This is a genomic window from Klebsiella sp. CN_Kp100, assembly GCF_040065315.1.
GTDB lineage: Bacteria > Pseudomonadota > Gammaproteobacteria > Enterobacterales > Enterobacteriaceae > Klebsiella > Klebsiella oxytoca.
The window spans coordinates 1-57,671 of record NZ_JBEAIJ010000037.1; the positions used below are offsets into that span (position 1 = coordinate 1).

Genomic DNA, 57,671 nt, shown 5'->3' on the forward strand with positions numbered 1-57,671 from the left:
CCGTTAACAGAGGATGGTTGTGGCTGAACTGCTGTGCCGGGATATCACTCATTCGCTCACCTCTTTCTCAAACGTCATCGCAGGCCGCTCCACTTTATTGCAGGCCGGAACCGGGCCCGTCTGCGCCGGCTGACAGTGCCCGGGCAGGATTTGCCCGCACGCCCGGGTCTGGCGCACTCCTTCTGCAGCACGGGTACAGACAGGATTAAGTTGGCGTTGCGGCATGACGGGGTTTTCACAGGAATCTCTCTTTATCGTTTGCGGGCACGCTACCGCCCGTCGCTGCTTACTTACCAAAGCGCATCAGGCCTGACAGGCTGATTGTGTGTTTTTGCCAGGTTCGCGCATTTCATCAGCTAACGCTTCTGACCACCCAGGGGCTTTTAAAATATTTCCAGGTTATTTCCTGAAAAGTAGCGTTATTAAGAAGCCAGCAATTAGAGCGGCGTCGCCAGCATGGCGCGATGTTACGATCTCTTCGACCAGCTATTTCCTGATTAAAGTCTTTAATACAGGCAACATTCAGCATCAACTTTTATTCCGAACCGTCCCTGCCAGCATATTTTGCACGCTGAAGATTATGTCCGGGACAAATTAAAATAGCCCGACATTGAAATAATTTTTATTGATAATGATTTTTTCTCCTTCAGAGAATAAACGGCTGCTGTATTACGACTGACAATCGCTGGTGGTTAGAAGTTTTAGTCGTAGATCGACACTCCTCTGTACGCCACCGATATACAGTCTTAAGGGTAAATTAATACGTTAACCCGGCTTTTATTCTGAGTCGTAGCGGCCATAGCAATCTCTTCCTTTGAGGGACCTTAGAAAAAAATAATGAATAGTCTGAATAAAACCATAGTAGAACAAAGCATTATAACAGGTCAACCAGTAAGCCTCCCGCTTTTAACCAGGGTTTCAATTAAGAAATTCAACTCTCTGTAAAAAATACTAATAATTCATTCTGCGTAATGACTAAATTCATAACAGACGTATGAATAAACTTTGCATTCATATATAAATAAAACCATTTAATTGATATAAATCAATGCACGCAAGGGATAATAATTATTCCTGGAACTGAAAACACTCAGCACAATCAGTAGACGTTTAAATATTGTCATGCATACCCGCTGCAAGGGAATAATAATAGAGGGTATTAATATCGTGAAAATAATGGAAAGAGAATTTCATATAAAAGAGCCAAATAATACCTGGCAGTCTCAACGACTGATTACTCGTCCTGGCGAGCCGGACAGAGAAAGCGAGAACAAAAATAGCGCGACTCCATTCTGCCGGCGTGTTTAAAGTATGAGCAGAAATGATATCTCCCATTAATACCGCTCTTCTACACATCGCCGCAGCAGCTATGATTGTAAATTGTGGAGAAACTTCTATTATTTGACTGTACACGTCATTTTTCTGAAGGATTTACATGAGAGTTAATGGACTTACGAAGGGATTTTTCATCCTGATCGTGCTGATCGTCACCCTGGCTTTTTTCGACGTTCTCTCCCCCTATTATTCAGCCATTTTATGGGCAGCCATTCTGGCGGTGATCTTCCACCCGGTGAAAAACAAACTGCGCGATCGGCTCGGCGAGCGCAACGGCCTGGCGGCGCTGCTGACCATCGTCATTATCTGCCTGATTGTCTTTACCCCGCTGGCGATCATTCTTTCGTCGCTGGCCTTCGAGCTCAACGTGGTTTACACCAAACTGCAGCATAATGACACCCAGTTCCCAACCGTGGTAGCCAGCCTGTTTGCTCATCTGCCGGAATGGGCCAGGAGCTTCCTTTCTGAGCATAATCTCGATAGCGCGGAACAGATTCAGCGCCAGCTTTCAGACGTAGCGCTGAAAGGAGGCCAGTACCTGGCCGGTAGCGCATTCTTGATTGGGAAAGGGACCTTCGGCTTTACCGTCAGCTTCGGCATCATGCTTTATCTGCTGTTTTTCCTGCTCAAAGATGGCCCGTATCTGGTCAGACTGATCCTTGAATCCCTGCCGCTATCGAATCACGTGAAGCAGCATCTTTTTGCTAAATTTGCCGCCGTCTCCCGGGCGACGGTAAAAGGCACCGTCGCGGTGGCGCTTGCGCAGGGCGCGCTTGGGGGACTGGCGTTCTGGATCGTGGGGATTGATGGCAGCATCCTGTGGGGCGCCCTGATGGCGTTTCTGTCGCTAATCCCGGCAGTGGGCTCGGCGATTATCTGGGTTCCAGCGGCAATCTATCTCTTCGCGACCGGCCAGCTCTGGCAGGGCGCGTTTATCGTCGGTTTCTTTGTGATCATCGTAGGTCTGGTGGATAACATTCTGCGACCTTTACTGGTTGGTAAAGATACCAAAATGCCGGACTACCTGATCCTGATCACCACGATCGGCGGAATGGAAATTTACGGCATCAATGGTTTTGTTATCGGCCCGCTGATCGCCGCGCTGTTTATCGCCTGCTGGAACCTTCTCTCCGGACGCGATCACGCTGGAAACATTGATGAGCTTGATGAAGATTTCCTCGAAGAAGGTAAAAATCACGAAGAGTAGCAGCGCTGTATTGCAGCGCTTTACAGGTAAAATGCTGCCATCCCGTCAAGTGGCGATCGGCGTTTTATCTGAGCGGTAAATAAGTAAAAACAGCGCGGGACAGCAAAACGCAGGGGGGCACCCCCTGCTCGACTGCGATGAAACCCCGTTCTCAGCGCCCGTCTTAAACCGAGACGTTAAGCTTATGGGAAGTAGTTAACGACTACGCCCCCTCTCATAAACAGAATTTATAACTGCTATTTGTGAAAATTTTGGTAAATTGCACTTATCATTCAGCGGATAAATGCTACTCTTATGCCGTTGAGGATTGATAACAAAGGATTACCCACGTGAAAAAAATCACTACGTTCGCCGCTTCCATGCTGGCTCTTGCCTGCGTTTCCGCCAGCGCCGTTGCAACTGAACAGCCGCTGGAAAAAATCGCTCCCTACCCTAAAGCGGAGCAAGGGATGAAGCGTCAGGTGATCCAGCTGCCGCAGCAGCAGGATGAGTCGACGTTAAAAGTGGAGCTGATGATTGGCCAAACGCTGGAAGTCGACTGCAATCGTCATCGTCTTGGCGGTCAACTGGAAAGCAAAACCCTTGAAGGCTGGGGCTACGACTACTACGTATTTGATAAAGTGACTTCCCCCGTCTCGACCATGATGGCCTGTCCGGATGGTAAAAAAGAGAAGCAGTTTGTGATGGCAGGTCTGGGCGATGCGGGAATGCTGCGTTACAACAGTAAGCTGCCAATCGTGGTTTATACCCCGACCAACATCGATGTGAAATATCGTATCTGGAGAGCGGACGAAACCATCGGCACGGCCGTTGTGCGTTAATCCCTGTACGAGTGAATCCGGCGGCCTGAGCCGCCGGAGAAAAAGTTAGAGCGCAATATCAGCGACCGGTTTACCTTCCGGCAGCGGCTTCAGCTCCGCCTGCGGAACCTCATCAGCCACCGTAACCGGCTCGTAGTGCAGTTCCAGCACTTCGCTGGTCCACGCCAGCGCCTTTTCAATTTCCGCAGCGTTGCCGTCCAGACGCGTACCGTAGCTTGGTATAATCGCTTTCAGTTTCGCCTGCCACTCCGCTGAGTTGACCTTCTCTTTAAACACTTTTTCCATGAGCTGCAGCATAATCGGCGCCGCAGTGGACGCTCCCGGCGAGGCGCCCAGCAGCGCGGCTACGGTGCCTTCGTCATCGCTGACGACCTCGGTACCGAGGCGCAGAACGCCGCCCTTCTTCTCATCGCGCTTGATAATCTGCACGCGCTGGCCGGCCTGCCATAAGCGCCAGTCTTCTTTGCGCGCTTCCGGATAGTATTCACACAGCGCCGCGTGACGATCTTTGTCCTTTTGCAGCACCTGGCTAATCAAATACTTCACCAGATCGAAGTTATCCAGCCCCACGTTGAGCATCGGCATGATATTCGAGGTGTTGGTCGAGGCCAGCAGATCCCAAAGCGAACCGTTTTTCAGGAAGCGGGTCGAGAAGGTTGCGAACGGCCCAAACAGCACCACGCGCTTGCCGTCGATAATACGGGTGTCGATGTGCGGAACCGACATCGGCGGCGCGCCAACCTCGGCCTGACCGTAGACTTTGGCCAGATGGTGATTAACCACTTCCGGGTTCTCACACACCAGGAACTGTCCGCCGACCGGGAAGCCCGCGTACTCTTTAGCCTGCGGAATACCGGTTTCCTGCAGCAGGGTTAGAGCGGCGCCGCCGGCGCCAATAAAGATAAATTTAGCCCTGATAACCCGTTTCTGGTGGCGATTGTTCGCATCCGCCAGCGTTACGCTCCAGCTCTTGTCGGCGTTGCGCTTAAAGCGACGGACCACGGTACCCAGCTGAAGCGAGAAATTATCATGGGTTTGCAGTCCGGCGATCAGCTGACGGGTAATTTCACCGTAGTTCACGTCGGTGCCGACTTCCGAGCGGGTCGCGGCCACTTTCTGCTGCGGATCGCGCCCTTCCATCACCAGCGGAGCCCACTCTTTAATTTGTTGATGATCTTCAGAGTAGCGGATACCGCGGAACAGCTCGCTTTGTTGTAAAGCCGCATATCGAGCGCGCAGGAAGTTAACATTGTCTTCGCCCCATACGAAGCTCATGTGCGGCACGCTGTTAATAAAGGATTTAGGCTTTTTCAGAATGCCCCGGGTCACCTGGTGGGCCCAAAACTGACGAGAAATCTGGAAAGATTCGTTGATATCAACCGCTTTATCGATATTGATACCGTTAGCGGTTTGCGGCGTATAGTTCAATTCCATCAGCGCCGCGTGGCCGGTGCCCGCGTTGTTCCATCCGTTCGAGCTCTCTTCCGCGACGCTGGACATCTGCTCGACCATGGTAATAGACCAGTCCGGCTCCAGTTCCTGCAGCCAGGTTCCCAACGTGGCGCTCATGATGCCGCCGCCAATCAACAATACATCCGTCTCTTGCTCATGGCGGGTGTTGGTCCGAGTGTTATTGGAACCAACCGCCTGTGAGCTGGGTACGGCCATCTTTTTCTTCATCGGATTTGAGCCTTACTTTACTCGCTTTTTTATTTAGCGCAGGTGAAACGATTCTCGGCTTCAAAGGTAACACTGAAGAAAAAAAATTTAAATATTGTTTAAATTTTAAGTTGAGTTTTGAGATCTGTTATAAAAATGTTTAATAAATGTGTATCACAAATCACATTTTGTACTGGTGTCAGCGATGCATCCGCGCTATTATCCTCGGTTTTGTGACCGACCGCACGTAACCAGCGACCGATCATGGCCCAAATTTTTTAAATTCTGCGAAATTTTTTTATGCCCCCTGTTTCTGATTCCGCTACCTCCAGCAACGCTGGCGCATTAGGCCAGATCCTGCGCTCGCCCGCGCTGCTGACGCGTGAAACGCTGGCGGGCGTACTCACCGCACTGGCGCTAATCCCCGAGGTCATCTCCTTCTCGGTTATCGCTGGCGTTGATCCGAAAGTCAGCCTGATTGCCTCCGTAGTGCTGTGCCTGGCGATGTCGGTTCTCGGCGGCAGACCGGCGATGGTCACCGCCGCCGCCGGTTCGGTAGCGCTGGTGATTGGTCCGATGGTGCATCAATATGGCGTCGGCTACATTCTCCCGGCGGTCATAATGGCCGGCGTTATTCAAATTTTGTTTGGCATTTGCGGCATGGCGCGCCTGATGCGCTTTATTCCGCAGCCGGTGATGACCGGTTTTGTTAACGCGCTGGGTATTCTCATCTTTTTTGCCCAGGTACCGCATTTCTGGAGCAAGCAGCCGCTGATTATCGGCCTGTTCGTGTTAACGCTGCTGATTGTGCTGTGGGCGCCGCGCTATATAAAGGCAATCCCTTCTCCGCTCATCGCTATCGTACTGCTGACGCTGTTTACCGTTTTCAGCGGCCAGCTGCTGCCGACCGTCGGCGATGAAGGCTCAATGAGCGGCGGACTACCGGGGTTAACCAGCCTGATAGTTCCTCTGAATTTAACTACGCTGCACATCATCTGGCCCTGCGCGCTGAGTATCGCTTTTGTCGGCCTGATGGAGTCGCTTCTGACGGCAAAGCTGGTGGATGATTTAACCCAAACGCCTTCCAGCAAAGCGCGCGAGAGCGCGGGTCTGGGCTTCGCCAACATTCTCGCCGGTTTCTATGGCGGTATCGCCGGGTGCGCGATGATCGGCCAGACCATCGTTAATGTTGAAATGGGTAAAGCGCGCAGCCGTGTCTCGACCGTTGCCGCAGGCCTGGTACTGCTATTGCTGGTAACCGCGTTAAGCGAAGTGATGGCGAGAATCCCGATGGCCGTGCTCGCCGGCGTGATGGTGATAGTGGCGGTAAAAACCTTTAGCTGGCACAGCATTCGTCCGGCGGAGCTGGCGCGCAATCCGTGGCCGGAAACGCTGGTGATGCTGGTGACCGTCGGCGCGACCGTCGGCACCAGCAATCTGGCAATCGGCGTTCTGGCAGGCCTGCTCTCAATGGCCCTGATCCCTCGCCGTCTGCGCACTCAAGCGCAGGCTACATCAGAAAAAGCGTCGCCAGCCCAAGAAAAATAAAGAATCCCCCGGTGTCGGTAATAGCGGTAATCATCACGCTGGAGCCGACCGCCGGGTCGCGTCCCAGCTTGACCATCACCATCGGGATAATCACCCCCATCATCGCAGCCATCAGCAGGTTGAGCATCATCGCCAGCGTCATTACGCCGCCCAGCTGCGGATCGTCGTACAGCCACCAGGTGATCGCCCCCATAATCCCGCCCCAGACGATCCCATTGATCAGCGCGACGCCCATCTCACGCAGGATCAGGAACGAAAAGCTTCCCGGCTGAATATGCTGTAACGCCATCGCCCGCACGATCATGGTGATCGTCTGGTTACCGGTGTTACCGCCGATTCCGGCGACAATCGGCATCAGCGAGGCCAGCGCCACCAGTTGCGAAATGGTGTGCTCGAAACCATCGATAACGCGGGAGGCGATAAAGGCGGTGCACAGATTGACCGCCAGCCAGGCCCAGCGGGTCTTCACCGCTTTGCTCACCGGGGCAAACACATCGTCATCGTTGCTCAGGCCGCCCATCCGGCGTAGATCGTTATCCGTCTCCTCGTAGACCACGTCAACGATCTCATCGATGGTTAAGCGCCCCATCAGCTTGCCGTCGGCATCAATCACCGCCGCGCTGAGTAAGTCATCTCGTTCAAAGGTACGCGCGACTTTTTCCGCGTCCTCGTGCGGCTGGAAGGTCACCGGATCGCCTTCCATCACTTCCCCCACCCGCTTCTGCGCATCGTTAAGCAGAATGGTTTGCAACTCGAGTTCGCCGAGCAGCAGCTTATTGCGGGTGGTCACAAACAGTTTGTCGGTGTTCTCCGGCATTTTCCCTAGTCGCCGCAGATAGCGCTGTACCGCCGCGAGAGTGGCTTCCGGACGAACGGTAATGACTTCAAACTCCATGATCGCGCCGACGGTATTGTCGGCGTAGCGCATCATCTGGCGAATACGCGCGCGCTTATCCGCGGGCAGCGTGGCCAGCAAACGTCCGGTCAGATCGCGCGGCAGGTGCTGCAGCAGGTAGACCTGTTCATCAATATCGAGATTTTGCAGCGCGAACAGCAGGTCGTGATCGCTCATCTCCTCGATGAGGTCGCCCCAGACGCTTTCCGACGCCTCCAGCAGCACTTTGCCGCGCTTGTCATCGGCGACCAGCCGCCAGAGCGCGTTGCGCGCATCATAGGGCAGCGCTTCGAGCGCATCGGCAAGATCCGGCGGCGGCAGGTGTGAAACCAGCATTTCCACTTCCGCCAGATCGTCGGCCAGGGTACTGTCATCGTAGCGTTCAGCGAGGGTTAATTTACCCAGCAGTGAAGATGTGACGGCTTTATCGGTGCTCAGGAGCCAAATGAGGCGGGCGCGCTCTTCATCGCGCAATCTGGCGCTTTTTTTGTGCAAAACGGACATCGGTCAGGCAATCCTTGTAAAAATATCTGTCAGACCAGCAGGCCGGAAGCCTTAAGCATAGCGCGAGGAGGCGGAAATAATAACCGCTATGAATTCGGTCGACGGAAAAAACAGCAGCCTGCAGATACCCCGGAGGTCGACTGACGCCTCCGGGACGGCGTAAACCGATCAGGCGGTACGGGCAACCGCATCGCGGGTCGCCAGTTCGCGCTCATTTCCGGTCAGCTCTGAGAGCTGGCCGCCGCGCATTTCCAGCAGCCTGTCGGCGTGCTGAAAGTAGTGATCGTCATGGCTGATGGCAAAGAGGGTTTTGCCCATCTCCTTCATCAGCGGCAGCAGCACCTGATAGAATTCGCGGCGGAAATGGGGGTCCTGATCTGCCGCCCATTCATCCAGCATGATGATATCTCTGTCTTCCGCTAACGCCAGCAGCAGCGCTACGCGCTTTTTCTGCCCTTTTGACAGCTTCAGGTCGAGAATTTTGCCATCGTCCAGCCGTAGCTTATGGTTCATTTGCAGATAGCCCAGCCACTTCTCCACCAGTGCCGGATCGGCCGCCTTCCCTTCCGGTCCCAGCAGCCTGTCGAACAGCCAGACGTCGGTAAAGACCGCCGAGAAAAGCTTGCGGTAATCTTCCGGCTTATCCGCCGCCATCGGCTGCCCGTCAACCAGGATCTGCCCAGAAACCGGCTGATACAAACCGGTCAGCAGCATGGCCAGCGTCGATTTTCCGCTCCCGTTGCCGCCAATCAGGAATACCAGCTCGCCGCGCCTGAGAGTCAGATTAATCGGCCCGACCGCAAAGCTGTTGTCGGGATAATGGAAGATAATATCGCGCAGCTCGAGCGTCTGCCAGTGGGGGTACACCTGCGCCTGCGGGAATTCAGCGCGGTAGGGCGCGAGCGAAAACTTATTCAGCTTATTGAATGCCACCTGAGCGCTGAGCAGAGTCGGCAGCGCGCCAACCGCAGAGAGCAGCGGCGTGCGCAGGAAGAGCAGCGTCAACGAATAGGTGGCCGCCACCGCCGTATCGGCCCAGCCCAGGCTGTTAGCCATCCAGAAGACCAGGCCAATCGCGCCCAGCATCATAATATTCGACCAGTTGACCGCGCTCAGATGGAAGGTATCGGCGCGGACAATATGGTGGCGGTATTCGCGCGCGTCCGGGAGATAGAGCTGATTAAATACATATTCAGCGCGCTCGCGATTAAGGGTGAGCTCTTTGCGTCCTTCGAGAACCGTTTGATAATCGTGATACAGCTTATCTTCGGTTTCGCGCAGCGAGGCCATGTGCTTGTAGACCCGCGACACCAGCACAAATCCGCCCCAGATGGTTAACGCCAGCCACAGCGCGGTAACCAGCATCATTTTTCCTGACAGCCAGGCCAGATAAGCGGCGGAACCAAAGGTCAGAATAATCCCCTGTACCAGCTCCGGCAGACGCACGAAAGCAATGGTAATGTTGCGGATGTCGCTGGTTAACCCGGCCAGCAGCGACGCGCTGCCGATTTTCTCGATCTTCTCAATTTGCGTATCCAGAATGCGCTTAATAAATTCCCCGCGCAGGCGATAAACAAAATGGTGGCCGAGCGTAGTAAGCGCCAGCTGCGAGCCAAGGGTGACCGCCATCAGCAGCAATAATAGTCCCAGAAATTCCGGCAGTACCGTCAGGGAGGTATCGACGATAGTTATCAGGCGCAGGTTAATAAAGGCGATAAGCCCAATACCCAGCGCCGCGCTCAGCAGGCTCAGGGCAATGACGGAGATAAACGGCCAGCGGTACTGACGCCAGACAAGAAGAAGAAGTTCCATAACGCGTAATCCGGGCAAGCAAAAACAGCCAGCAGTTTAAACTGCTCGACGATGACAGCAAGAATAATTCTTATTTTTATTCTTTATTCCCTGCCAGGCGGAAAGTGAGATTGTAGCGACAGGAGCCGGTATCCGGATGAACACCCTCTTTTAGCGGCTGAATGCCGTGGTAAAACAGCCGTGATTCGCCGCCCCAGACCACCACATCGCCGTGCTCCAGCAGCACCCGCTGTAGCGGATCGCTACGCCGCAGGCCGCCAAACTGGAATATCGCCGGCAACCCCAGCGAGACGGAGACGATCGGCGCCCGCAGGTCGCGCTCGTCTTTATCCTGATGCAGCGACAGCTTTGTGCCGGGCTGATAGCGATTAATAAGACACGCATCCGGGGTAAAGTGCGCATAGCCGCCCGCCGCCGCCGCCTCTGAGGCCAGCTCGCGGAAAAGCGGCGGCATCTGCGGCCAGCGCTTTTCCGTCAGCGGATCGTCGCTGGCATAGAGATAGCCGCGCGCGTTCGTGGTCCAGCCCAGCTCGCCACAGTTAGTCATCGCCACCGACATCGTATAGCCGCCGGGGGTAACCATCTGACGAAAAGGCGAACGATGAGCAATATCGGTGATTGCCTGCAAAAGCGCTGGCGCGCGTTCACGGGCGTAGCGGCGCAAAATTATCGCCCCCGGAGCCAGTTGCTCCTGCCAGGGCGGCGTATCGGCAAAAAGATCGAGCATTATGTCTCCTCGTATTGCGCTTCTCGCGCCAGCAGCAGCGCCTTACGCGCCGTTCCCCAACGATAGCCGGATAGCGCCCCACCCTCGCGAACCACACGATGACACGGGATAACCAGCGCCAGCTTATTGGCGGCACAGGCGCTGGCCACCGCCCTCACCGCGCGGGGACGCCCCATACTTTGCGCCACCTGGCGATAGCTGCGGGTCTCCCCCGCCGGGATCTGGCGCAGCGCCTGCCAGACCTGAAGCTGGAAAGCCGTGCCGCGCAGATCCAGCGGCAAAGAAAACGGCTGGCGATGATCGTTAAGATGAGAAAAGACCTGCGCAACCCGCAGGCGAAAGACTTCATCGCCTGGATGCAGTCGCGCATTGGGGAACAGGCTGGCTAATTGATCATACAGCGAGCTGTCGTTATCTCCCGGTAGCACGGCACAGATTCCCCGTTCGCTCTCAGCCACCAGGCAGCGCCCCAGCGGCCCGTCGCCGCATACCCAGGTAATGTCCATATTCTCACCGCCGCGGCGAAACTGACGGCCAGTCATCCCCAGCGCGGCGTCAGCCTGCTGATAGTAGCTGCTATTATCCGGGAAACCGGCGGATAGCGCCGCGTCGGTAATTTTCGCCCCCTGCCCTAACGCTTCGCGTAAACGGCGAGCGCGCCAGGCCTGTTGCCAGGCTTTGGGGGTCATACCGGTCACGGATTTAAAGAGGCGGTGAAAATGAAAGGGGCTAACCGCAAGCTGGCGTGCCAGTGCTTCCAGCGTGATCGGCGTCTCCTGCTCCAGCAGACGGCAGGCGGCAGCGACTTTCTCTACCTTCTGCTGCTGCGGATCGCTGTTTTCCGGCTGGCAGCGTTTGCACGGGCGAAAGCCTGCCGCCTGCGCGGTATCGACATCAGGATAGAAGCGAACATTTTCCCGCAGCGCGCGACGAGAGCGGCAGGACGGACGGCAGCAAACGCCGGTAGTCAGCACGGCAAAAACGAACTGACCATCGGCGCCGGTATCCCGTTCGCATACTGCCTGCCAGCGGCGCTCATCGGTATCAAACATTATCGGTTTCATCACGGACTCCTGCTGTAAGTGTAACTTCAGTCTGGGCCGAAGTCCGTTAGCAAAAACCCGAAATCTTGCGGTTTAATTTTTCTCGCCAACCAGGAAAGCGCGGAACTGCGGAGACATCCAGGTTTTAAACCCCTCCCCCTCTTTGACAATCATATAGACCGCCAGCCCCTGTTCACGCACCACCTCCTGCGCTTTTTCCGGCCCCAACACCATCAGCCCGGTATCCCAGCCATCTGCTTCCAGCGCCGTCGGAGCGATAACGGTCACCGAAACCAGCTTGTGATCGATTGGTCGCCCGGTTTGCGGATCGATGACGTGCGAGATGCGCTTGCCGTCCAGCTCATAGTAGTTGCGATAGCTGCCCGAGGTACTGATACCGTGGCCGTTAATATCGACGATCGCCTGTACCGCATTTTCGCGATCGGTCGGTTTCTGGATCGCGACCCGCCACGGTTGACCTTCGGCATTCATGCCCCGGCTCACCAGCGCCCCGCCCACCGAGACCAGGTAGCGCGAGATCCCCTCCTGTTCCATCAGGCGCGCCAGATGATCGGCAGCGTAGCCTTCACCGACGGTGGAGAGATCGACGAACAGATCCGCAATGTCTTTTTGCAGATACTGCCCGTCGGCCCGGTTGATCACCGTCAGATGCTGTAAGCCGCTACGCGCTTTGGCATCGGCAATCTGCTGCGGATCCGGCGTTTTTACCGGCTGTTTGTCCGGGCCAAAGCCCCATAAATTGACCAGCGGCCCGACGGTAATATCCATAGCGCCGTGAGTTTTAGCGCCAATTCGCAGGGACATCGTCACGATATCCGCCATCGCCTCGCTGACCGGCCAGGGCGATGTCTCCGGCGAATGGTTAAAGCGCATCAACGCTGAATCGTTCTTCCAGGTGGAAAGCAGACGATCGTCAGCATCCAGCTGAGCCTGAACTTTCTGACGCAGCGCCTCGGCCTTCGCCTGATCAAGGTCTATGACGCTGACCCGCCAGAATGTGCCCATGGTTTTACCGTCCAGTACGGTAGCGGCGGATTTTGGCGTCTGGGGAGAAGTGGCTGAATCACAACCTGAAAGTAATACCAGGGCCCCGAACAGGGCGGCGCGGAAAAATGTCATGTCCATAAAATTGGCTTCCTCTTGCTAAGGCCCAAAGAGTACACCAGCAAGGTTAAACCGGGCATAAAAAAAAGGCGCCATCGGCGCCTTTTTTCAAACTTCAGCGTGCTTAGAACTGGTAAACCAGGCCCAGAGCAACAACGTCGTCGGTAGAGATACCGGCACGACGGGTGAACTCGTTGTCGTCCAGCAGGTTGATTTTATAGTCAACGTAGGTGGACATGTTTTTGTTGAAGTAGTAGGTCGCGCCTACATCAACATATTTCAGCAGATCCTGATCGCCGAAACCTTCGATGTCTTTACCTTTGGACTGCAGGTAAGCCACGGACGGACGCAGACCGAAGTCGAACTGGTACTGAGCAACCACTTCGAAGTTCTGCGCTTTGTTAGCAAAACCACTGATGGAGTCAGAATTACCGTTACCGCTGAAACGAGTGGCATTGTAAGTCTGGGTGTACTGAGTCGCCAGGTAGATGTTGTTGGCATCATATTTCAGACCGCCGGTGTAGGTTTCAGCGTTGTCACCACGACCTTTGGAGAGGTTATTCTGATCGCCATTACGTTTGGAGTGAGAGTACGCGAAACCAGCGCTGATACCGTCGTAGATATCATAGGTCAGGGAGGTGCCGTAGCCGTCGCCATTCTGTTTCAGAGCGCCACGACCGTTGTTGGTCGGGGAAGTACCTTCACCGCTTACGCTGCCGTTTTTACCCTGATACTGCAGAGCAAAGTTCAGACCGTCAACCAGACCGAAGAAGTCGGAGTTACGGTAGGTCGCCACGCCGTTAGCGCGAGACTGCAGGAAGTTATCAGAACCGTAGGTGTCGCCGCCGAATTCCGGCAGAACGTCGGTCCAGGAAGTCACGTCGTATACTACGCCGTAATTACGACCGTAGTCGAAAGAACCCGCGTCGCCGAATTTCAGACCCGCAAATGCCAGACGAGTCCAGGATTGATCGCTGGAGCCTTCAACATTGTTTGCCTGAACGTTGTATTCCCACTGGCCGTAACCGGTCAGTTGGTCGTTGATCTGAGTTTCGCCTTTGATGCCCAGACGCATGTAGGTCTGGTCGCCATCGGAAGATTTGTCGTCAGAGAAATAGTGCAGACCGTCGATTTTACCGTACAGGTCTAATTTGTTGCCATCTTTGTTATAGACTTCAGCCGCATTCGCTGCGCCTGCTACCAGCAGAGCCGGTACCAGGAGGGACAGTACTTTAACTTTCATGTTATTAACCCTCTGTTTGTTATATGCCTTTTATTATTGCCACTGCTTACTGATTACCCTTCTAATCAGTCGGCTATTTCATTGTGCTGCAAAATGCAGAATAATCCAACAAGAATATGATACTAAAACTTCTAAGATGTTTCAAAATACCCACAAGATGTTTCAATTTGTAAATGCAAGGGAACTTTTTTTCTGCCACAAATGCGCAACTAAATAAGCACTAATAATCAAAAAATAAAAATTTTCAATCCCTGTCAATGAGTTACATGGTTACATCTCTATAGCACTGAATGGTAAAACAAAATTCTCGTCTGCGACTAAAATTAATCCCGCTATCATCATTAACTTTATTTATTACCGTCATTCAGTTCTGAATGTCTGTTTACCCCTATTTCAACCGGATGCCTCGCATCCGGTTTTTTTTACCCTTCTTTACACATCTTTAATTATTCCATGCTACTCGTGAAAAAAATAACGGTTATTAATCAAACAACTTACGTCTAAGCTCAACGCTATTTATATAATTTCTTGTTATTTAGTGCTATTTCCCTAAAACAATCCGTCAATAATTGTACAAAAACAACAGCGGTGTACATCTTTGCTCGCATTACTGGTTTAAGATAAATCTCAAGGCAAAAAAGTCATTGTAGGGTATTCAGATGTATGGATTTTGGACGTTAACCTTTATACTGTTCGTAGCATCTGCGCTGCCCCCGGTTAACTTGGTGCAACAGTCCGTTTACACACACTGATGAGTCGTACTCTCACACGATGACCCCGAAAAAATTTTCCCTGATACCCGGCAACATTACCCGCTTCTTTATTCTCATGGTCATCGTCCTGCTGGCGACGATGGGGGTCATGATCCAAAGCGCCGTTAACGCCTGGCTAAAAGATAAAAGCTACCAGGTTGTCGATGTCAGCTACGACTTGCATAAACGCATCGATACCTGGCGCTACGCCACCTGGCAAATCTATGACAACATCGCCGCAACCTCTGCCAGCTCAGCCTCCGAAACCGGGTTGCAGGAAACGCGTTTAAAGCAGGATGTTTACTATCTGGAGAAACCCCGGCGCAAAACCGAAGCGCTGATTTTTGGCTCTCATGACGGCTCAACGCTGGAAATGACGCAAAAAATCTCCAACTATCTCGATATCCTGTGGGGCGCCGAGACGATTCCCTGGTCAATGTATTACCTCAACGGCCTGGATAACAGCCTGATACTGGTTTCAACGCTGCCGTTAAAAGATCTCTCTTCCAGCTTCAAAGAATCGACGATCAGCAGCGTCGTTGAATCACGCCGGGCTGAGATGCTGCTGCAGGCCAATACCCTTGATGAACGCGAGACGTTTTCGTCGCTGCGCCACCTCGCCTGGCAAAACGGCTACTACTTCACCTTACGCACCACCTTTAACCAGCCCGGTCATCTGGCGACGGTAGTGGCCTTCGATCTGCCTATTAACGATCTCATTCCGCCGAGTATGTCTCTGGAGAGTTTCCGTCTGGAGCCCGATCCCTCGCAGAACGGAACCAGCAATCCGGATAAAGAAGCTGCCGACATCGTCAGCATTAACTTTAACGGCCCGCAGATTGAAATTATCACGACCATTAATACCACCGGTATGCGCCTGGTCTGGATGGTGCCCTTTAGCGAGCTGATTCTGGAATCGCTGCAAAATATTTTACTGCCGCTGCTGCTGAATATTGGTCTGCTGGCGCTGGCGCTGTTCGGATTTACCACCTTCCGCCACTACAGCGGACGTAAAAGCGTCGCGGGAACGGCTATCTCCTCGGCAGCCAATAGTGAACTACGCGCTGAGCGCGCCATTCACGAAGAGATCGTTTCCCTGCTGCCGCTCGGGCTGCTGGTGCACGATCTGGAGGCTAACCGTACGGTGATCAGCAATCCGATCGCCGACCATCTGCTGCCGCATCTGAACCTGCAAAACATCATTAATATGGCCGATCAGCATCAGGGCGTGATCCAGGCGACGGTGAACAATGAACTGTATGAAATCCGTCAGTTCCGCAGTCAGGTTTCGCCACGAACGCAAATTTTTATTATTCGCGATCAGGACCGTGAGGTGATGGTGAATAAGAAACTTAAGCAGGCCCAGCGTCTGTATGAGAAAAATCAGCAGGGCCGCACGGCGTTTATGCAGCATATCGGCGCGGCGCTCAGGCAGCCGGCGCAGACGCTGGCGGAAGAAGCCGCGGCGCTCGGCATGGCTGAAAGCCGCAGGCTGGCCCAGCATGCGGACGAACTGGTGCAGTTGGTAGATGAAATCGAGCTGGCAAACCTGCTGGAGAGCGATAGCTGGAAGAGCGCTCAGGGTCTATTCTCGATTCAGGAACTGATAGATGAAGTGGTGCCTGAAGTGCTACCTATCATCAAACGTAAGGGTCTACAGCTGCTGATTAACAACGCCTTGCCGGCCAATGAGCAACGCTACGGCGATCGCGACGCCCTGCGCCGTACGCTTTTACTGCTTATCCAGTATTCGGTTACCACCACGCCTATTGGCAAAATTACTCTGGAAGTGAGTAAAGATGAATCAGCGGACGATCGTCTGACCTTCCGTATTCTCGATACCGGCAACGGCGTTTCCGCAAACGAAATTGACAATATGCACTTCCCGTTCCTCAACGATACGCAGGCAGACCTCTACGGCAAGGCCAACGCCCTCACCTTCTGGCTCTGCGATCGCCTGACGCGCAAGCTCGGCGGGCAGCTCAATATCAAAGCACGCGAGTCGCTGGGTACCCGCTACTCCCTGCATTTAAAAATGGCCGCCAGCGCAGAGGAGAGTGAGTCAGGGGAACATCTGCTGGATGACGTGGTGATATTGCTTGATGTGACCGCCAATGAAGTCCGCCGTATTGTGACTCGCCAGCTGGAGAGCTGGGGGGCCACCTGCATCACGCCGGATGACAGAATCACAAGTCAACAATATGATCTCTTTTTAACGGATAATCCGTCTAATCTTACTGCTTCGGGCTTGCTTTTAAGCGATGATGAAGCCCGGGTTCATAAGATTGGTCCTGGTCAGCTCCGCGTAAACTTTAATATCAGCGCTGCGCTGCAGGAAGCTATCCTGCAATTGATTGAGCAGCAGCTTGCAGAGGAAGAGGAGCAGCCTTCCTCTGCCGGTAGCGAAAGTAACGCCGAACTGCATGCCAGCGGCTATTACACGCTGTTTGCTGACACGGTACCAGATGATGTTAAGAGGCTGTATAATGAACGGGCAACGGGCGATTTCGCCGCGCTGGCGCAGACCGCTCACCGCCTCAAAGGGGCGTTTGCTATGCTAAATCTGGTACCCGGCAAGCAGTTATGTGAAACGCTTGAGCATCTGATTCGAGAAAAAGATGCGCAAGGCATAGAAAAATATATCAGCGACATTGACGACTACGTCAAGAGCTTGCTGTAGCAAGGTAGCCTAATACATGAACAATATGAACGTAATTATTGCCGATGACCATCCGATCGTACTGTTCGGTATTCGTAAGTCACTTGAACAAATTGAGTGGGTGAACGTTGTCGGCGAGTTTGAAGACTCCACCGCATTAATCAACAATCTGCCAAAACTGGACGCACATGTCCTGATTACCGATTTATCCATGCCCGGTGATAAATACGGCGATGGCATTACGCTTATCAAATACATCAAGCGTCATTTCCCGGACCTGTCAATCATTGTACTGACGATGAATAACAACCCGGCGATCCTTAGCGCGGTTCTGGATCTGGACATAGAAGGGATTGTCCTGAAACAGGGGGCGCCAACCGACCTGCCTAAAGCGCTGGCCGCGCTGCAAAAAGGCAAAAAATTCACTCCGGAGAGCGTTTCGCGCCTGCTGGAAAAAATCAGCGCCGGCGGTTACGGCGACAAACGTTTGTCGCCGAAAGAGAGTGAAGTGCTGCGCCTGTTCGCTGAAGGCTTCCTGGTCACCGAGATAGCCAAAAAGCTCAACCGCAGCATCAAAACCATCAGTAGCCAGAAAAAATCGGCGATGATGAAGCTCGGCGTGGAAAACGACATCGCCCTGCTGAACTACCTCTCTTCCGTTTCCCTGAGCTCCACCGACAAAGACTAAACTCTTTTCTTCCCGGATAGCGCGGCGTTATCCGGGAAGCTTCTCTACTCCCTTCCCTTACGTACCCGCGTAGCGTAGAGCGTTAACGTCTGCTTAATGATCTCCAGCGTGACCGGCTTAGAAAGACAGCTGTCCATACCGGATTCCAGGCAGCGCTGCTTCTCTTCCGCCAGCGCGTTGGCGGTAACGCCAATCACCGGCAGCGTGAGCCCCAGCTGGCGAATACGCTGAGTCAGGCGATAGCCGTCCATGTTCGGCATGTTGACGTCGCTGAGCACGATATCAATATGCTGTTTGCTCAGGACATTCAGCGCATCGATCCCATCATTTGCCGTCACGCACTGATAGCCCAGCGATCCAAGCTGATCGGCCAGCAGGCGACGGTTGATCGGATGATCGTCAACCACCAGAATCATCATGTCATCATTGCTGGCGTTTTGCGCGTCCGCGGCAGCTAGCGCAGGGCCGTTATCCGCACTGGCTACGGCAATATGGAAGATGCGTCCCAGCAGCGGCAGTAGCTCGTGCGGCGTGGCGACGCTATGCAGCCACTCACCGGGTGCACGCTCTTGCGGAATACCGATATGCCGACGAGAGAAGATCACCATCGCGCAGCCAGCCCAGGCTTCATGCGTCTCGCTATCGGTTAACAGAATATCTTCCGCTCCCGGCGTTTGCCCGTCAAAACGACGGACAGGAACGCCGTGGAAGTTCAGCAACTGCTCGACGAACACCGCCAGCGAGCTGTTATCAATCGCCAGCCAGCAGCATTTTTCAGCCAGGCCATCAATATTCAGCGGCGGCGTATTTTGCACGCCATAAAGCGGGATACGAATAGTGAATCGACTGCCCATACCCGGTTCGGTTTCGACGGCGATATCGCCATCCATCATGCTGATAAGCTTTTCACAAATCGCCAGGCCGAGCCCGGTTCCCTGGAAGTTGCGCTGCACGCCGGTACCGACCTGGAAGAACGGATCGAACAGGCGTAGCACCTCTTTCGCCGGGATCCCTTCGCCGGTGTCGCGTACGCTGATGCGCAGATAATCATCCGCCCGCTCTACGTGCAGGACAATACAGCCGGTATCGGTAAACTTAATCGCATTACTCAACAGGTTTGAAATAACCTGCTGCAGGCGCATCGGATCGCCGGACATCAGTTGCGGAACGTCTGGCTCAATAAAGCAGTACAGCCCAAGATGTTTACGCACCACCAGCGGCAGATAGTTGGCGGAGATATGGTTCATTACCTCACGTGGCGAAAACTCCCGCGGCTCAATTTTAAGCTGCTCGGACTCAATTTTAGAGAAATCGAGAATATCGCTAATGATTTTCAGCAGCAGGCTGGAAGAGTTGTTCATCGCTGTCACCAGACGATCGACGCCCTTCGGTAGCTCCTTGGTCTGCAAGAGATCGAGGTTGCCGATAATCCCGTACAGCGGCGTACGCAGTTCGTGGCTGACGGTGGCGAGGAACATCGATTTCGACTGGCTGGCCTGCTCGGCGGCCTGGGCCATCTCCTGCAGGGACTCTTCCATTTTGACGCGCGCCGATACGTCCACCAGTACGCAGATCGCCACGTTCTCGTTGCGATAGCGCGAATGGACAAAGCTGATTTGCAGGTTGGTATTATTGCTGGTCAGCACATCGACAAAGTTTACCTGCTGGCCGCAGATAATTTGCGTCAGCCGCTGCCGGTCCTCATGAGTTAACATGTTGAGATAGTTATGCGCCAGCTCGTTACTCAGGATATTGGTGCCGTCGAGGGTACGTAAAATACAGATCCCCACCGGCGCGGAGGCAACGATTTTGCGGTTGAACTGCTCATGCTCTTCCAGGCGCTGGGCATCATTTTCGGCCGGAATAAAAATCCGTCGTTCATACATTCGGGCGAGGGCGAAAAGGAGCGCGCCGGTGAGCAGATTGAGTACCACCGCGTTCAGTATCAGCATCCGAATGCGTTCCAGCACCTGATCTACCGGCACCGAATAGACAATACTTAAGGATGACGGCGGCAGGCTTTTTTTCATCGCCAGCTCGCGAAAACCCGCGGTATAGCCAAACCACAGACGCTCCTGCATCCACTTCGCGTCCGGTTTGATATTGCTATTCGATCCGGCAAGTGAAATCAGCGACTGTCCATTATCGTCAAGGATCGTCACGTTCATCGGCAAACTGCCCGGGGTAAAGAAACTTTCCATACGAATGGTTTGCTCTACGCCAAGCATCGCCTGCAGACGATTCGCCACATAGATGGGCGTGAGCGCATAGAAATAGCCAACGCCCGGGCGCACGCCCTGGCTTATCCAGAACAGATTATTGCCTCGCTCGTTTTGCGGCGCGTCGCGATACTGCTCAATGCGCTGATGCAGTACTTTAAGCGCCTGGTCCCGCTCCAGCGGGATATCACGCAGGCCGAAGTTGGCCATGCACAGATTGTCGCTACCAATCAAAAAAATACGATTGAGGTCGTAGGCCGTGGAGAAATTGTCGCGCCAGTAGCGCATAAACCACGCCAATGACTGCAGCGAATTACGCCAGGTGGAACTCATCAGCGCACAGTCGGAATCCGGATAGAGCGGTTCAAAATCAGGAATTGAAATATTGCCGCGCTGGGCCGGCGTATCGCCGCCTTCGCCGCCATCTATCGGCCGATTACCGGCAACATATTTCAGCTCCTTAATCACGTCGGCCGTACGCTGTATATAGCGCTGCGCCTGATCGGCATTGAGGTTAAATTCCTGGCGAATTTCCGATTCCCGATCGTGCAAAGCGTTGACGATGTAAAACACCGAAACAAAAGCGACCAGCACCCACAGCAGTACCGCCAGCGCTCTGAACAGATAGCGTGAAACTTTTAACGTGTTATGGAAAGAAGCTAGATATTTCAATGTGGCGATGCTCGGCCGTCAGGGGCTCAACAGAATGGCGTTAAGGTAACGATAAAACTACGGTCCCGCAACGGGAAAACAAAAAGGGCCGGGGATGAGCCCGACCCTTTCAGAACAATTACCGCAGAGAATTACTCTTCATCTTCGGCGATGTCATCGTCAGTGTCCGCTTCCGGCGCGATATCTTCCTCGCCTTCCGCCGCGCTGCCGTCGATGGCATCCAGCTCTTCGTCATCAACCGGCTCAGCAACGCGCTGCAGACCGACCACGTTTTCATCTTCCGCGGTACGAATCAGGATCACGCCCTGAGTGTTACGGCCGACAATGCTCACCTCGGAAACGCGGGTTCGTACCAGCGTGCCCGCATCGGTGATCATCATAATCTGGTCGCAGTCATCAACCTGCACCGCGCCCACCACGGAACCGTTGCGTTCGGTCACTTTGATTGAGATTACGCCCTGGGTCGCACGCGACTTGGTTGGATACTCATCAGCCGCGGTACGTTTACCGTAGCCATTCTGCGTAACGGTCAGGATGGCCCCTTCACCGCGCGGAATGATCAACGAAACCACTTTATCTTCGCCGGCCAGCTTGATGCCGCGTACGCCGGTAGCGGTACGGCCCATTGCGCGGACGGCGTCCTCTTTAAAGCGCACCACTTTACCGGCGGCGGAGAACAGCATAACTTCGTCCTGACCGGAGGTCAGATCGACGCCAATCAGCTCGTCGCCTTCGTTGAGGTTAACCGCGATAATACCGGCAGAACGCGGACGGCTGAATTCGGTCAGCGCCGTTTTCTTCACGGTACCGCTGGCGGTAGCCATAAAGACGTTCACGCCCTCTTCGTACTCACGTACCGGCAGAATCGCAGTGATACGTTCGTTGGCTTCAAGCGGCAGCAGGTTGACGATCGGACGCCCGCGCGCGCCGCGGCTGGCTTCCGGCAGCTGATAAACCTTCATCCAGTAGAGACGCCCGCGGCTGGAGAAGCAGAGGATCGTGTCGTGGGTGTTGGCCACCAGCAGGCGGTCGATAAAGTCTTCTTCTTTTATACGCGCCGCAGATTTACCTTTACCGCCACGACGCTGTGCTTCGTAATCGGTTAACGGCTGGTACTTCACGTAGCCCTGATGCGAAAGGGTCACGACAACATCTTCTTGGTTGATCAGGTCTTCGATGTTGATATCCGCGCTGTTAGCGGTGATCTCGGTACGACGCGCGTCGCCGAACTGTTCACGGACCAGCTCCAGCTCTTCACGGATAACTTCCATCAGGCGATCGGCGCTGCCCAGAATGTGCAGCAGTTCCGCAATCTGTTCCAGCAGCTCTTTGTATTCATCGAGCAGTTTTTCATGCTCAAGACCGGTCAGTTTCTGCAAACGCAGATCCAGAATCGCCTGCGCCTGCTGTTCGGTCAGGTAGTACTGACCGTCGCGTACGCCGAACTCAGGCTCCAGCCATTCCGGACGAGCGGCGTCATCGCCTGCGCGTTCCAGCATAGCGGAAACGTTGCCCAGATCCCATGAACGCGCGATTAATGCTGCTTTCGCTTCCGCCGGAGTCGGCGCGCGGCGAATCAGTTCGATAATCGGATCGATGTTGGCCAGGGCAATCGCCAGCGCTTCGAGGATATGCGCGCGATCGCGGGCTTTACGCAGTTCAAAAATAGTACGACGGGTCACCACTTCGCGGCGGTGGCGCACGAACGCGGCAATAATTTCTTTCAGGTTCATGATCTTCGGCTGACCATGGTGCAGGGCAACCATGTTGATACCGAAGGAGACCTGGAGCTGAGTCTGCGAATAGAGGTTGTTAAGCACCACCTCACCCACCGCATCGCGCTTCACTTCAATCACGATGCGCATGCCATCTTTATCAGACTCGTCGCGCAGCGCGCTGATGCCTTCAACGCGTTTGTCTTTGACCAGCTCGGCGATTTTCTCAATCAGGCGCGCTTTGTTCACCTGATACGGAATTTCATGCACGATGATGGTTTCGCGGCCGGTCTTCGCGTCAGCTTCCACTTCCGCGCGGGCGCGAATGTACACTTTTCCGCGACCCGTACGATAGGCCTCTTCAATGCCGCGGCGACCGTTGATGATCGCAGCGGTCGGGAAGTCCGGGCCGGGAATGTGTTCCATCAGCCCTTCAATGCTGATGTCTTCGTTTTCAACGTAGGCCAGACAGCCGTTGATCACTTCGGTCAGGTTGTGCGGCGGAATATTGGTCGCCATACCTACCGCGATACCGGACGAACCGTTGACTAGCAGGTTCGGGATTTTGGTCGGCATAACGTCAGGGATTTTCTCCGTGCCGTCATAGTTATCGACGAAATCCACCGTCTCTTTTTCGAGGTCGGCCATCAGTTCATGGGCGATCTTCGACATACGGATTTCCGTATAACGCATCGCTGCGGCGGAGTCGCCGTCGACCGAACCAAAGTTACCCTGGCCATCTACCAGCATGTAACGCAGGGAGAATGGCTGCGCCATACGTACAATGGTGTCGTATACGGCAGTATCACCATGAGGGTGGTATTTACCGATGACGTCACCCACGACACGGGCAGATTTTTTATAGGCTTTGTTCCAGTCATTGCCCAATACGTTCATGGCGTATAGTACGCGACGGTGTACCGGCTTCAGGCCATCTCGGACATCCGGCAGCGCACGGCCAACAATGACCGACATCGCATAATCCAGATAGGAGCTCTTCAGCTCTTCCTCAATGTTGACCGGTGTAATTTCTCTCGCAAGGTCGCTCATCTAACCGCTATCCCTCTACTGTATCCCGGATTCAAAGGTCGCAAATTATAACACAGCCGCGGTGATACGGGTAAACCTATACCCAATGATTTTCGCGCTGTGACAGGGACAGGGATAGACGGTTTATTCATCGCGGAGGCCTGATATACTTGCCGGTCTGAACTGAACAGGAGTAATAGCGCCCATGAATGCCGAAAAACCGTCGGTGGCCCACAATGTTGATCATAATGAAATCGCTAAATTTGAAGCCGTCGCATCGCGCTGGTGGGATTTAGAGGGCGAATTCAAACCGTTACATCGCATTAATCCTTTGCGTCTTGGCTATATTGCGGAGCGCTCAGGCGGCCTGTTTGGTAAGAAAGTGCTGGATGTCGGCTGCGGCGGCGGCATCCTGGCAGAAAGCATGGCCCGGGAAGGCGCTACGGTTACTGGTCTGGATATGGGGTTTGAACCGCTTCAGGTCGCGAAACTGCATGCCCTGGAGAGCGGTATTCAGGTCGACTATGTCCAGGAAACCGTGGAAGAACACGCGGCGAAGCACGCCGGGGAGTACGATGTCGTCACCTGCATGGAGATGCTGGAGCACGTGCCGGACCCGCAGTCGGTCGTTCACGCCTGCGCGCGGCTGGTCAAGCCTGGCGGCCAGGTATTCTTCTCTACCATTAACCGTAACGGTAAAGCCTGGCTGATGGCGGTTGTCGGCGCCGAGTACGTCATGAAGATGGTGCCGAAGGGAACCCACGATGTGAAGAAATTCATTAAACCAGCGGAGCTGCTCGGCTGGGTGGATGAGACAATTCTGAAAGAGCAGCACATTACCGGTCTTCATTACAATCCGCTGACCAATACCTTCAAGCTGGCGCCGGGGGTGGATGTTAACTATATGTTGCATACAACGGCGAAAAAAGCATAACGTCAGCAGTATTTCCTATGATGATTGCGCGGCATCAAGCCGCGTGATTATTTCTTCCGATGAAGAAATCAGCACTCGATCAAATTTTCATTTTTTTTTCAGATTTATTGACATCTTCTCCAGGCCTTATGGGGCGTGGATTTCGCGATTATCACCCTTCCGCAACCTCAATTTAACGTCAAAATCAACTCTTGTACTCAAAAGAATCCTTACTAGAATACTCACCATATAGCGTTTCTTTTATCGACCACCCCCTACATATAGTATTTATCCACAGAGTTAGTCACAACGGCGATCTGTGGATAAGTGGGGGATATTTTCTTTCACGGACAGGTATAAACCACATGAATCAGAGTCTGCTGGTGACAAAGCGCGACGGTAGCACCGAGCGCATCAATCTCGACAAAATCCACCGCGTGCTGGATTGGGCGGCAGAAGGGCTGAATAACGTATCCATCTCCCAGGTAGAACTGCGTTCCCACATTCAGTTCTATGACGGCATTAAAACCGCCGATATTCACGAAACCATTATCAAAGCCGCTGCGGATCTGATCTCCCGCGACGCGCCGGACTACCAGTATCTCGCCGCTCGTCTGGCGATTTTCCACCTGCGCAAAAAAGCCTACGGCCAGTTTGAGCCGCCAGCGCTGTTCGACCACGTGTCGAAAATGGTGAAAAACGGCAAATACGATACTCATCTGCTGGAAGACTACACGGAAGAAGAGTTCAAGCAGATGGATTCGTTCATCGAGCACGATCGCGATATGACCTTCTCCTACGCTGCGGTTAAGCAGCTCGAAGGCAAATATCTGGTACAGAACCGCGTCACCGGTGAGATCTACGAAAGCGCCCAGTTCCTGTACATTCTGGTGGCCGCCTGCCTGTTCTCCAACTATCCGCGCGAGACGCGTCTGGACTATATCAAGCGTTTCTATGACGCGGTGTCGACGTTTAAAATCTCGCTGCCGACGCCGATTATGTCCGGCGTGCGTACCCCGACCCGTCAGTTCAGCTCCTGCGTGCTGATCGAGTGCGGTGATAGCCTGGATTCTATTAACGCGACCTCCAGCGCGATTGTTAAATACGTTTCTCAGCGCGCCGGTATCGGCATCAATGCCGGCCGCATCCGCGCGCTGGGTAGCCCGATTCGCGGCGGTGAAGCTTTCCACACCGGCTGTATTCCGTTCTATAAGCACTTCCAGACCGCAGTGAAATCCTGCTCGCAGGGCGGCGTCCGCGGCGGTGCCGCCACCCTCTTCTACCCGATGTGGCATCTGGAAGTCGAAAGCCTGCTGGTGCTGAAAAACAACCGCGGTACCGACGCCAACCGCGTTCGTCATATGGACTACGGCGTACAGATCAACAAGCTGATGTACACTCGCCTGCTGAAAGGCGGAGACATCACCCTGTTCAGCCCATCCGACGTTCCGGGCCTGTACGATGCGTTCTTCGCCGACCAGGACGAGTTCGAGCGCCTGTATACCCAATACGAGCAGGACGACAGCATCCGCAAGCAGCGCATTAAAGCCGTAGAGCTGTTCTCGCTGATGATGCAGGAGCGTGCCTCCACCGGTCGTATCTACATCCAGAACGTGGACCACTGCAACACCCACAGCCCGTTTGACCCGGTTGTCGCGCCGGTGCGCCAGTCCAACCTGTGCCTGGAAATCGCCCTGCCGACCAAGCCGCTGGAAGATGTAAACGACGAGAACGGTGAAATTGCGCTGTGCACCCTGTCCGCTTTCAACCTCGGGGTTATCGATAGCCTGGATGAGCTGGAAGAGCTGGCGGTGCTGGCCGTTCGCGCGCTGGATGCACTGCTGGATTACCAGGACTACCCGATCCCGGCGGCCAAACGCGGCGCGATGGGCCGTCGTACGCTGGGTATTGGCGTGATTAACTTTGCCTACTATCTGGCGAAGCACGGTAAACGCTATTCCGACGGCAGCGCTAACAACCTGACGCATAAAACGTTCGAAGCGATTCAGTACTATCTGCTGAAAGCTTCTAACGAGCTGGCGATCGAACAAGGCGCGTGCCCGTGGTTTAACGAAACCACCTATGCAAAAGGCATTCTGCCGATCGATACCTACAAGAAAGACCTGGATGCTATCGTCAGCGAATCTCTGCACTACGATTGGGAGCGGCTTCGCGAGTCGATCAAAACGCACGGCCTGCGTAACTCCACGCTCTCCGCGCTGATGCCGTCCGAGACCTCTTCGCAGATCTCCAACGCCACCAACGGCATTGAACCGCCGCGCGGTCACGTCAGCATCAAAGCGTCAAAAGACGGTATCCTGCGCCAGGTGGTGCCGGATTACGAAAAACTGCAGAACGGCTACGAGCTGCTGTGGGAAATGCCGAACAACGACGGTTATTTACAGCTGGTCGGTATTATGCAGAAGTTTATCGACCAGTCGATTTCCGCCAATACCAACTACGACCCGACGCGCTTCCCGTCAGGCAAAGTGCCGATGCAGCAGTTGCTGAAAGACTTGCTCAATGCCTATAAGTTCGGCGTCAAAACGCTGTACTATCACAACACTCGCGATGGCGCGGAAGATGCCCAGGATGACCTGGCGCCGTCTATTCAGGACGACGGCTGCGAAAGCGGCGCATGTAAGATCTAAGTTTTTTTGCCGGGCGGCGCGATGCTGGCCCGGCCTAAGGTTTTGTAGGCCCGGCAAACTCACTGCCGCCGGGCGATACAATCTCAACAGGACTCACTTCAATGGCATATACCACTTTTTCTCAGACTAAAAACGATCAGCTGCTTGAGCCGATGTTTTTTGGTCAGCCGGTGAACGTCGCCCGCTACGATCAGCAAAAATATGACATCTTCGAAAAGCTGATTGAAAAACAGCTCTCCTTCTTCTGGCGTCCGGAAGAGGTTGACGTTTCCCGCGACCGTATCGACTACCAGGCGCTGCCGGAACACGAAAAACACATTTTTATCAGCAACCTGAAATATCAGACGCTGCTGGACTCGATCCAGGGACGCAGCCCGAACGTTGCCCTGCTGCCGCTGATTTCCATTCCTGAGCTGGAAACCTGGGTTGAAACCTGGGCGTTCTCGGAGACTATCCACTCGCGCTCCTACACCCATATCATCCGCAATATCGTTAACGATCCGGCGATGGTATTTGACGATATCGTCACCAACGAGCAGATCCAAAAACGCGCGGAAGGCATTTCCAGCTATTACGATGAATTGATTGAGCTGACCAGCTACTGGCATCTGCTGGGCGAAGGCACCCACAGCGTGAACGGTAAAACCATTACCGTGAACCTGCGCGAGCTGAAGAAGAAACTGTACCTGTGTCTGATGAGCGTGAACGCGCTGGAAGCCATCCGTTTTTACGTCAGCTTCGCCTGCTCTTTCGCCTTTGCCGAGCGCAAGCTGATGGAAGGTAACGCCAAGATTATCCGTCTGATCGCCCGTGACGAAGCGCTGCACCTGACCGGCACTCAGCACATGCTGAATCTGCTGCGCTCCGGCGTTGACGATCCGGAAATGGCGGAAATCGCCGAAGAGTGCAAGCAGGAGTGCTACGACCTGTTCGTGCTGGCGGCACAGCAGGAGAAAGAGTGGGCGGATTATCTGTTCCGCGACGGTTCGATGATCGGCCTGAACAAAGATATTCTTTGCCAGTACGTTGAGTACATTACTAACATCCGCATGCAGGCGGTAGGTCTCGATCTGCCGTTCCAGACCCGCTCCAACCCGATCCCGTGGATCAACACCTGGCTGGTGTCCGATAACGTGCAGGTCGCGCCGCAGGAAGTGGAAGTCAGCTCTTATCTGGTCGGGCAGATCGATTCCGAAGTCGACGCTGACGATCTGAGCAACTTCCAGCTCTGATGAAACGCATTTTCTTGAAGATTTCTGACACTCGCCTTGAGTGTCAGGATGAACATCCCTCCCTGCTGGCGGCCCTGGAATCGCACAATATCGACGTGGAGTATCAGTGCCGCGAAGGATACTGCGGATCGTGTCGTCTGCGGCTGGTTTCCGGTCAGGTTGACTGGCTCACCGAGCCGCTGGCGTTTGTCCAGCCGGGAGAGATTTTGCCCTGCTGCTGCCGGGCAAAAGGCGATATCGAAATTGAGATGTAAGTTTTGTCGGGCGGCATAACGCTTATGCGCCCGACAAAACTGCCGTTCACAGGCCGGGTAAACCCGGCTTTTTACTGCTTAGCGTGCAGAAACTGCACGGCTTTATCCGGAAAATCGGTGAACAAGCCGTCGACATCCGCCTGATGGTACAGCACGTTATAGAGCTGATTGACGTCGATGGCGTAGTCAGGCAATTGATCCGCGCGAACCGTGTATGGATGTACCTGCATGCCGCTGGCGTGCGCCTCTTTCACCATTGCCGTCAGCTTCACGTCTCCCGGTTTCGAGCCTTCCGCCACCAGCATATGGTAGTCCGGACCAATACCGTCAGCGTACTGGGCGATCTGCGCCATTGCCCCTGGTTTGAACATCCAGTCATAGCTGTAGTTCACCCACTTGCCGTCAGCCTGCCGCTGCTGGGTCTCATTCCAGTCGGTATAGGCGATAAGCTGCACCAGATTGAGATCCATCCCCATTTTCGGCTCCAGCTCATGCTTAATACGCTTGAGCTCGTTGGCGTCAAAGCACTGCAGATACACCTTATCCTGCTTGCCGGTGTAACCATATTCCTTCAGCACTTTCAGCGTGCTGGCGGCAATATCCTTGCCTTCCTGATGGTGGAACCACGGCGCTTTGATTTCCGGGTAGATGCCGATGTTTTTGCCGGTCGAATGGTTTAACCCCTGGACAAACTCAATCTCCTCTTCAAAGGTATGAATGCGGAAATCAGATTTCCCCATCGGGAAGCGACCCGGATAAGTTTGCACGTTCTTGCCATCTTTCGGTTCAAACCCTTCGGTAAACTTCAGCGACTTTATCTCTGCGAGGGTAAAGTCGATAGCGTAGAAGCGGCCATCTTTACGCGCCCGCTGCGGAAAACGCTGGGCCACGTCGGTCACCCGATCCAGATAGTGGTCATGCAGGACCACCAGCCGGTCATCTTTGGTCATCACCAGGTCTTGCTCAAGGTAATCCGCCCCCTGCGCGTAGGCCATCGCTTTCGCCGGCAGGGTATGTTCCGGCAGATAGCCGCTGGCGCCGCGGTGGGCGATAACGATTTTCTCTCCCGCCACGGCGCTGAAGGAGAGCGCCGTGGCGGCCAGCAGCACTCCGCTCATCAGGGTGGTTAATTGACTTTTCATCGCCGCACCTTAACCTTGTTTCATCTGTTGATGGTGGCGTCGTTCACCCAGCATCACGATAATCAGCAGCACAACCGCCAGCACGCTGCCGCCGATCATCACCATAAAGCCGCCGTCCCAGCCGAAGAAATCGACGGTATAGCCAACGATGGCGCTCGCGGCCACGGAACCGCCGAGATAGCCGAACAGGCCGGTGAAGCCCGCAGCGGTGCCGGCGGCTTTTTTCGGCGCCAGCTCCAGCGCATGCAGGCCAATCAGCATCACCGGCCCATAAATCAGGAAGCCGATAATAATCATACAGGCCATATCCACGCCCGGGTTACCCGGCGGGTTCAGCCAGTAGACAACGGTGGCGATGGTGACCAGGGTCATAAAGAAGACACCGGTCGCGCCGCGGTTGCCCTTAAACACTTTATCCGACATCCAGCCGCACAGTAGAGTGCCCGGAATCCCCGCATATTCATAAAGGAAGTAGGCCCAGGAGGATTTATCCAGCGCGAAGTGCTTAACCTCTTTCAGGTAGGTTGGCGACCAGTCAAGAATGCCGTAGCGCAGCAGGTAAACAAACACGTTTGCAACGGCGATGTACCACAACAGCTTGTTCGGCAGGATATACTGCATAAAGATCTGCTTTGCGGTCAGCTCCTCTTCATGCTTCTCGCTGTAGTCATCAGGATAATCGTTTTTATACTCTTCGATCGGCGGCAAACCGCAGGACTGCGGAGTATCGCGCATCATCGCGAAGGCGAAAATCGCCAGCAGGATCGCGCCGAAAGCCGGCATATACAGCGCCGCATGCCAGTCGTTAAACCACGCCATTCCCAGCAGGAACAGCAGCGGCGGGATCCCGCCGCCGACGTTATGCGCGCAGTTCCATACCGACACGATACCGCCGCGCTCTTTCTGCGACCACCAATGCACCATCGTACGTCCGCACGGCGGCCAGCCCATCCCCTGGAACCAGCCGCACAGGAACAGCAGAACGAACATCACCATAATGCTGGAGGTCGCCCAAGGGACGAAGCCCATCACCAGCATCACCAGCGCGGCAAGAATCAAGCCTGCCGGTAAAAAAATGCGCGGATTCGAGCGGTCGGAAACCGACCCCATGATGAATTTCGAAAATCCGTAGGCAATGGAGATACCGGAAAGGGCAAAACCGAGGTCGCCACGGGAGAACCCCTGCTCGATAAGGTAGGGCATTGCTAAAGCAAAGTTCTTACGAACCAAATAGTAAGCAGCATATCCGAAGAAAATACCGATAAAGATCTGCCAGCGTAATCGACGATATAAAGGATCGATTTCCGCGGTTGGCAATCGCGCTTTATGCGCTGCGGGTTTAAATATACTTAACATATCAGCCTCCGTGGCCATTGCTGTTCTTCTGACGTCGACGCAAAAAAACGTAATTTATTCACCAACTTCTGATTTGGTCGCGATAGTAGGCAAAGCGTAAATCTAATACTGTGAAATGTCGCACACTTTGTTACAGAAATATGACAGCATTTTCTAATATGCGCACAAAGTCACAACAAACGCTCGAATTGCGCGCAAATATGCTCGAAATCAAACATTAAATGCTGTCGATATGGCTAAATGATGTAAAACGAAAACAGAGGACGGGGAGATGGCCGATAGTCGTGAATATGACGTCATTATTATTGGCGGCGGCGCCACCGGCGCCGGGATCGCGCGCGACTGCGCGCTGCGCGGGCTAAAGGCAGCGCTGGTGGAGCGCTACGATATCGCCACCGGCGCGACTGGCCGCAATCACGGTCTGCTGCATAGCGGCGCGCGCTATGCGGTCACCGATAGCGAATCAGCGCGCGAGTGCATTAGCGAAAACCGCATATTGCGCCGTATCGCCCGCCACTGCATAGAGCCCACCAGCGGCCTGTTTATTACCTTGCCGGAAGATGACCCGGCGTACCAGTACACCTTTATCAGCGCCTGTCAGCAGGCAGGCATCGAAGCCCAGCCGCTAACGCCCGCCGAAGCGCTGCGTATTGAGCCCGCGGTTAACCCGGCGCTGCTCGGCGCGGTACAGGTTCCCGACGGCACCGTCGATCCTTTCCGCCTCACCGCGGCGAATATGCTCGATGCCCGCGAACATGGCGCGACGATCCTCACCGGCTGCGAAGTCACCGGTCTGCTGCGGCAGGGCGATCGCGTCCATGGCGTCGCGATCTACAATCATCAGCGCCGAGAATCGCGCACGCTGCGCGCTCAGGTGGTGGTCAACGCCGCCGGGATTTGGGGGCAGCGCATCGCAGAGTACGCCGACCTGTGCATCGCGATGTTTCCGGCAAAAGGATCTTTGCTGATCCTCGACCACCGCATTAACCGTCAGGTTATCAACCGCTGCCGCAAACCGGCTGACGCCGATATCCTGGTGCCCGGCGATACTATTTCGCTGATTGGCACCACCTCGATGCATATTCCCTATGACGAAATTGACGACAACCGGGTAACCACCGAGGAAGTCGAAACGCTGCTGCGGGAGGGAGAAAAGCTGGCGCCGATCATGGGGCGGACGCGGGTACTTCGCGCCTATTCCGGTATACGCCCGCTGGTCGCCAGCGATGACGATCCCAGTGGCCGTAGCGTCAGCCGCGGTATCGTGCTGCTCGACCACGCCCGCCGCGACGGTATGGAAGGCTTCATCACCATCACCGGCGGTAAGCTGATGACGTATCGTCTGATGGCGGAGTGGGCCACGGATGCGCTATGCCGCAAGCTCGGAAATACCGCCCCCTGCACGACCGCCGATACGCCGCTGCCCGGTTCGCAGGAACCGGCGGAAGCCACGCTAAGTAAAATCATCTCGTTACCTGCGCCGCTGCGCGGGTCGGCCATCTACCGCCACGGCGATCGCACCCCGGCATGGCTTGGCGATAGCCGCCAGCGCCGTAGCCTGGTCTGCGAATGCGAGGCGGTCACTGCCGGAGAAGTAGAGTACGCGGTTGAAAACCTGGCGGTGAAAAACCTGCTTGACCTGCGCCGCCGTACCCGCGTCGGCATGGGAACCTGTCAGGGCGAACTGTGCGCCTGCCGCGCCGCCGGGCTGCTCGCGCGTTTTAACGTCACCACCTCCGCGCGGTCCCTCACCCAGCTGTCCCAATTTTTGAACGAACGCTGGAAAGGCGTTCAGCCGGTGGCCTGGGGGGATGCGCTGCGCGAAAGCGAGTTTACCCGCTGGGTTTATCTCGGTCTGTGCGGATTAGAAAAGGAGCACCAGGATGAAGTTTGATTGCGCGATTATTGGCGGCGGCCTTGCCGGGCTGCTCTGCGGGCTGGCGCTCAACCAGCGCGGCCTGCGCAGCGTGATTATCAGCCGGGGCCAAAGCGCCCTGCACTTCTCTTCCGCCTCGCTGGATTTGCTCTCGACGCTGCCGAATGGCGAAACCGTCACCGATGTTGCTTACGGTATCGGCCTGTTGGCCCGCCAGCTTCCCGAACACCCTTATGCCAGGCTCGGCGCAGAAAGGGTGATGAATTACGCCCGCCAGGCTCAGGCGCTGTTTGCCGACTGCGGGATTGCCATGCAGGGCGATGCCAGCCAGCCGCATCTGCGCGTGACGCCGCTGGGAATCTTACGCGCGGCCTGGCTTTCTCCGCAGGAAATCGCCACCGCGCCGCTGCCCGTCAGCGGCGTCTGCGTCGTTGGCATCAGCGGGTTCGGCGACTTCCAGCCGCATCTTGCCGCAGCCTCTCTGCACCAGCACGGCGTGACCGCCGAAGCCCACGAGATAGAATTACCCCTTCTTGATGTTCTGCGCGATAGCCCATCCGAATTTCGCGCCGCCAATATCGCCCGCCGGCTGGACGATGAAGCGCACTGGCCTGCCCTGCTGGCGGCGCTGCGCCCGCTGGCGCAGCAGCATAATTTACTGATTATGCCCGCCTGCTTCGGCCTCGCCGACGATCGCTTGTACCAGTGGCTGCGGCAGCGTCTGCCCTGCCCGCTGCGCCTGCTGCCTACCCTGCCGCCATCGGTGCCGGGGATGCGCCTGCACGCCCAGCTGCAGCGGCAATTTATCCGCAGCGGCGGGACCTGGCTGACCGGGGATGAAGTCATTGATATCAGCCACCAGGACGGTAGGGTTAACGCGATCTGGACGCGCAATCACGGCGATATTCCGCTGCGCCCGCGCTTCGCTGTGCTGGCCAGCGGCAGCTTTTTCAGCAACGGGCTGGTCGCCGAACGTAGCGGCGTGCGCGAGCCGATCCTCGGTCTGGATCTGCAGCAGACGCTGCCGCGCGAAAGCTGGTATCAGCAGGATTTTTTTGCCTCGCAGCCCTGGCAGCGTTTCGGCCTGAAAACCGATGAGGCTCTGCGTCCCCAGCGTCAGGGGCGGACGCTGGAGAATCTGTTCGCCGTCGGTTCGATCCTCGGCGGTTTTGATGCCATCGCGCTGGGATGCGGCGGTGGCGTGTGCGCAGTGACCGCGCTTCACGCCGCAGGGCTAATTGACGAGCTTGCCGGAGGTGAGTCATGAACGACACGCGCTTTGAACACTGTATTAAATGCACCGTTTGCACCACCGCCTGCCCGGTCAGCCGGGTTAATCCGCGCTACCCGGGGCCAAAACAGGCCGGTCCGGACGGCGAGCGCCTGCGCCTGAAAGACGGCGCGCTCTACGACGAGGCGTTAAAATACTGCATTAACTGTAAACGCTGTGAAGTCGCCTGCCCTTCAGACGTCAAAATCGGCGATATTATCCAGCGGGCGCGCATGGAATACGGCCGGCAAAAGCCCACGCTGCGCGATACCATCCTCAGCCACACCGATCTGATGGGCACCCTCTCCACGCCGTTTGCTCCGCTGGTAAACGCCGCCACCGGGCTGATGCCGGTACGTCGGGTACTGGATGCCGCGCTCAAAATCGATCACCGCCGCTCGCTGCCCAAATATGGCTTCGGCACCTTTCGCCGCGCGTATCGACAGCTGGCTGGCCAACAGGCGCAGTACGCCGAGCAGGTAGCCTTCTTTCACGGCTGCTATGTGAACTACAACAATCCGCAGTTGGGTAAAGATCTTATCCGGGTGCTCAACGCCATAGGCATCGGCGTGCAGCTATTGCATAAAGAAAAATGCTGCGGCGTGCCGCTCATTGCCAACGGTTTTTTTGCGAAGGCGCGTAAACAGGCACAGAGCAACGTTACCGCGATGCGGGAAAATAACCTGCCAGTGGTGGCGACGTCCTCGACCTGCACTTTTACGCTGCGCGATGAATATCCGCACGTCCTTGATATCGATAATCACGATGTGCGCGACCGGGTTGAACTGGCAACCCGCTGGATCTGGCGTCAGCTGGACGCTGGACGGAAGCTGGCGCTGAAATCGCTGCCGCTGAAGGTGATCTATCACACGCCCTGCCATATGGAGAAGATGGGCTGGTCGCTGTATACCCTTGAGCTATTGCGGCTGATCCCCGGCTTGCAGCTGGAGGTGCTCGACTCGCAATGCTGCGGTATTGCCGGCACCTTCGGCTTCAAGTCGGAGAATTACGACTCATCGCAGGCGATTGGCGCGCCGCTGTTCCGACAAATTGAGGAGAGCGGCGCGGACCTGGTAGTGACCGACTGTGAAACCTGTAAATGGCAGATAGAGATGTCCACCAGTAAACGCTGCGAGCATCCCATCACTCTGCTGGCGCAGGCGTTGGCATGACGCCAGCGCCAACACCGGGGGGCTAGTAGCTCCCCTTGCCCTCCGCCTGTTCGGCTACCGGCCTGAACATCGCCAGTCGTTTATCCAGCGCGCTGGTATAGAGGTTGGTATCGACGCCAACGGCAACGAAATTCGCCCCCCACGCCAGCGCTTTGTGCGCCATCTCTGGATCGACGGCCAGGAATCCGGCCGCCTTTCCCGCCACGCGAATGCGGCGGATGCTCTGTTCAATAACCCGCTGCACTTCAGGATGACCGGCGTTATCCGGGTAGCCCAGCGAGGCCGACAGGTCCGCCGGGCCGATAAAGACGCCGTCAATCCCCTCGACTTCAAGGATCGCATCCAGATTATCGAGGGCGGTTTTGCTCTCAACCTGAATCAGCAGGCACAGCTCATCGTTGGCCTGCGCCATATAGTTCTCTACCCTTCCCCAGCGCGCGGCGCGAGCTACCCCGGCGCCGACGCCGCGGGTCCCCAGCGGCGGATAGCGCGTCGCCGAGACAATGTCCCGCGCCTGTTCTGCGGTATCGACCATGGGGATCAGCAGCGTTCTGGCGCCAATATCCAGCACCTGTTTAATCAGGCTACGATTGCCCTCTACCGGACGAATCACCGGCTGGCTGGCGTAGGGCGCAATGGCCTGTAGCTGATGATAAAGATCCTGAATGGTATTCGGCGCATGTTCACCGTCAATCAGCAGCCAGTCGTAACCCGAGGTGGCGGCAATCTCAGCCATATAAGAGGAGGTCGAGCTCAGCCACAGGCCAATTTGTGCTTCCCCTTGCAATAACCCCGCTTTAAATGGGTTCGATAAAATTGCGTTCATAGTTCTCCCTTAAATTAATGCTGTACGCTGCCGGCCTGCGGTACCGTGCGGCTCACGCGCAGTGAAAAGATAATAACAACCCCGATAACCGCCACGCAGGCGAGCGTCAATAATCCGGCAGAATTATTGCCGAACATCGTTTCAGCCTGGACGCGTATAATCGGCGCTAAAAATCCGCCGATCGCGCCAAACAGGTTGACGAAACCAATGCCTGCGGCCAGCGCCGTGCCGGATAACAGCTGCGTCGGCATAGTCCAGAAGACCGGCTGTACGGCAATGACGCCGACGGCGGCAACGCACAGCGCGATGATGGCCAGTACCGGCGACACCAGCCCGGAGACCGCAATGCCAATTGCCGCCGCCAGCAGGGTTAATGCCGCAATATTACGCCGCTCGCCGGTGCGGTCGGAGTAGCGAGGAATCAGCCAGGTACCGAACAGCGCTGCCACCCACGGGATCGCGGTCACCACCGATGCCACAAACCCCACTTTAGTGCCGAGCAGCGCCGCAACCTGGGTCGGCAGGAAGAAGATCAGGCCGTAAACCGCCACCTGAATGGTGAGATAGATAATCGCCAGCTGCCAGACGCGGCCGTTGCGCAGCGCATCGGACAAACGCGAAGTAATCTTTTTCTGCTCTTCGCTGGCCAGCTCGCTGATGAGCGCCTGCTTTTCGGCAGCGGTCAGGAAGCGGGCGTTTTGCGGCGTGTCGTCAAGCCAGAAGAAAGTGAAGAAACCCGCGCCGACCGCCAGTAAGCCTTCAATAATAAACATCCAGAACCAACCGGGATGCCCCATAAAGCCGTGCATTTCCAGCAGCGCGCCGGAGAGCGGCGACCCGAGGGTCAGCGCCAGCGGCGCGCCCATATAAAATAATCCCATAATGCTGGCGCGGTTTTGCTGCGGAAACCACTGTGAGGTCAGGTAGATCATGCCCGGAAAGAAACCCGCTTCGGCGGCGCCAAGCAGGGTGCGTACCAGCAGAAATTTCGCTTCCGTATCCGCCCACGCCATCGCCGCTGAAAGAATGCCCCACAGCAAGGTGGTGCAGCCAATCCATTTTCTCGCGCCGAATTTGCGCATCAGCAGGTTGGCCGGTACCCCAAGAAAGGCGTATACCACAAAGAAAATCCCCGCCCCCAGCGCGTAAGCTTCATTGCTGAGGCCGGTATCCAGCTGATAGGTCTCTTTCGCAAAGCCGATATTCGAACGGTCAAGAAACGCCAGCACGTACAGCGCCAGCATAAAGGGGATCAAACGGGCGCGGTTTTTCTTCACCACGCTCTCAAGCAAGGTGTTGCTCATCGTAATATCCTCAACAATAGGCCGCACATCAGCGCTGTGCGGCACGACGGGATCAGTGGCTATAAGGACGTTTCAGGTTGCAGTCGCGGTTCAGCTCGACGCCGAAACCCGGTTTATCCAGAACGGTTTTATGAATGCGCCCGTTCACCGGTACCGGCTCATCGACCAGAATCGGATCAAACTGCGGACGCATCGTTGAGCAGTCCGGGCTGGTCATCAGGAATTCGCTGAACGGCGTGTTGGTAAAGGTAATGACCGCATGATGCGAATAGACCGACGAGCCGTGCGGCACCACCAGCTGGCCGCGCGATTTGGCGATCGCCGCAATCTCCACCAGCGTGGTCAGACCGCCGCACCAGCCTACGTCAGGCTGCATAATATCGATGCCGGTTTCCGACAGCGTGCGGAAGGATTGCAGCGTGCCGTGGTGCTCGCCGCTGGTGACCATCATTCCGGCCGGGGCATTGCGTTTCAGCTCGCGATAGCCTTCATACTGCTGCGGCGGCAGGCACTCTTCGATCCACTTAAGGTTATAGGGCGCGCAGGCGTGGGCCAGTTTAGTGGCATAATTAACGTCCTGGCTCATCCAGCAGTCCAGCATTAGCCAGAAGTCCGGGCCGCATTTTTCGCGCATATCGGCCACCATGGCGGCATCTTTGCGGATCCCCGCATCGCCATCGTGCGGGCCCCAGTGGGTCGGCATCTTGCCGCCAATAAAGCCCATCTCTTTCGCCAGGTCCGGACGGGCCCCGGTAGCGTAGAACTGAATTTCATCGCGTACCGCGCCGCCCAACAGTTTGTATACCGGTAATCCCACCACTTTGCCGAACAGATCCCACAGCGCCAGGTCGATACAGGAGATGGTATTCATCACCAGGCCGCCGGAGCCGGAGTAGTACATGGTGGCGTTGAGCATCTGGTCATGGATCAGTTTGATATCGCTGACACACTTCCCTTCGATAAAGCGGTTCAGGTGCTTTTCCACTATAAAACAGCCCATCTCGCCGGCGGTTGATACCGCAAAGCCGGTCTGGCCGTTTTCGGCTTCGACTTCAACAATCAGCGTGCCGAGAACGTTGATGCCAAACGACTGGCGGGACTGTTCATACTGTTTATATTTGCTCATCGGCGTGGCGATATGATCGTCAATCCAGTGGTTTGCTCCCTGGTCATGATAGTCGCCGCCGCCAGCGCCTTTCTCTGCGGTAGCGCCGCCGATAAACCAGGCGCGGACGTGTTTAATTTTCGGTAGGGTCATGATCTTCTCCTTATTATGAGGCTTGTTGTTCGAAGGGGCTTTTCCACCCCAGCAGACGAGAAATGTCTTTGGCGCAGGCAATCGCCCTGCCAGCGAGATAATCGCGATTGTCTTCATTGATTTGCAGACGAGTACCCACCACGGAGATGGCGGCGGTCAGTTCGTTATTGGCATTAAAAACCGGCGCCGCCACGCAGCGAACGTCGGGATAATCTTCGCCGTTATCGAAGCTCCAGCCGCGGGCGCGAATACGCCCCAGTTCATCGCGAAGCAGCTGGGCGCTGGTGATGGTGGTTGGCGTTGCCCTCTCCCACTGCAGCTCGCTGATAATTGACTCCTGAACCCGCTCGGGCTGCCAGGCAAGCAGGCATTTACCGATACCGGAGCGGTACAGCGACAGGCTTTTACCTTCGTGGGAACGCACGCTGATGGTGGCCGGGGATTCAATCTTCAGAATGTAGTAGGCGTTACCGCCATCGATAATGCCCAGATGGCAGAGCAGTCCGCACTGATCCATTAGCTGCGTCAGGCGCGGACGCGCCAGTTCGCGCAGATCCATTTTGCTCAGCGCGTGACCGGCCAGCTCAACCAGTTTGGTCCACAGACAGTAGTTGTCCTGATTATCCATGCTGAGGAAGCGCTGTTTTCTCAGTTCTCCCAGCAGCAGGTAAGCGGTGCTTTTCGGAATACCCAGTTCGTCAATAATGGTCGCCGCGCTGCACGGACCAATGCGGGCGATCAAATTGAGAATATCGATGGCGCGGGTTAGCGCCGGGACTTTGCTTGATTCCAACATACTGGACTCCAATCCTGAATACTGGAATCAGTGTTGCGGTTGTCGGGTCTGTAAATTGTGAGCGACTTCAAATGACGACGCTATTCCAGCAGGGTGGACGTTCAAGGGGATAGAAATGCGAGATAGTGCACAGAATTTTTAAAAGCAAGTACAGCAGGTTGGACTGATTGCGCGTCGGGTAGGGCTCCCGACGCGGTGTTTTATCTAAACGGCGAGATAGTCAACGACGTTAATCCAGCCGTGTTCACCGGCCACGGGCTGGCCATTCAGCCAGCGGCGCAGCATGTTGAGAGCCATCATCGCGCAGACCTCCTGACGCACCTGCACGCTGTGGCGGTTGGTCGCGAACTTCACCCGCAGCGCGTGGGTGCCGTCCGGCGTGGAAAGCGCAAAGTTCAGGTGATCGCTCTCCTGACCACTCACCGCCAGCGCCAGACCGGCAAAGTGTTTTTCGCGCCGTTCCGCCGCCCAGCGCGCAGACTGCGCCAGGGTCTCCTCCTGCGCCGGAATGACTTCGCTGGCCAACAGCGGGGCATTGACCCGTGAAAGCTGTAGCGCCAGCAGACCGCCGGTGAACTGCTCGCTTAGCGTCAGGCTTAGCTGGCGCTCCTGCAGACGACGGGCGATCTGCGCCGGCAGGCCTTCGGTGCCTTCGAAAACGATGCTCTCTCCGGCCACTTTTTGCACTTCCGGCCACAGCGCCAGCATCGCCTCGCGCTGTTCGGCAGGCCCGGTCAGCTTCAGTTCGATAATCGGCATTGAGGAGCGATAGCCCATCACCACGCCCGGCGGCAGTTGTAAATGCTCGAGGCTCTGCGCCAGCTCGCTTTCGGAACGACCGAAGGTGGTCAGACGCAGACACAGCGGCGCGGCGGGCAGCGGAAAACGTTCGCGCAGGCGCGGTAAGATTTCCTGCTCGACCATTATCTTAAATTCAGACGGCACGCCGGGAGTGAAAAACATCAGGCAGCGGTTTAGCTGCACGGCAAAACCGCAGGCGGTTCCGACCGGATTGTTGATCATCTCGGCGCTTTGCGGAATTTCCGCCTGTTTACGGTTGCTGGCGGCCATAGGCCTTCCGCGCTCGGCAAAGAAGCGGGTCATGGTTTCCAGCCACGCTTCATGCAGAATCAGCCCTTCACCTTTGGCGGTCGCTGCGGCAAGCGCACTTAGATCATCGCTGGTCGGGCCCAGACCGCCGTTGACGATCAGCACGTCGGCATGCTCGCTGCGCTCGCGTAAAATCGCCACCAGGGAGTCAAGATCGTCACCCACGGTATGGCGACGCTTTAAAGGTAATCCTTGATTAAAAAAGAAATCCGCCAGCCACGCGGCATTGGTATCGATGATTTGCCCATGCAACACTTCATCGCCGGTGGACAGCATTTCCACGTTTAACATTGTCAACTCCAGCCTGATAAGTAGAAATACTATATCGCAAAGCGGCTGGCGAAAAAGCCTGAAAATCAGGCGCGGCGGAATACCGCGCCGAAGGGGTTAGAAGCTGGCGTTAACGCCGACGTACGGGCCGTCCGCGACCGCGTTATCGCGGTTGCCGTCTTTACCCGCCAGGTTAAGGTAGCGATAACCGGCTTCAATGCTCAGAGGACGCATAATGGTAAAGCGCGCGCCGGCATTAGCTTCCTGATAACTGTCGATACCGCTGGAGAGCGAATCAGGAGAATAATAATATTCGCCGAACAGGCGGAAGCTGTCGCCGATCTTCCACTGCAGGCCGCCGCCAACCGCCGCTGCGTAGCCCTCATCGCCGTTATTCGGATTGGTATAAACCCCTTTACCGCCAACGGTGGCAAGGAATGGACCTAAAGGGATGTTCAGCCCCAGTCCCAGGCCTGCCGCATCGCCGTCGTCATCGTTATGCAGCCAGTTGCCGGTTACCGCCAGGCCGGTAGATTCCGTGCCAAATCCGACGCCAAGGTTCGTGTAGTGCTCGCCGGCCTGTCCGCTGAAACTGATCGCATGCGCCGCCGTTGAGACGAACATCATGCCAGCGAGGGCCGCAAATATACTTTTTTTCATTTTTACTCTATCCAACAAACAAGAATTAAAAAGTCCCAAAAAACCGCGAAATTGTACTGCCGAACGTTAAGGAATCAATGCGCTAAGACGAGCTTTACCATTGTGATTGTAACCAGTTGCTACCGGAGCCAGGCCAACGGACGCGGGTATCAAATCGATAGCCAGATCCAGATTGTCCGTGTTGGATATTTATTCTACAAATAGCGCTCAGCTTATTCTGCCCTTGCGGGAAATGAATAAGTTACATAAAACTTTGTCAGGAGATAAAGATGAGCAAAAAAGGATTAACCACCGGCTCCGGCGCGCCGGTTGTCGATAATAACAATGTCATCACCGCAGGTCCTCGCGGCCCGATGCTGCTGCAGGATATCTGGATTCTGGAAAAACTGGCCCACTTCGACCGGGAGGTTATCCCGGAACGCCGAATGCACGCAAAAGGCTCCGGCGCTTACGGTAAATTAACGGTCACTCACGATATCAGCCGCTACACGCGCGCAAAAATGTTCGCCGAGGTCGGTAAAACCACCGATCTGTTCCTGCGCTTTTCCACCGTTGCCGGAGAACGCGGCGCCGCAGACGCCGAGCGCGACATCCGCGGCTTCGCTATCAAGTTTTATACCGAAGAGGGCAACTGGGATCTGGTAGGCAATAATACCCCTGTTTTTTATCTTCGCGACCCGCTGAAATTCCCGGACCTGAACCACGTAGTGAAGCGCGATCCGCGCACCAACCTGCGCAACCCTACCTGGAAGTGGGATTTTTTCTCCCTGCTGCCCGAAACGCTGCATCAGTTGACTATCGACTTCAGCGACCGCGGCATCCCGCGCTCTTATCGCCATATGCACGGCTTCGGCAGCCACGCGTTCAGCTTTATAAATGCCGACAATCAACGTTTTTGGGTGAAATTCCACTTTAAATCCCAGCAGGGGATCGCCAACCTGATGGATGATGAAGCAAAACGTCTGGTGGCCGAGGACCGCGAGAGTTCGCAGCGCGATCTCTATGAGTCGATTGAAAGAGGCGATTTTCCGCGCTGGACCTTTTACGTGCAGATCATGCCGGAAGCAGAAGCCAGCCGGGTCCCTTACCATCCTTTCGATCTGACCAAAGTATGGCCGCATAGTGATTATCCGCTGATAGAAGTGGGGGTACTTGAGCTCAACCGCAACCCGGACAACTATTTCGCCGAGGTTGAGCAGGTTGCGATGAATCCGGCTAACGTGGTGCCTGGCGTCAGCTTCTCTCCGGATCGCATGCTGCAGGGTCGTTTATTCTCCTACGGCGACACCCAGCGCTACCGCCTGGGCGTTAACCATCATCAGATTCCGGTCAATGCGCCGCGCTGCCCGTTCCATAACTACCATCGCGATGGCGCGATGCGCGTCGACGGCAATAGCGGCAACGGCGTCACCTATGAGCCAAACAGCTTCGGCCTCTATCAGGAGCAGCCGGACTTTAGCGAACCGCCTTTAAATCTTGAAGGCGCGGCGGCTCACTGGAATCATCGGGAAGATAACGACTATTTTAGCCAACCGCGCGCGCTGTTCGGGCTATTAAGCGAAGACGAGCATCAGCGTATGTTCCATCGAATCGCCAGCGATATGCGGGATATCCCTGAATTTATCCAGCAGCGACAAATTGGCCTGTTTAGTCAAGTCCATCCCGACTACGGCGCGGGCGTGGCCGCGGCGCTGAAAGTCTTACAGAAAACCCTGTAAACACAAACGGCAGCCCAAGTGCGGCTGCCGTTTGACGAAAACGTTTTAGGGGTTAGTGCTGAAGCTTAGCGAGCTGCCGCAGCGACAGTCCGGTTAGCTTTGCGACCTGGTCAGGCTCAAGCCCCTCTTCCAGCATCGCCCGGGCGATGCGTTTTGTCGCCGCTAGTTGCCCTTCATTTCTGCCTTCATTACGACCTTCCTGTCGGCCCTTGCGCAAACCTTTTTCTATCCCCGCCTTCATTCCCTGAAGCATCCCCTCTTTGCGACCTCGCTCTTCGAGAAAATGAGCAATATTCTTCATCGTCTCCTTATGCGGCTTGAGTGACGTCTTTTGCGCTAGCTTGCGTAAAAAAGCCACCGGATCGGCGGCGTTGCCCGCCTGAAGCATATAATTCAGCAACGTTTTAAACTGCCGACGGGTAGTGTATCCCGGGGGGATATTCTGACCAGTTGCTCTGAGATGCCCATTATATCCCGCTGCCGAATATGCTTTTGCAACAGTTCCAGCATAGCGACCCGCCGGTGCTGTATCAGCTGGTCATCTGGGATCTCAGTCACGTCTATTAGCGGAAAGTTCTGGCTATAGAGCCGCTCGGCCACCTCTGGTAGAGAAAAACCGTCCAGCCAGCGCGTTGAGTGCGGGTAGGGACTGATTCTGCCGTGATAAAACAGCAGAGGAATAACCAGCGGCAGCTGATGATGGCCCCAACCCATTAACCTGCGCTCACCCTACCACCGCTCGCGCTCAACGCGTATTTTCGCTTGCGGTTTGCCGAGGCAGCTCGCAAACTGGACCATCCCATGATATATCCCTGCCACCATTAAGGAGAAGTTATGCGTCAAAGGACTATTGTCTGCCCGCTCATTCAACATGAGGGTCACTATCTGTTGTGCAAAATGGCCGACGATCGCGGGGTATTTCCCGGGCAGTGGGCGCTCTCCGGCGGCGGCGTCGAGCCCGGCGAACGCATCGAAGCGGCGCTGCGGCGGGAAATTCGCGAAGAGCTGGGCGAAAAACTGCAGCTAACCCACATCACACCATGGACCTTTAGCGATGACGTACGGGTTAAAACCTACGCCGATGGCCGTCAGGAAGAAATATATATGATTTATCTTATCTTCGACTGCGTCAGCGCCAATCGCGAAGTAACCATCAACGAGGAGTTTCAGGATTACGCCTGGGTAAAAGCGGAAGATCTTCCCCACTATGATTTGAACGAGGCGACCCGGAAGACGCTCACCCTGAAAGGCCTACTCTGAACCCACAGTCAAAAAGCGCAGCCTGACCTTCAGCCCGCCCAGCGTTTCGCTACGCAGCAGCTGCGGATGGCTGCGATGCAGGCGTGCAATATCGCTGACCAGCGCCAGTCCGAGCCCGGCGCCGGGATTATCACCAACGTTTTCCAGACGGTGGAACGGCATGAGCGCCTGCTGGATCTGCGCATCATCGATTCCCGGCCCGCTGTCTTCAACATCCAGCAGCACCGCCTCCCCTTCACGATGCAGGCTGACCGTGACGATACCGCCCTGCGGCGTATAGCGGATCGCGTTATCCAACAGATTTGCGCACAGCTCGCTCAACAGCACGCCATCGCCAGCGATAGTCACCGTTGAGGGTTCCCCCTCATAGCCGAGATCGATAGCTTTGCTCCGCGCCTGCTGAAGACGGGAAAAGCAGCTGTTGTGGACGATCTCATACAGATCCACCGGCGGAAACGCGTGTTCTCCCTGCTCTTTACGTTTGATGGTAGCCAGCTGTAGCAGGCGTTCGGTAAGCAGAATCGTAATGTCCAGCGTGCCGCTCATCGCCTCCAGACTCTCTCGCCACAGCCGGGGATCGCCGCTCGCCAGCGCCACCGAAGCCTGGGTTTTCAGCACCGCCAGCGGCGTTTTTAACTGGTGAGAAGCATCGGCGCTAAACCGCTCCTGCCGGGAGATCATCGCCCGCAGCCGGTCGATATAGCGGTTAAAAGCAACAATCAATAAACGGGTTTCCGACCACGGCAGCAGTTCCGGCAGCGGCGTCAACAGGCCGGGTTCGCGCCGCACCATGAGCGCCGAAAGCCGACGCATCGGCCGCAGCACCCGACGTAGCAGCCAGCCGGTGAGCACCAGCGTCAACAGCACCAATAGCCCCTGCGAGATCCACGATGAAAACAGCAGCTGTCCCGCCAGCCAGCGCCGCGACTGCAGCGTTTCGGCGATATAGATTTCCGCCATTCCCACAACGCCGCCTTCGTTAACCGGCTGCAGCAGCCGCGCCACGCGGATGGCCTGACCGCGATATTCGGTATGATAAAACCACGCCAGCGCCGGATAGAGCTCGGTACGAGAGGTTGAGGGCGGCATCGATGGCAGATCGTCAAAACCGGAAATCACCCGCTTACCGGGATCGAGTACCTTATAGTACAGGCGATCGTTCATATTCAGCTCGAAGCTATCGAGCACCACCCAGGGGACATTCACCTCCAGTCTGCCGCCGCGTACCACCAGGCGTTCCGCCACCGTGCGGGCGGAGGAGAGCAGCGTACGATCGTAAGCCTGGGTCGCCGCCTGCAGAGCGCTGACGTAGCTATTGAATGCCGACAGCCCCCACAGTAACACCAGCGGCAGGCCAAGAAACAGCAACAGCTGAGCGAATAACGACTGCGGCTTACCCCACCTCATCGGCGAGCTCCAGCACGTAACCCAGGCCGCGCAGGGTCACAATTCGCACGTTGCTCTCCTGAAGTTTCTTCCGCAGACGATGGATATATAGCTCGATGCTTTCCGGGCTGACGTCATCGTTAAGGCTGAAGACCTGTTCAAACAGCTGCTAGCGCGACACCGGACGCGTGCGGCGAAACATCAGCACCGTCAGCAGCGCCTGCTCGCGCGGGGTCAACGATAGCGTCTGTCCGCGCAGTAAAAAATAGCCTTCATCGCGATATTCCAGAGAGCCGATCTGCTGAATCTCATGCACCTGGCCTTCGCTACGCCGCAGCAGTGCGCGCAGCCTGGCGTCCAGCTCTTCAAGTTCAAACGGTTTTGGTAAATAGTCATCGGCGCCGACGTTGAGCCCTTTTACCCGATCCGCCACCGCGCTGCGTGCGGTCAGCAGCAAAACGGGAAGGGTTTGTCCGCGCTTTCGCAGACGCTGCACGACTTCCAGGCCATCGAAGCCCGGCATGCCGATATCCAGTACCGCCAGCGCGTATTTTTCGCTTTGCAACAGATGATCGGCCGCCCGGCCATCAAATACGCAGTCCACGGCAAACCCGCCCTGTACCAGCGCTTTCTCCAGCCAGTGAGCCAGCTCACGGTTATCTTCTGCCAGTAAGAGACGCATATCACATCCTGTAAAGTTGCTGCCGCATTGAAAGGGAAATGAAAGGTAATTGTTTTAACAATCACGCAACCGAATAGCCACAAGCCGGTTCACATAATCAAAAAAACGTCCCCTGTATCTGACTGAGGAAGCCTATGAATATCCCGTTCCTTCGCCCTCTTAGCGCTATCGCGTTATGCCTTTTTACCGCCTCTGCCTGGGCCGCCGAAGCGCCTTCCCGTACCGAATGTATCGCGCCTGCCAAGCCCGGCGGCGGCTTCGATCTCACCTGTAAGCTGATTCAGGTGAGCCTGATGGAAACCGGCGCCATCCAAAAACCGATGCGCGTCACCTATATGCCCGGCGGCGTAGGCGCAGTGGCCTATAACGCTATCGTCGCCCAGCGCCCTGGAGAACCCGGCACCGTTGTCGCCTTCTCCGGCGGCTCGCTGCTCAACCTGGCGCAGGGCAAGTTTGGCCGCTACGGCGTGGATGATGTCCGCTGGCTGGCCAGCGTCGGCACCGATTACGGCATGATTGCCGTCCGCGCCGACTCGCCGTGGAAAGATCTGCCGTCGTTTATGGCGGCAATGGAAAAAAATCCCGCCAGTATCGTCATCGGCGCCGGCGCCTCAATCGGCAGCCAGGACTGGATGAAAGCGGCGCTGCTGGCGCAGAAAGCAAACGTCGATCCGCACAAAATGCGCTACGTGGCGTTTGAGGGCGGCGGCGAACCGGTCACCGCGCTGCTGGGTAATCACGTGCAGGCAGTATCCGGCGATCTCAGCGAAATGGTGCCTTATCTCCAGGGCAATAAAATCCGCGTGCTGGCGGTCTTCGCTAACGAAAGGCTGCCCGGCGCGCTCGCCGATGTCCCTACCGCCAAAGAGCAGGGCTATGACCTGGTGTGGCCGATTATTCGCGGTTTCTTCGTCGGCCCGAAAGTCAGCGATGCCGATTATCAGTGGTGGGTGGCGGAGTTTACTCGACTGCAGCAGACCGACGCGTTTAAAAAACAGCGCGAGCTGCGCGGCCTGTTTGAATTCAATTTGAACGGGAAAGAGCTGGACGCCTACGTCAAAGAGCAGGTGGAAGAGTATCGCCTGCAGGCGAAATCTTTTGGCCTTGCCAAATAACCCACGGAGGCTGCGATGAGCGATCGTATTTTTGCCGGAATATGGCTGCTGCTCTGCGTAGGGGGGATGTTTATCGCCTGGCAAATCCACAGCGAATACGCCTATGAACCCGTCGGCCCACGCCCCTTTCCGGTCGGCATTATCGGCCTGATGCTGCTGTGCTCCGTTTTGCTGCTACTGCGGCGGCCCGACGCAATCTCCTGGCCCGGGCGTCTGGTTTTACAACGGCTGTTGACGATGGTCGTGGCGTTGGCGGTTTATGCGTGGGGTTTTGAATGGCTGGGGTTTCCTCTGGCCACCGCGCTGCTGACCGCTGTTTTTGGCCTGCTGTTTGGCGCCACCCTGCCCGCTGCTGGGGTAGCTGGCGTCGCGATGGGCATCGCGCTGTGGTACGTCTTTGACGCCCTGCTTGATGTCACCCTGCCGCTCGGCGTCTGGTTAAGTTAACGGAGAAGGTTATGGATATCTGGATTTATCTGTCGCAGGGCTTCGCCGTCGCCATGACGCCGGGCAACCTGACGATCGCGCTGATTGGCTGCTTCGTCGGCACCATCGTCGGACTCCTGCCGGGTCTCGGCCCGATTAACGGCGTGGCGATCCTGTTGCCGCTGGCCTTTGCCCTGCACCTGCCCGCAGAATCAGCGTTAATTCTGCTGGCTACGGTCTATATTGGATGTGAATACGGCGGGCGTATTTCGTCGATCCTGCTCAACGTGCCCGGCGATGCCGCCGCCATTATGACCGCCATCGACGGTTACCCGATGGCGCAGCAGGGACGCGGCGGAGTGGCGCTGTCGATCTCTGCCGTGAGCTCCTTTGTGGGTTCAACGATCGCTATCGGCGGGATCATCCTGTTCGCGCCGGTGCTGGCGCAGTGGTCGCTGGCGTTCGGTCCGGCGGAATATTTCGCCCTGATGATTTTTGCCATCGCCTGCCTCGGCAGCATGATGGCGCAAAATCCGCTGAAATCGTTTCTCGCCGCGTTAATCGGGTTGGGGCTGGCGACGGTGGGCGTTGATGCCAATACCGGGGTGTACCGTTTCACTTTCGATAGCGTTCATCTTTCCGACGGCGTGCAGTTTATCGTGGTGGTGATTGGGCTCTTTTCGGTTTCGGAGATTTTGCTGATGCTGGAGAGCACCAGCAGCGGACAGAGGCTGGTACGGAAAACCGGGCGCATGCTGTTTAACGCCAAAGAGGCGGGCCAGTGCGTGGGCGCGACGCTGCGTTCATCGGTGGTGGGCTTTTTTGTCGGTATTCTGCCGGGCGCGGGGGCGACCATTGCCAGCGCCATCACCTATATGACCGAGAAAAAGCTCAGCGGTAACAGCGATACCTTCGGTAAGGGCGATATTCGCGGCGTGGCGGCGCCGGAGGCGGCAAATAACGCCTCCGCCTGCGGATCGTTCATTCCGATGCTTACCCTCGGTGTCCCCGGCTCCGGAACTACCGCGGTGATGATGGGCGCCCTGACCCTCTACAATATCACTCCGGGTCCGGCGATGTTTACCGAGCAGCCGGATATCGTCTGGGGATTAATTGCCGCGCTGCTGATCGCCAACGTGATGCTGCTGATTATGAACATTCCGCTGATCGGTCTGTTCACCCGCATGCTGACGATCCCGCTGTGGTTTCTGGCCCCGGCCATCGCCGCTGTGTCCGCGGTCGGCGTCTACGCGGTACACAGCACCACCTTCGACCTGCTGTTGATGGTTGGGCTGGGCGTGCTGGGCTACATTATGCGTAAGATGCACTTCCCGATGTCGCCGTTGATCTTAGGGTTTGTGCTGGGCGAGATGCTGGAGCAGAACCTGCGCCGCGCGCTGTCCATCAGTAACGGCAACGTGGGGATTTTGTGGCAAAGCGGCGTAACTAAAACGCTCCTGGTGTTAGCCATCGCGGTGCTTGTTGTCCCTCCGCTGCTGCGTTACTGGCGCAAACGTCAGCTTAACACGCAGGGCGACCTGCCCTCTTCCTGATGCGCAACGAAACTGGCGGTCGCTCAGCGCCGCCAGTCTCGGTATACGTTGAATTTTCACCGCACCTGCCTGATAGTTATGGTTTTAACTTTCTGGTGATCCGTTATGACCGTCGCAGCATCCCGCTCGGGGTTAACATTCGCAGCGCTGGCGCTGGCCCTGATTCTTATTTATACCGGTATCAGCGCAGGGGAAAAGCTTACCTGGCTGATGGAAGTGACGCCGGTGATTATCATCGTTCCGCTTTTGCTGGCCACGCGCGCTCGCTATCCGCTGACGATGCTGCTCTATGTGCTGATTTTCTTCCATGCCATCATTTTGATGGTCGGCGGTATGTACACCTACGCGAAAGTGCCCATCGGCTTTGATGTCCAGGCGTGGCTGGGTTTGAGTCGTAATCCCTACGACAAGCTGGGGCACTTTTTCCAGGGGCTGGTGCCAGCCCTGGCGGCGCGGGAGATTCTGCTGCGCGGCGGCTACGTTCGCGGGCGTAAAATGCTCGCTTTCGTGGTCTGCTGCATTGCGCTGGCGATTAGCGCCGTCTACGAGCTGATCGAATGGTGGGCGGCGCTGGCGCTGGGACAGGGGGCGGATGATTTTCTCGGCACCCAGGGCGATCCCTGGGATACTCAGTCCGATATGTTCTGCGCCCTGCTCGGCGCGCTGACCACCGTTTTTGCGCTGGGCCGCTGGCATACGAAGCAGCTACTGCACGTCCAGCGCATCTGAGGCGGAGCTCTGCTGCTGGTTGACCCAGTCACGTAACGCCCGGCGGGAAATTTTAATTCCGCCGGTTTTCAGCGATTCAGGCAGCCGTAACCAGCGCACAGGCTGCTGAAAGCGCGCCAGCTTATCGGCGCACCAGTCAGCCAGCACGGATGGGTCGCCATGATCGCGACACTCTACTACCGCCACCGGCCGCTGGCCAAACTCCGCATCATCCTGCGGCACGATAAAAACTTGCTCAATCAACGGGTGTGCGCCGATAACCCGCTCGACTTCCTCCGGCTGAATGCCTTCTCCGCCGCTAAAAAAAAGATTATCCATTCTTCCAAGGATGGTCAGCCTGCCGTTGTCAAGCCTGCCCCGATCGCGGGTGGCGAACCAGCCATCGGCGTTGGTGAGCGGTATCGTTTGGCCGCCTCGCCAGTAGCCTGCGGCCATGCTGTCCGATCGAAGCCACACTTCGCCATCCACGATGCGCAATTCGCGCCCCGGCAGCGGCAGCCCGACATCCGCCAGGCCATCCGCTTCCTTGGCGCATACCGTGGAGGCAAACTCGGTCAGTCCGTAGCCACACCAGCAGCGGATACCGCGCCTGCGCGCCTGTTCGGTTAGCGCCACCGGGATGGCCGCGCCGCCGAGCAAAACCGCTTTTAACGACACCTCGTCATCGCCGCTCAGCAGCCGCCAGAGCTGGGTTGGCACCAGGGAGGCGTGAGTACAGCCGCGTAGCGCCAGCGCCAGCGGCTGTTTGTCGCGCACCGTCAGGCCTGCGCCGGCAACCAGCCAGCGCCAGAGAATCCCCTGGCCGGAGACGTGAAACAGCGGCAGCGACAGCAGCCAGTCGTCCTGCGGCGCAAAGGGTATCAACGCCAGTACCCCTTCAGCGCTGGCAATATGGGCGCGAAAAGCGTGTACCGCCGCTTTCGGTAGCCCCGTCGACCCCGAAGTCAGCGTCATGGAAGCCATACGATCCTCTCGCCAGTCAGCCGCGCGCTCGCCATTGACGGGGTACAGAGTCAGTGGATTAAGCGTTACAGGAAGATCGCCGCCGTTCAGCACCAGCGCGTGGCGCAGGTCCAGGGTCGGCAGCAGTTCAGCCAGCAGTGGCCCGGGCAGCTGCGGATTCAGCGGCAACACGCGCGCACCGCACTGCAGGAGCGACAGCCATGCCAGCAAAACATCGGGCTGGTTGTCAGCCCGCAGCAGTACGCCATCACCATCGCGAACGCCCTGGGCGTGCAGTCCTGCCGCCAGCGCATCGATTTGCGCGCACAGTTCCCGCCAGCTTAGCCGCCGCTCGTTCAGGCGCAGCGCATGCGCCTCCCCTCGCTGCTGGCGCCAGTGGCGCCAGGGCCAGTCGCTAAAGGTCACAGCAGCGGCTCCAGTTCATCGACGGTCAGACACGGCAGCTCGCTTTCCGGCCAGCAGCGAACCAGCTGGCCGCGCATGAGGCTCAGGGTATCCAGACCGGGAATGGTATTCGGCGTCAGCCAGGCGGCAATTCGCGCCAGCTGCGTCAGGCCAAGGCTGGACTCAATGGCTGAACTGATAACCGCCGTCAGCCCCAGCGCATGAGCCTGCGCGACCTGCTGCTGGACCTTTTGCAGACTGCCGGTCAACGTCGGTTTAATCACCACCGCGCGCAGACCCGGCTCGGCAGCAAACGTAAAGTCCGCTTCGCGCAGGCTCTCATCCCAGGCGATAGCGATGCCCGTTTGTTGGGCAAACGCGCGCGAATCATCGCGGTTTTTGCAGGGTTCTTCGAGAAAGGCGATACGGGTGCGATAGTGCGGGCTCACGTATTTAGCGAACTGCTGCGCCTTCAGCGGCGTCCAGGCGCGGTTAGCGTCGAGACGCAGCGTCAGATCGGGAATCGCTTCCAGCAGCAGATTGACCACCATGCCATCGCGCACCGCCTCATACAGGCCGACCTTGACCTTGGCGACCTTCTCGCCGGGCATCTGCGAAAGCCTGGCGAACAGTTCGTCCGGATCGCCGGAACAGAGCGGCGCGGCGCGATAATCCGCCGCCAGCGGCAGCTCACCGCCCAGCTCCGCCAGTGCGCAGCTTATCCCGAAGGCGGCTGAAGGCGGCGTCGGCAACGCGCCATCCTGGCCTTCGCGCCAGGCGTTCGCCCATGCCAGCAGCGCTGCCTGCGCCTCATCCAGCGTTTCCAGACTGAATCCAGGCAGGGGAGAAATCTCCCCCCAACCTTCGCGCTCGCCATCGCGCAGCTGCAGAAGCAAGCCATCGCGGGTTTTTAACCGCCGTTCACGCAGCACCACTCCCGCGTCCATCGGTAGCTGCCAGCGGTAGACCTGCGCCTGCCGCATTACGGATTCCGTTTAAATTTGCTGAAGTCTGGCTGGCGCTTCTGGTTGAAAGCGTTGCGTCCCTCCTGACCCTCTTCGGTCATGTAAAACAGCATGGTGGCATTGCCCGCCAGCTCCTGCAGTCCCGCCTGACCATCGCAGTCGGCGTTCAGCGCGGCCTTCAGGCAGCGCAGCGCCATCGGACTGTTCTGCAGCATTTCACGGCACCAGCGCACGGTCTCTTTTTCCAGATCCGCCAGCGGCACGACGGTATTGACCAGCCCCATATCCAGCGCCTGCTGCGCGTCGTACTGGCGGCACAGGAACCAGATCTCACGGGCTTTTTTCTGCCCGACAATGCGCGCCATATAGGAGGCGCCCCAGCCGCCGTCAAAAGAACCAACTTTCGGGCCGGTCTGACCGAAGATTGCGTTTTCCGCGGCGATGGTCAGATCGCACATCATATGCAGAACGTGGCCGCCGCCGATGGAGTACCCCGCCACCATCGCCACTACCGGTTTCGGACAGGTGCGGATCTGGCGCTGAAAATCGAGTACGTTGAGATGATGAACGCCGGAGTCATCCTGATAGCCGCCGTAGTCGCCGCGGACTTTCTGATCGCCGCCGGCGCAAAAAGCTTTATCGCCTTCACCGGTCAGGACGATCACGCCGATATTGTCGTCATAGCGGGCATCCGAGAGCGCCTGAATCATCTCTTTGACGGTCAGCGGACGAAAAGCGTTACGTACCTGCGGGCGGTTGATGGTTATTTTGGCAATCCCGTCCGCCGATTTGTGGTAGCGAATATCGCTGTAGCCTTCGGAGCAGTCCTGCCATTCAATCGGAGCGTAAAGCATTGCTTCATCAAGAGAGATCATAAAGTGTCCTTCGGTTAACTCGCTAAAAACTGCGCCAGACAAGCCACGACTGCATCGGGGTTTTCCCGATGCGCGTTGTGTCCGGCATGATTAATCACGTGCGTGATGGCGGATAGCTCATCGGCGATGGCGCGAAACTTGCCGTCGCGTTCGCCGCAAAGGTAATGGAATGGGAAATCGCGCGCCCGTAATGCCTCGCGCAGATCGGGCTGTTCAGCCAGTGAGCAGGCCTGCAGCATCGCGGCTAACGCCCTGCCGTTGTTGCAGCTGCGTAGCGCAACCAGCGCCGCACGTTGCGCTGCGTCCAGGGAGGCGAAGACCGGCTGCTGATACCAGTCGGCAAAGACCTGCGTAAGCGGCTCTCGGCGAAAGCGTTCAGCCCAGGCGGCATCGCTGCGCCGGCGCTGCGCACGCTGATTATCGTCCGCCAGACCCGGATGCCCTCCCTCGACGACCAGCCCGCAGAGCCCCTCATGCGACTGGCTGGCATAATACATCGCCACCCGTCCGCCGAGGGAGTACCCCACCAGCCAGTACTTATGCATGTTGTAACTAATTAGCGTATTCTTAATCAGCTCGCTGACATCCGTAAAACGGTTAACTGCCCTATCCGCCGAGCCGCCGTGGCCCGGCAGGTCAATATAGAGACGCGGATACGCACCGAACGCCTGCCCCACCGCCCGCCATTCGAGGCTATCGCCGGCAAAACCGTGCAAGAAGACCAGCCAGGGATAGCCCGGCAGCCCGCGTTCCGCATGCGCGTGCAGAATCATAGCTGACTCACCTGCGCAAGCAGCTGCTGGAGGGTTTGCGTACCGTCGGTTTCATTAACTACCAGCTCGATCAGCGTTGCGCCGGGCGCTCGCCAGGCAACGTCCAGCGCGCGCTCCAGCTCACTCCAGTCCGCGGGGCAATGATAAGTCAGGTCGAACATCGCCGCCGCGTGCGCAAAATGGATATTCTGCGGCATCAGATAGAACTGGCTGCGCTGCTCCTGCGGCGTTGGCAGCAGTGAGAAAATCTGCCCGCCGTTATTGTTGACGACAATCAGCACCAGCGGCGCGGAGGCCTGACGCAGCAGCGCCAGCGAATTGAGGTCGTAAAGCGCCGAGAGATCGCCGACGATGGCCAGGGTCGGACGCACGCTGGCACGCTGCACGCCGGCCGTCGTCGCCAGCAGACCATCTATTCCGCTGGCCCCGCGATTGCTGTAGACCGGGTAGCCTGCGGGAAGCTGCGACAGGGCGTCAATTAAGCGCACCACCAGACTGTTGCCGACAAACAGCTGGCCCTGATCCGGCAGGTAGCGACGGATTCGCTGCGCCAGCTGGGCCTCGCCGAAATCCTCGCTGCTGGCGACAGCCGCCTGCCATGCCTGGCGTGAAAGCGCAGGAATGACGGTAGCCCACGGCTGCCGCTTTTCCGCCGGATGCTGTTCAAGCCAGCGGTCGATGGCGCACACCAGTCGGCGACCACGATGTTGGGCGGGATCCAGACGACCCGGCAGGTTGTCGATCAGCCAGTACTCTTCAGGTTCGCAGGTGGCCTGCCACTGCAAAACGCGTTTGCTGGTCAGGCTGCTACCCAGCTGAACGATAATTTGCGCCTGCGCCAGTTCGCTAACCGCTTGACCGTTACCGAGCCACAGATCGGCGCAGGGGAGCGGCTGCCCGGTTTGCGAAAGGACATCGCCAATCAGCGGCCAGCCGAGCGTTTTCGCCCATTCGGCAACCTTCAGGCCCTCTTCCGCGCTCATTCGTCCGGCAACCACGACGCCGCGTTTTTGCCGCCAGAAAAACCAGTCGCGCTGCTTTTCGCTTTCCAGATGCAGATTGTGACTCAGCCAGGGCTTGTCGCTCTGCCACCAGTCGCCGAGCTGCTGCTGCCACGCGACCCCGGTGTCGTCCATATCGCCGTACAGCGGTTCGGCAAAAGGACAGTTAATATGAATGCCGCCGCAGTGCAGCGCGCCGAGCGCCTGGTCGAGGGTCGAGACCAGCCAGCGGGCGGAGATATCCTGCGACGGGCGCGGCAGGGCCAGGGTCTGCGACGGATGCGAAGCAAACATGCCCGGTTGACGAATGGCCTGGTTCGCACCGCAGTCGATGAGCTCCGGCGGCCGGTCGGCGGTCAGTAAAATGAGTTTTTCGCCGGTCAGACCCGCTTCTATCAGCGCAGGATAGAGGTTGGCCGTGGCGGTGCCGGAAGTGACAATCACCGCCACCGGCTGGCCGCTGGCTTTTGCCAGCCCTAACGCCAGATGGCCAAGGCCGCGTTCATCAAAGTGGGTATGGTAAATAAACGCACGGTTTTCCGCCGCCGCCAGGGTCAAAGGGGTCGAGCGCGATCCGGGCGCAATGCAGATATGCTGCACGCCGTGGCGCGTTAAAGCTTCGAGGATCACCGCCGCCCAGCGTCGGTTAAATGCGCTTACTGACATGAATTTGTCCGATATCAAATATTGACGCTAAGTATAGATAAAGCCCGTTATTGCCGTTTTGATATGCATCGTTTTATCTCTGCTTCTGTGAGCAGTAACGAACGCAATCCTGCAGCTTTATTTTCAATTTCCTGCCACTCTTGCTCCGGGTCAGAGCCGCTGACGATGCCCGCTCCGGCGTAGAGCCTGAGCGTATGCTGCCGTACCTTCGCCGAGCGTAGCGAAACGCAAAATTCGCTTTGCGCCAGCGACAGATAACCGGCGGAGCCCGCATACCAGTCGCGGGTAAAAAGCTCGTTCCGGGTGATAAAATCCAGCGCCACCTGACGCGGCAGCCCGGCGACCGCCGCCGTGGGCTGGAGCTGGCGCAGACAGCGGGCATCATCGGGGACGTCCAGCTCGGCCCATATACAGCGCCGCAGATGCTGCACTTTACGCAAACGGACGATCTGCGGCGGCAGCACCTCCAGCGCGCGCGTCTCCGCCTGCATACGCTGACAGATATCCTCAACCACCAGCATATTTTCCCGCTGGTTCTTGTCATCGCCCATCAGCCAGTCGCCCAGGCGCTGCGCCTGGCGATCGTCCTCATGGCTGGCCGCTGTTCCCGCCAGCGCCTCGGTACGCATCAGCGCGCCGCGCCGTCGCCATAGCCGTTCCGGCGTTGAGCCGAAGAAGGCTTCTTGCGGATTAAAGGCCATCAGATAATGAAAACAGTGCAGATTGCTGCGGCGGCTGGCGGCCATTATCGCCCCGGCGTTCAGCGGGGCGGCAAACTGCAAATCGGTGGCGCGCGCCAGCACGACTTTATCCATCTCCCCTGCCGCTATCGCCTGTGTCGCCTGTGCAACCAGATCTCGCCACTGCGGATAAGCCGGGAAATGCTGCTCACTGAGCAGAGAAGGAAGCGTGCCAGGCTGCGCTTGCCGGGTCGTCAGCGAGCGGAGAAACTCGCGCGCCGCGCAGGCATCGTCACGCAGTGAGGTATCGCTATACAGCGTCAGGCGTAGCGTGGCGTGACCGCCAAGCCGACGCCACTCCAGCCTCGGCAACAGCAGCATGCCGCGCTGCGGATCAAACGCATTAAGGCCGCAAATCCGCAGATCGTCACGCGCTTGTTGCTGAAGAAAAGCGTGCGCCTGCGGCAGAGAGGAAAAGATTTTTACCGCCCCCAGAGCGGCCAGCTCTTCATCGCCGCTGCGCTGCTGCCAGTAGAACTGCGGCCACTGCTGCTGATGGGTACACCACAGAAGCGGATCAAAAGCGTCATTCAGCGCGAAGGGGATATCGAAGATGCGCCAGCCGGGCGATGGCGGAAACGCTTCATCCAGGCAGCGGTACAGGCTTTCCAGCGCAGTGGACACAGACAGCACGCAAACCTCCACGGAGTAAAAACCCCACATTATACGGGGTACTGCTGCGGAATAGCAGT

The 57,671-nt window shown here is 56.7% G+C and carries 43 protein-coding genes and 2 pseudogenes; 18 read left to right on the plus strand and 27 right to left on the minus strand.

Annotation, left to right across the window (positions count from 1 at the left end; genetic code table 11):
• Positions 1 to 48: 48 nt before the first annotated feature.
• A complete protein-coding gene (locus tag ABLV12_RS13830; protein WP_158414380.1) occupies positions 49 to 225 on the minus strand; it encodes a hypothetical protein in 177 nt (58 codons plus the stop codon).
• A gap of 1,210 nt (positions 226 to 1,435) precedes the next feature.
• Here ABLV12_RS13830 and ABLV12_RS13835 point away from each other — a divergent pair.
• Positions 1,436 to 2,542 carry an AI-2E family transporter gene (locus ABLV12_RS13835; protein ID WP_004103976.1) on the plus strand — a complete coding sequence of 369 codons (1,107 nt, stop codon included), beginning with the start codon at positions 1,436 to 1,438 and terminating at the stop codon, positions 2,540 to 2,542.
• Positions 2,543 to 2,871: 329 nt separating this feature from the next.
• Positions 2,872 to 3,363 (plus strand): serine protease inhibitor ecotin, encoded by a 492-nt coding sequence (gene eco / locus ABLV12_RS13840; RefSeq protein ID WP_064396397.1) that lies wholly within the window; start codon positions 2,872 to 2,874, stop codon positions 3,361 to 3,363.
• Positions 3,364 to 3,408: 45 nt separating this feature from the next.
• Here eco and mqo read toward each other — a convergent pair whose 3' ends face one another.
• On the minus strand, positions 3,409 to 5,043 hold the full coding sequence (gene mqo / locus ABLV12_RS13845; protein WP_064396398.1) for a malate dehydrogenase (quinone): 1,635 nt from the start codon (positions 5,041 to 5,043) through the stop codon (positions 3,409 to 3,411).
• 279 nt (positions 5,044 to 5,322) lie between these two features.
• On the opposite strand from mqo, the gene ABLV12_RS13850 reads away from it, so the two are divergent.
• Positions 5,323 to 6,570, plus strand: a complete 1,248-nt coding sequence (locus tag ABLV12_RS13850) for a SulP family inorganic anion transporter (protein WP_348867110.1) — start codon at positions 5,323 to 5,325, stop codon at positions 6,568 to 6,570.
• On the opposite strand, the gene mgtE is transcribed toward ABLV12_RS13850, so the two are convergent.
• The 6 genes from mgtE to ABLV12_RS13880 all read right to left on the minus strand — a co-directional run bounded on the left by mgtE (position 6,533) and on the right by ABLV12_RS13880 (position 13,919).
• Positions 6,533 to 7,969 carry a magnesium transporter gene (gene mgtE, locus ABLV12_RS13855; RefSeq protein ID WP_160886042.1) on the minus strand — a complete coding sequence of 479 codons (1,437 nt, stop codon included), beginning with the start codon at positions 7,967 to 7,969 and terminating at the stop codon, positions 6,533 to 6,535. The two genes, ABLV12_RS13850 and mgtE, sit on opposite strands and share 38 nt — an antisense overlap.
• A gap of 168 nt (positions 7,970 to 8,137) precedes the next feature.
• On the minus strand, positions 8,138 to 9,781 hold the full coding sequence (locus tag ABLV12_RS13860) for a multidrug ABC transporter permease/ATP-binding protein (protein ID WP_348867111.1): 1,644 nt from the start codon (positions 9,779 to 9,781) through the stop codon (positions 8,138 to 8,140).
• Positions 9,782 to 9,857: 76 nt separating this feature from the next.
• Positions 9,858 to 10,508 (minus strand): DNA oxidative demethylase AlkB, encoded by a 651-nt coding sequence (gene alkB, locus ABLV12_RS13865; protein ID WP_004103987.1) that lies wholly within the window; start codon positions 10,506 to 10,508, stop codon positions 9,858 to 9,860.
• The gene (gene ada / locus ABLV12_RS13870; protein ID WP_004103989.1) at positions 10,508 to 11,572 is read right to left on the minus strand and encodes a bifunctional DNA-binding transcriptional regulator/O6-methylguanine-DNA methyltransferase Ada; all 1,065 of its coding nucleotides are present in this window, start codon (positions 11,570 to 11,572) and stop codon (positions 10,508 to 10,510) included. Before ada ends, alkB begins: the two co-directional genes overlap by 1 nt.
• 72 nt (positions 11,573 to 11,644) lie before the next feature.
• A complete protein-coding gene (apbE, locus tag ABLV12_RS13875) occupies positions 11,645 to 12,697 on the minus strand; it encodes an FAD:protein FMN transferase ApbE (RefSeq protein WP_004103991.1) in 1,053 nt (350 codons plus the stop codon).
• Between the two features lie 103 nt (positions 12,698 to 12,800).
• A complete protein-coding gene (locus ABLV12_RS13880) occupies positions 12,801 to 13,919 on the minus strand; it encodes an OmpK36 porin (RefSeq protein ID WP_032728567.1) in 1,119 nt (372 codons plus the stop codon).
• A 771-nt stretch (positions 13,920 to 14,690) separates the two neighbouring features.
• Here ABLV12_RS13880 and rcsD point away from each other — a divergent pair.
• The gene (gene rcsD, locus ABLV12_RS13885; protein WP_004103994.1) at positions 14,691 to 17,351 is read left to right on the plus strand and encodes a phosphotransferase RcsD; all 2,661 of its coding nucleotides are present in this window, start codon (positions 14,691 to 14,693) and stop codon (positions 17,349 to 17,351) included.
• Between the two features lie 16 nt (positions 17,352 to 17,367).
• Entirely contained in the window at positions 17,368 to 18,018 is a 651-nt protein-coding gene (gene rcsB, locus ABLV12_RS13890; protein WP_004103995.1) for a response regulator transcription factor RcsB, read from the plus strand.
• A 44-nt stretch (positions 18,019 to 18,062) separates the two neighbouring features.
• Here rcsB and rcsC read toward each other — a convergent pair whose 3' ends face one another.
• Positions 18,063 to 20,909: a two-component system sensor histidine kinase RcsC gene (rcsC, locus tag ABLV12_RS13895; RefSeq protein ID WP_348867112.1), complete on the minus strand. Its 2,847-nt coding sequence runs from the start codon at positions 20,907 to 20,909 to the stop codon at positions 18,063 to 18,065.
• Positions 20,910 to 21,040: 131 nt separating this feature from the next.
• Positions 21,041 to 23,674 (minus strand): DNA topoisomerase (ATP-hydrolyzing) subunit A, encoded by a 2,634-nt coding sequence (gene gyrA, locus ABLV12_RS13900; RefSeq protein ID WP_348867113.1) that lies wholly within the window; start codon positions 23,672 to 23,674, stop codon positions 21,041 to 21,043.
• A 184-nt stretch (positions 23,675 to 23,858) separates the two neighbouring features.
• Between gyrA and ubiG the strand changes: the two genes are divergently transcribed.
• The 4 genes from ubiG to yfaE all read left to right on the plus strand — a co-directional run bounded on the left by ubiG (position 23,859) and on the right by yfaE (position 28,703).
• Positions 23,859 to 24,587 carry a bifunctional 2-polyprenyl-6-hydroxyphenol methylase/3-demethylubiquinol 3-O-methyltransferase UbiG gene (ubiG, locus tag ABLV12_RS13905; protein WP_004114176.1) on the plus strand — a complete coding sequence of 243 codons (729 nt, stop codon included), beginning with the start codon at positions 23,859 to 23,861 and terminating at the stop codon, positions 24,585 to 24,587.
• 344 nt (positions 24,588 to 24,931) lie between these two features.
• The gene (nrdA, locus tag ABLV12_RS13910; protein WP_004104000.1) at positions 24,932 to 27,217 is read left to right on the plus strand and encodes a class 1a ribonucleoside-diphosphate reductase subunit alpha; all 2,286 of its coding nucleotides are present in this window, start codon (positions 24,932 to 24,934) and stop codon (positions 27,215 to 27,217) included.
• A gap of 101 nt (positions 27,218 to 27,318) precedes the next feature.
• Positions 27,319 to 28,449, plus strand: a complete 1,131-nt coding sequence (nrdB, locus tag ABLV12_RS13915) for a class Ia ribonucleoside-diphosphate reductase subunit beta (RefSeq protein ID WP_004104001.1) — start codon at positions 27,319 to 27,321, stop codon at positions 28,447 to 28,449.
• Positions 28,449 to 28,703, plus strand: coding sequence for a class I ribonucleotide reductase maintenance protein YfaE (gene yfaE / locus ABLV12_RS13920; protein ID WP_004104002.1), 255 nt, complete (start codon positions 28,449 to 28,451; stop codon positions 28,701 to 28,703). The genes nrdB and yfaE overlap by 1 nt, the downstream gene beginning before the upstream one ends.
• Positions 28,704 to 28,774: 71 nt before the next feature.
• Here yfaE and glpQ read toward each other — a convergent pair whose 3' ends face one another.
• Together glpQ and glpT are read right to left on the minus strand one after the other, a co-directional pair.
• Positions 28,775 to 29,845, minus strand: coding sequence for a glycerophosphodiester phosphodiesterase (gene glpQ, locus ABLV12_RS13925; protein WP_004114182.1), 1,071 nt, complete (start codon positions 29,843 to 29,845; stop codon positions 28,775 to 28,777).
• A gap of 9 nt (positions 29,846 to 29,854) precedes the next feature.
• The gene (gene glpT, locus ABLV12_RS13930) at positions 29,855 to 31,201 is read right to left on the minus strand and encodes a glycerol-3-phosphate transporter (protein WP_004104004.1); all 1,347 of its coding nucleotides are present in this window, start codon (positions 31,199 to 31,201) and stop codon (positions 29,855 to 29,857) included.
• Positions 31,202 to 31,472: 271 nt separating this feature from the next.
• Between glpT and glpA the strand changes: the two genes are divergently transcribed.
• Genes glpA through glpC form a run of 3 tightly spaced genes read left to right on the plus strand, consistent with a single transcriptional unit; the run spans position 31,473 to position 35,519 of the window.
• Positions 31,473 to 33,095 (plus strand): anaerobic glycerol-3-phosphate dehydrogenase subunit A, encoded by a 1,623-nt coding sequence (glpA, locus tag ABLV12_RS13935; RefSeq protein WP_224313718.1) that lies wholly within the window; start codon positions 31,473 to 31,475, stop codon positions 33,093 to 33,095.
• Entirely contained in the window at positions 33,085 to 34,344 is a 1,260-nt protein-coding gene (glpB, locus tag ABLV12_RS13940) for a glycerol-3-phosphate dehydrogenase subunit GlpB (RefSeq protein ID WP_348867114.1), read from the plus strand. The genes glpA and glpB overlap by 11 nt, the downstream gene beginning before the upstream one ends.
• Positions 34,341 to 35,519 carry an anaerobic glycerol-3-phosphate dehydrogenase subunit GlpC gene (glpC, locus tag ABLV12_RS13945; protein ID WP_004114188.1) on the plus strand — a complete coding sequence of 393 codons (1,179 nt, stop codon included), beginning with the start codon at positions 34,341 to 34,343 and terminating at the stop codon, positions 35,517 to 35,519. Before glpB ends, glpC begins: the two co-directional genes overlap by 4 nt.
• A 22-nt stretch (positions 35,520 to 35,541) precedes the next feature.
• Here the strand turns inward: glpC and yfaU are convergent, their stop codons facing one another.
• From yfaU to ABLV12_RS13975, 6 genes are all read right to left on the minus strand, one after another.
• Positions 35,542 to 36,345, minus strand: a complete 804-nt coding sequence (gene yfaU / locus ABLV12_RS13950) for a 2-keto-3-deoxy-L-rhamnonate aldolase (protein ID WP_160886054.1) — start codon at positions 36,343 to 36,345, stop codon at positions 35,542 to 35,544.
• A gap of 14 nt (positions 36,346 to 36,359) precedes the next feature.
• Entirely contained in the window at positions 36,360 to 37,649 is a 1,290-nt protein-coding gene (locus tag ABLV12_RS13955) for an MFS transporter (protein ID WP_004104014.1), read from the minus strand.
• Positions 37,650 to 37,701: 52 nt separating this feature from the next.
• Positions 37,702 to 38,907 (minus strand): L-rhamnonate dehydratase, encoded by a 1,206-nt coding sequence (rhmD, locus tag ABLV12_RS13960; RefSeq protein ID WP_004104015.1) that lies wholly within the window; start codon positions 38,905 to 38,907, stop codon positions 37,702 to 37,704.
• A gap of 13 nt (positions 38,908 to 38,920) precedes the next feature.
• Positions 38,921 to 39,703 carry an IclR family transcriptional regulator gene (locus tag ABLV12_RS13965; protein ID WP_004104016.1) on the minus strand — a complete coding sequence of 261 codons (783 nt, stop codon included), beginning with the start codon at positions 39,701 to 39,703 and terminating at the stop codon, positions 38,921 to 38,923.
• Between the two features lie 204 nt (positions 39,704 to 39,907).
• Positions 39,908 to 41,104, minus strand: coding sequence for a nicotinamide mononucleotide deamidase-related protein YfaY (locus ABLV12_RS13970; RefSeq protein ID WP_004104017.1), 1,197 nt, complete (start codon positions 41,102 to 41,104; stop codon positions 39,908 to 39,910).
• 96 nt (positions 41,105 to 41,200) lie between these two features.
• Positions 41,201 to 41,743, minus strand: a complete 543-nt coding sequence (locus tag ABLV12_RS13975; protein WP_004114193.1) for a YfaZ family outer membrane protein — start codon at positions 41,741 to 41,743, stop codon at positions 41,201 to 41,203.
• Between the two features lie 269 nt (positions 41,744 to 42,012).
• On the opposite strand from ABLV12_RS13975, the gene ABLV12_RS13980 reads away from it, so the two are divergent.
• Positions 42,013 to 43,461: a catalase gene (locus ABLV12_RS13980; RefSeq protein WP_348867115.1), complete on the plus strand. Its 1,449-nt coding sequence runs from the start codon at positions 42,013 to 42,015 to the stop codon at positions 43,459 to 43,461.
• A gap of 52 nt (positions 43,462 to 43,513) precedes the next feature.
• Here the strand turns inward: ABLV12_RS13980 and ABLV12_RS13985 are convergent.
• Positions 43,514 to 44,184 (minus strand): annotated as a pseudogene (locus ABLV12_RS13985) (Rpn family recombination-promoting nuclease/putative transposase); the annotation flags it as partial.
• Between the two features lie 111 nt (positions 44,185 to 44,295).
• On the opposite strand from ABLV12_RS13985, the gene nudI reads away from it, so the two are divergent.
• Entirely contained in the window at positions 44,296 to 44,721 is a 426-nt protein-coding gene (gene nudI / locus ABLV12_RS13990; protein ID WP_004104021.1) for a nucleoside triphosphatase NudI, read from the plus strand.
• Here nudI and ABLV12_RS13995 read toward each other — a convergent pair.
• Together ABLV12_RS13995 and tctD are read right to left on the minus strand one after the other, a co-directional pair.
• Positions 44,713 to 46,128, minus strand: coding sequence for a sensor histidine kinase (locus ABLV12_RS13995; RefSeq protein ID WP_265785756.1), 1,416 nt, complete (start codon positions 46,126 to 46,128; stop codon positions 44,713 to 44,715). The two genes, nudI and ABLV12_RS13995, sit on opposite strands and share 9 nt — an antisense overlap.
• Positions 46,115 to 46,789: pseudogene (gene tctD / locus ABLV12_RS14000) on the minus strand (transcriptional regulator TctD). The gene ABLV12_RS13995 and the pseudogene tctD overlap by 14 nt, the downstream one beginning before the upstream one ends.
• A gap of 134 nt (positions 46,790 to 46,923) precedes the next feature.
• On the opposite strand from tctD, the gene ABLV12_RS14005 reads away from it, so the two are divergent.
• From ABLV12_RS14005 to ABLV12_RS14020, 4 genes are all read left to right on the plus strand, one after another.
• A complete protein-coding gene (locus ABLV12_RS14005; protein ID WP_004104027.1) occupies positions 46,924 to 47,904 on the plus strand; it encodes a tripartite tricarboxylate transporter substrate binding protein in 981 nt (326 codons plus the stop codon).
• Positions 47,905 to 47,919: 15 nt separating this feature from the next.
• On the plus strand, positions 47,920 to 48,351 hold the full coding sequence (locus tag ABLV12_RS14010; RefSeq protein ID WP_016808363.1) for a tripartite tricarboxylate transporter TctB family protein: 432 nt from the start codon (positions 47,920 to 47,922) through the stop codon (positions 48,349 to 48,351).
• A gap of 11 nt (positions 48,352 to 48,362) precedes the next feature.
• Entirely contained in the window at positions 48,363 to 49,883 is a 1,521-nt protein-coding gene (locus tag ABLV12_RS14015; RefSeq protein ID WP_004114208.1) for a tripartite tricarboxylate transporter permease, read from the plus strand.
• Between the two features lie 105 nt (positions 49,884 to 49,988).
• The gene (locus ABLV12_RS14020) at positions 49,989 to 50,612 is read left to right on the plus strand and encodes a DUF2238 domain-containing protein (protein WP_064396415.1); all 624 of its coding nucleotides are present in this window, start codon (positions 49,989 to 49,991) and stop codon (positions 50,610 to 50,612) included.
• Here ABLV12_RS14020 and menE read toward each other — a convergent pair.
• The 6 genes from menE to menF are packed head-to-tail and all read right to left on the minus strand — an operon-like array spanning position 50,589 to position 57,612.
• On the minus strand, positions 50,589 to 51,980 hold the full coding sequence (gene menE, locus ABLV12_RS14025) for an o-succinylbenzoate--CoA ligase (protein ID WP_224239237.1): 1,392 nt from the start codon (positions 51,978 to 51,980) through the stop codon (positions 50,589 to 50,591). The genes ABLV12_RS14020 and menE overlap by 24 nt on opposite strands.
• On the minus strand, positions 51,977 to 52,942 hold the full coding sequence (gene menC / locus ABLV12_RS14030) for an o-succinylbenzoate synthase (RefSeq protein ID WP_004104034.1): 966 nt from the start codon (positions 52,940 to 52,942) through the stop codon (positions 51,977 to 51,979). Before menC ends, menE begins: the two co-directional genes overlap by 4 nt.
• The gene (gene menB, locus ABLV12_RS14035) at positions 52,942 to 53,799 is read right to left on the minus strand and encodes a 1,4-dihydroxy-2-naphthoyl-CoA synthase (protein ID WP_004104035.1); all 858 of its coding nucleotides are present in this window, start codon (positions 53,797 to 53,799) and stop codon (positions 52,942 to 52,944) included. Before menB ends, menC begins: the two co-directional genes overlap by 1 nt.
• A gap of 14 nt (positions 53,800 to 53,813) precedes the next feature.
• On the minus strand, positions 53,814 to 54,572 hold the full coding sequence (gene menH, locus ABLV12_RS14040) for a 2-succinyl-6-hydroxy-2,4-cyclohexadiene-1-carboxylate synthase (RefSeq protein WP_023329881.1): 759 nt from the start codon (positions 54,570 to 54,572) through the stop codon (positions 53,814 to 53,816).
• The gene (gene menD / locus ABLV12_RS14045) at positions 54,569 to 56,239 is read right to left on the minus strand and encodes a 2-succinyl-5-enolpyruvyl-6-hydroxy-3-cyclohexene-1-carboxylic-acid synthase (RefSeq protein WP_348867116.1); all 1,671 of its coding nucleotides are present in this window, start codon (positions 56,237 to 56,239) and stop codon (positions 54,569 to 54,571) included. Before menD ends, menH begins: the two co-directional genes overlap by 4 nt.
• A gap of 47 nt (positions 56,240 to 56,286) precedes the next feature.
• Positions 56,287 to 57,612: an isochorismate synthase MenF gene (menF, locus tag ABLV12_RS14050; protein ID WP_024274513.1), complete on the minus strand. Its 1,326-nt coding sequence runs from the start codon at positions 57,610 to 57,612 to the stop codon at positions 56,287 to 56,289.
• Positions 57,613 to 57,671: the final 59 nt, after the last annotated feature.

Bases quoted from the DNA above. Each gene is read 5' to 3' on its own strand.
- ABLV12_RS13830 (WP_158414380.1), bottom strand. From the start codon at position 225: ATGCCGCAACGCCAACTTAATCCTGTCTGTACCCGTGCTGCAGAAGGA.
- ABLV12_RS13835 (WP_004103976.1), top strand. From the start codon at position 1,436: ATGAGAGTTAATGGACTTACGAAGGGATTTTTCATCCTGATCGTGCTG.
- mqo (WP_064396398.1), bottom strand. From the start codon at position 5,043: ATGAAGAAAAAGATGGCCGTACCCAGCTCACAGGCGGTTGGTTCCAAT.
- ABLV12_RS13850 (WP_348867110.1), top strand. From the start codon at position 5,323: ATGCCCCCTGTTTCTGATTCCGCTACCTCCAGCAACGCTGGCGCATTA.
- mgtE (WP_160886042.1), bottom strand. From the start codon at position 7,969: ATGTCCGTTTTGCACAAAAAAAGCGCCAGATTGCGCGATGAAGAGCGC.
- ABLV12_RS13860 (WP_348867111.1), bottom strand. From the start codon at position 9,781: ATGGAACTTCTTCTTCTTGTCTGGCGTCAGTACCGCTGGCCGTTTATC.
- alkB (WP_004103987.1), bottom strand. From the start codon at position 10,508: ATGCTCGATCTTTTTGCCGATACGCCGCCCTGGCAGGAGCAACTGGCT.
- ada (WP_004103989.1), bottom strand. From the start codon at position 11,572: ATGAAACCGATAATGTTTGATACCGATGAGCGCCGCTGGCAGGCAGTA.
- apbE (WP_004103991.1), bottom strand. From the start codon at position 12,697: ATGGACATGACATTTTTCCGCGCCGCCCTGTTCGGGGCCCTGGTATTA.
- ABLV12_RS13880 (WP_032728567.1), bottom strand. From the start codon at position 13,919: ATGAAAGTTAAAGTACTGTCCCTCCTGGTACCGGCTCTGCTGGTAGCA.
- rcsD (WP_004103994.1), top strand. From the start codon at position 14,691: ATGACCCCGAAAAAATTTTCCCTGATACCCGGCAACATTACCCGCTTC.
- rcsB (WP_004103995.1), top strand. From the start codon at position 17,368: ATGAACAATATGAACGTAATTATTGCCGATGACCATCCGATCGTACTG.
- gyrA (WP_348867113.1), bottom strand. From the start codon at position 23,674: ATGAGCGACCTTGCGAGAGAAATTACACCGGTCAACATTGAGGAAGAG.
- ubiG (WP_004114176.1), top strand. From the start codon at position 23,859: ATGAATGCCGAAAAACCGTCGGTGGCCCACAATGTTGATCATAATGAA.
- nrdA (WP_004104000.1), top strand. From the start codon at position 24,932: ATGAATCAGAGTCTGCTGGTGACAAAGCGCGACGGTAGCACCGAGCGC.
- nrdB (WP_004104001.1), top strand. From the start codon at position 27,319: ATGGCATATACCACTTTTTCTCAGACTAAAAACGATCAGCTGCTTGAG.
- yfaE (WP_004104002.1), top strand. From the start codon at position 28,449: ATGAAACGCATTTTCTTGAAGATTTCTGACACTCGCCTTGAGTGTCAG.
- glpQ (WP_004114182.1), bottom strand. From the start codon at position 29,845: ATGAAAAGTCAATTAACCACCCTGATGAGCGGAGTGCTGCTGGCCGCC.
- glpT (WP_004104004.1), bottom strand. From the start codon at position 31,201: ATGTTAAGTATATTTAAACCCGCAGCGCATAAAGCGCGATTGCCAACC.
- glpA (WP_224313718.1), top strand. From the start codon at position 31,473: ATGGCCGATAGTCGTGAATATGACGTCATTATTATTGGCGGCGGCGCC.
- glpB (WP_348867114.1), top strand. From the start codon at position 33,085: ATGAAGTTTGATTGCGCGATTATTGGCGGCGGCCTTGCCGGGCTGCTC.
- glpC (WP_004114188.1), top strand. From the start codon at position 34,341: ATGAACGACACGCGCTTTGAACACTGTATTAAATGCACCGTTTGCACC.
- yfaU (WP_160886054.1), bottom strand. From the start codon at position 36,345: ATGAACGCAATTTTATCGAACCCATTTAAAGCGGGGTTATTGCAAGGG.
- ABLV12_RS13955 (WP_004104014.1), bottom strand. From the start codon at position 37,649: ATGAGCAACACCTTGCTTGAGAGCGTGGTGAAGAAAAACCGCGCCCGT.
- rhmD (WP_004104015.1), bottom strand. From the start codon at position 38,907: ATGACCCTACCGAAAATTAAACACGTCCGCGCCTGGTTTATCGGCGGC.
- ABLV12_RS13965 (WP_004104016.1), bottom strand. From the start codon at position 39,703: ATGTTGGAATCAAGCAAAGTCCCGGCGCTAACCCGCGCCATCGATATT.
- ABLV12_RS13970 (WP_004104017.1), bottom strand. From the start codon at position 41,104: ATGTTAAACGTGGAAATGCTGTCCACCGGCGATGAAGTGTTGCATGGG.
- ABLV12_RS13975 (WP_004114193.1), bottom strand. From the start codon at position 41,743: ATGAAAAAAAGTATATTTGCGGCCCTCGCTGGCATGATGTTCGTCTCA.
- ABLV12_RS13980 (WP_348867115.1), top strand. From the start codon at position 42,013: ATGAGCAAAAAAGGATTAACCACCGGCTCCGGCGCGCCGGTTGTCGAT.
- nudI (WP_004104021.1), top strand. From the start codon at position 44,296: ATGCGTCAAAGGACTATTGTCTGCCCGCTCATTCAACATGAGGGTCAC.
- ABLV12_RS13995 (WP_265785756.1), bottom strand. From the start codon at position 46,128: ATGAGGTGGGGTAAGCCGCAGTCGTTATTCGCTCAGCTGTTGCTGTTT.
- ABLV12_RS14005 (WP_004104027.1), top strand. From the start codon at position 46,924: ATGAATATCCCGTTCCTTCGCCCTCTTAGCGCTATCGCGTTATGCCTT.
- ABLV12_RS14010 (WP_016808363.1), top strand. From the start codon at position 47,920: ATGAGCGATCGTATTTTTGCCGGAATATGGCTGCTGCTCTGCGTAGGG.
- ABLV12_RS14015 (WP_004114208.1), top strand. From the start codon at position 48,363: ATGGATATCTGGATTTATCTGTCGCAGGGCTTCGCCGTCGCCATGACG.
- ABLV12_RS14020 (WP_064396415.1), top strand. From the start codon at position 49,989: ATGACCGTCGCAGCATCCCGCTCGGGGTTAACATTCGCAGCGCTGGCG.
- menC (WP_004104034.1), bottom strand. From the start codon at position 52,942: ATGCGGCAGGCGCAGGTCTACCGCTGGCAGCTACCGATGGACGCGGGA.
- menB (WP_004104035.1), bottom strand. From the start codon at position 53,799: ATGATCTCTCTTGATGAAGCAATGCTTTACGCTCCGATTGAATGGCAG.
- menH (WP_023329881.1), bottom strand. From the start codon at position 54,572: ATGATTCTGCACGCGCATGCGGAACGCGGGCTGCCGGGCTATCCCTGG.
- menD (WP_348867116.1), bottom strand. From the start codon at position 56,239: ATGTCAGTAAGCGCATTTAACCGACGCTGGGCGGCGGTGATCCTCGAA.